Genomic DNA, 55,311 nt, shown 5'->3' on the forward strand with positions numbered 1-55,311 from the left:
GGGGCGACGGGACGAGCCCCGGGGCGCTTGACGGAGCGGTGTCACCGTGCTTCCTGGCGCACGCCTACCGCCCGGGCACGTTCACCGCGACCGTGACCATCCGCGACAACGACGGCGGTTCGGTGTCGGCGCCGCGTACCGTCACGGTCCAGGCGCCCGCATGGCCGTTCCACGGCTTCCTCCGCCCGGTGTACAACCCGCCGGCGGTCAACGTGGTGGAACCCGGCCAGTCCATCCCGATCAAGTTCGGGCTCGGCGGCTACCGGGGCATGAACATTCTGGCGCAGGGTTCACCGGCCTCCGGCCAGTTCCCCTGTAGTGGCGGCGCACCCGGCGCCCTCAAGCCGACGGCACCTGCCGGCAAATCGTCTCTGCACTACGACGACGGCCATTACACCTACGTCTGGAAGACCGACAAGGCGTGGGCCGGGCAGTGCCGGCGGCTGGTCGTGACCCTCACCGACGGCACACAGCACTGGGCCGACTTCCGGTTCCGTGCGAAGGGTGGTCACGATGACGACGATTGCGACGATCACCGGCGGTACGTCCGGCTGACGTAACCCGGGTAAACGCGGCCCTGCACGCGTGCGCGTGCAGGGCCGCGTCACGTGGCCGGGCGCCCCGCACGGGAACTCCACCTTTGGGTTGCCATCAGGGACGCGCCTGTCTGCTCGCGAAACAGCCGCTCGGCGTGCAGGTATACCCACGCCTGGTTGACCCCGGCCCAGCCACCTCGACCAAGGCGTGCCTGCCCCGGACGGTGGTGACGAGGGTGGTCTTCGGGTCCGGGGTCGGCAAGCCCACGACGGGCGTCAGGGTGCCGGTGTCGACATCCATCACCGCGGGAGCCGGGTCGGTCCCGGCGAAGCTGCTGACGAACAGGCGGATCCCGCTACCGGGGCCGAGCGGCTGTCCTGAGATGGGCGGGTGGAGGCCTTGCTCGGGCGCCAGGGTGACCTGCGTGGTCTCCCCAGTGGGCTGCACAGCTGGAGGTACGGAGACACAAGTCTTCGTGCGGAAATCCTCGGCGCCCCGCTCCACCAAGGGTCAGGTCGAGCGTGGCGAAACGGTCCGCTTTCCTCAGGTGAGGGCGTGGAAGAAGGCTCGGAGGTCGGTGGTCAGGAGGTCTGGGGTTTCCAGGGCCGCGAAATGGCCCCCGCGGTCGAACTCCGTCCATTGCGTGACGTTGTGGGTTTGGTCGGCCAGGGGGCGGATGGAGAAGTCGGTAGGGAAGACGGCGACGGCGGTGGGGACCTGGCCGCGGCCCTTAGGGGCCCACATGGTGGCGTCGTTGAAGCGTTCATAGTAGGTGTGGGCTGAGGAGCCTGCTGTGGCCGTGAGCCAGTAGATGCTCACGTCGGTGAGGATGCGGTCGCGGTCTATGGCGCCTCCGGGGAGGTCGGTGGCCGGGTCGGTCCACTCCTTGAACTTCTCGGTGATCCAGGCGAGTTGGCCGGCGGGGCTGTCGTGCAGGGCGGCGGCGATGGTCTGGGGGCGGGTGCCCTGGAGTTGGAGGTAGGCGCCTTGGTGGTCCTGCCACTTCTTCATGCCGGCCAGGCGGACGTGATCGGTCTCAGTGAGGGTGCTCATTACGGCGGGGTCGCCTGTGGGGAAGGTGAGCAGGGCGTTGACGTGAACGCCGATGACGTTCTCAGGGGCGAGCCTGCCCATCAAGGGGGCTATGAAGGCGCCGACGTCGCCGCCTTGGACGCCGTAGCGCTGGTAGCCGAGGCGGGACATCAGTTCGGTGAGGGCTGCGGCTGTGCGGCCGTCGGTCCAGCCGGTGGTTGGGAGCGGGCCGGAGAAGCCGTAGCCGGGTAGAGACGGGATCACCAGGTGGAAGGCGTCGCCGGCCTGGCCGCCGTGGGCCGCCGGGTCGGTGAGCGGGCCGATCACGTCCAGGAACTCGACGATCGATCCGGGCCAGCCGTGGATGAGCATCAGGGGTGTGGCGCCGGGTTCGGGTGAGCGTACCTGCATGAAGTGCACGCGGGCGCCGTCGATGGTGGTGGTGAACTGGGGGTACGCGTTGAGGGCGGCCTCCTGGGCGCGCCAGTCGAAGCCTTCGGCCCAGTAGTCGGTGAGTTCGCGCAGGTAGCCGGTCGGCACGCCGCGTTCCCAGCCGGTTCCGGGGAGTTCGGGGGCGAAGCGGGTGTTGCGGAGCCGGTGGCGCAGATCGTCGAGCGCCTCCTGGGCGATCTCAATGCGGTATGGGGTGATTTGGTCGGACATGTCGCTGTTAGTCATGTCTTAGACGCTAGACACAATTGGTGTCAGATTCTGGCACCAATGGTCGCCATAATGTGGCTCATGTTGGATACCTCGGCTCGGCTGCTCCGGTTGCTTTCGCTTCTTGAGTCGCGTACCGACTGGACGGGGGCTGAGCTCGCGGAACGTCTGGAGGTGGGACTGCGGACGTTGCGGCGGGATATCGACCGCCTTCGTGAGCTGGGGTACCCGGTCGATGCCACGCCAGGGGTGGCGGGTGGCTATCGGCTGGGGATCGGTGCCGCGTTGCCGCCGCTGCTGCTCGACGATGAGGAAGCCGTGGCGGTGACGATCAGTCTGCGTACCGCCGCGACCGGGAACGTGGCCGGGCTGGGGGAGGCGGCGATGCGGGCGCTGGCCAAGCTTCAGCAGGTGCTGCCCGCGCGGCTCCGCCATCGCGTGACCGCCTTCCAGGCGTCGGCCGTGCCGCTCGCGAACGCGGATCCGGAGGCCGTGGACGCGGATCTGCTGGCCGCGCTCGCCGCCGCCTGCCGTGACCGGCGCCGGATCGAACTGCGCTACCGGCGAGGGGAGGTGGTGCCGGCGCGGGAGGTGGAGCCGTACCGGCTGGTGCACACGCCGCGCCGGTGGTATCTGCTGGCCTGGGATCTTGGCAGACAGGGCTGGCGGACGTTCCGGATCGACCGGATCGTGCCACCGCTCGGGCGGGTCGGGGCCCGGTTCACCCCGCGTCCGCTGCCTCGGGAGGACCTCGCCGCGTACGTCTCCGAGTCCATCAGTTCCGCGCCCTACACCCATCAGGCCCGCGTTCTGTTCCATGCTCCGGTGGAGGAGGTCGCGCAGCGTACTTCGCCGGCGGCTGGGCGGCTGGAAGCAGTGGATGCGCACAGCTGCGTATTCCACGCGGGCTCGAATTCGCTGCGGGAGTTCGCCGTCCACGTCGCGGCGAAGGGCTTCGATTTCCAAGTGCTCGACCCGCCGGAATTGGTTCCTGTGCTGCGTGAACTTTCCGATCGACTGCGGCGCTCCGCCGAGCGTGGCTGGGGCGACTCCACGGAGGGCTGAATGTCCGCGGGTCTCGTTAGGGGGTGACATTGACGTCGGAGGACCCCGCTGGATGATCCACCGTGCTGACGGCACGCAAGGCCCGGTCCAGCGGGCAGATCGGGCACTACGGCAAGCGGCACGGGTGTGCCTTCCCGACCGACGTCGGCAGGCGCGTCGGCCTTATCTCGAAACCATGATCAGATGATTTGGGAAGGTACACCCCTTCCCGTCAGATCCACGGGTTTCGATCACTACTCCCGAGGCCCCCGCCGGAGGCATGTAGTTGCTGATGACATGGTGCCGACGGTTGAGGTAGGTAGGGAGTCAGGGAACGAAAGCGACCGCTGTGATCTCGACGAGCTGGCCTGTGTATCCGAGGCGGGAGACACCCAGAAGGGTTGAGGTGTGTGGGCCGACGGCGAGGCCGGAGCGGCGCACGATGTCCCACACTCGGCTGAGATCCTGTGGTGCGTCCGCGACGACGTACACAGTGCTGGAGAGCACGTTGCTCAGGTCACTGCCAGCTCCTAGCCGAATAGGGGTTCTTGTTGCGTTCGGCGGTAGCGCACGTGGACGCTTTTCGGGCTGCTACCGACGATCTCGATGGTGCCTTCGTCTCGCATGATCTTCAGCCATCGCCGTACGGTCTGATCGCCGAGACCAGTTCGGGCAACCAGCTCGGCCCGAGACAGAGTCTGGTTGCCGAGGACAGCGAGCAGTTCGGGTCTGCGATCAGCGCGGGAGGATTCGACTACGGCCGTCGAAGGGCGCTCAGGGAGCTGATACCTGGCCCATCGGCGCGTCCCGGTTTGCGTGATGAGTTCGCGGGCGACGAGGTCTCGGAGTTCGCTGGTCGCAATGCGTGAATCGACGCCAGTCGCGTTGCGGTAGACGCGGTTGTCAAGGATTCCCTCCTCGCGCAGCTGGGCGAGGGCGATGCATTGGCTGTCGGTCAGTCCTTTCTCGCCCAGGCTGTGGATCCAGGTGATGGTTTCCTCGCTCAGGAGGGTGTGGTTGGGGAAGGTGACCGAAAAGGATGAGATTTTGTCGTCGAATCGAGGCGGATTCATTCCGGCGGTGAGCAGCGCGTTCAGCATGGCGCGGATACCCGAGCCGCGATTCTCGCAGACTGTTCGGGTTTCGCCGGGGAGAGGGACGTCTTCCAGAAGTTTGATGAGGGAGGCGTTGCGGGCGGAGGAGATGCCTTCTTGGCCGAGGCTGTCGATGGTGACGGGGCCGAATAGGCCGCCGGGGTTGCGGATGAGCAGCCGGTCGGGATACATCTCGATCTGGACCTGGGTGCCCCGGGCAGCGCTGGACAGATCGCGGTGGACCAGGGCGTTGACTACCGCTTCCCGCAGGGCGGTCTCGGGGTACTCCCAGACATCCTGACGGCCCGCTCCGGAGATGATCGCGCGGCGGGACATGTTCCTGCGGATGGCCGCGAGCGTGTCGCGGACCATGACCGGGATCGGACCTTCCAACGTCACGTTGTCCAGGAACCGCTCGTTGGAGCTGGGGCCGCTGTCGGTGGGGTAGTGGACGAAGGTGACCATGAGCTGGGGGAAGTGCTCCTGCGGATAACTGCCGAGGGCCAGCAGGCCGGCCAGCGAGACCACGTCTTCGCTGTCATTACTGGGCACCAGCACTCTGGCGCGGCGAAGTGCCGACTGGAAGTCAAGATCCTTGAACGCGTGGGGACGGCTGATCCTCAGCCGGGCGATCAACGCGGTGACGCCGGCCGGATCGAGTTGATCCAGGCCGATGCCGTGAACGGCCTGCTCGTCGTCGCGCGGTTGTCCCCGGGATGACAGCATGACTTGGACCTCGTACGCGGACAGTCGGCGATCGCCATCGCTGATTCTGATATGGCTGCCTTTGGTGATTCCGGCCCCACGGGCATAGCAAGGTTTCTGGGCGGGATCGAGTTCAGGGATCTCCGCGACCAGGATGTGAACACCCTCGAAGTCGTGGATTTTGATGAGGGGCCGAAGCGGAGGCTCCATATCCGCGGCACACATTGCGCCGAGATCGGCGGCCAGCCGTGCCGGGTCAGTCAACCCGGTCGCGCGGAAAGCCTGAGCTTCGTCCAGCCCGAGAATGATCACTCCTCCTTGGGTGTTGGCGAAGGCCGAGAGGGTCTCGCGAAGCGACTTGGGTAGCCCGCCATGTGCCTTCTTCACCTCGACATCGGCGATGTCCGCTCCGATGTCGCGCAGGTTGGCAATGACCTCGGCGAGTTCCGCGTCGAGCACCTCGTCACCCCTCGTGAAGCATGTTAGTTAGCATGCTAGTTGATGTGGGTGGCGAGCGGGCAGATTTGAGGATGCTCGCCGCCTGGTGAGCGGATGGTCGCCCGAGCCGTCTGTCGTACACCGCTAGGCGGTGGCAGCAATCCGGTTGCCAGCAGGCGCGCATGAGACAGGTGGTATGAGGGCGATACCGGCTGGTTTCGCCGCGACCGCTTACAAATTTAGGAGTACACTTTTAAGAACTGTACTCCTAAAAGTTGAGGATCAAGATGTCGTTGCCGCGGCCGTCGGACATGTTCGATCGCGTCTGGGAGTGGGAACAGCTCTCGCGGTTCGTCGCCAACGACGCCCGGGGCGCGACACTCGGTGTGGTCTCCGGGCGACGTCGGCAGGGCAAGACGTTCCTGCTGGAAGCCGTCTGCGAGGCGACCGGCGGCTTCTACTACGCCGCCACCGAGGCCGTGCCCAGGGCGGAGGCACTGCGCCAACTCGGGGAGGCCGTCTCCGCCTTCGCCGGGACGCCGGGACGGGTCAGGTTCGAAGACTGGGAGGAGGCGATCGACGGCCTGCTCTCCCTGGGTGCCGAGCGGACCGTCCCCGTCGTCCTGGACGAGTTCCCCTACCTGGTGCGCGACGCCAAGGACTTGCCGTCGGTCATCCAGAAGGCATTGTCGCCACGCCGCGAGCAGCGGGGGGTGTCCCGGTCGCGTCTGCTGCTGTGCGGGTCGTCGATCTCCTTCATGGGCGGTCTGCTCTCCGGTCAAGCGCCGCTGCGCGGGCGGGCCGGGCTGGAACTGGTTGTGCCCACCTTCAACTTCCGGCTGGCCGCCGAGTTCTGGGGGCTGGCGGCCGAGCCCCGGTTGGCGGCCCTGGTCTACTTCGTCGTCGGCGGCACCCCCGCCTACCGCACCGAGTATCTGGCCGGGATCGCTCCGGCGGGCCTGGCCGACTTCGACCGCTGGGTCGTCGAGTACGTTCTCAACCCGGCCAGTCCGCTTTTCCGCGAGGTGCGTTTCCTGCTCGCCGAGGACCCGGCGCTGCGCGACACCGGCCTGTATCACACGGTTCTGGCCGCGGTCGCCGAGGGCAACGCGACCCGCAGTGGCATCGCGGGCAGGATCGAGCGCAAAGCCGTTGACATCTCCCATCACCTGACCGTGCTGGAGGACGCCGGCCTCCTGGTGGCCGATCCTGACGCTTTCCGCCGGAACCGCTCCGAGTACCGGATCACTGAGCCGCTGGTCCGCTTCTATCACGCGATCATGCGTCCCTACTGGGCGCAGTTGGAACGGGTGCGGCAGGGGCGTACCGAGCGGATCTGGGGTAACGCTCAGCCCCGCTTCCGCAGCAACGTGGCGGGACCGGTGTATGAGCGAATGTGTCGAGTGTGGTGTGAGGACTTCGCGTCTGAGGAGACGCTGGGCGATATGGCCGGAAGCGTCCAGTCCGGGGTCGTTCATGACGCCACCACCCGCACCAGCCATGAGGTAGACGTCGCGGTCCGAGGCCCCGATGGCGCGCTCCTGGCCATTGGGGAGGCCAAGTGGGGGGATGTTGTGGGGCTCGGGCACTTGGAGCGGCTGGAGCGGGTGGCGGCGCTACTCGCGACCCGGGGCGAGGCGCCGGGGCGACTGCTGCTGTTCAGCGGGATGGGGTTCATGTCGGCGCTGCAGGAGGCGGCGGCGCGCAGTGGTGGGCGGGTGCAACTGGTGGGACTGGAGCGGTTGTACACAGGTTCGTGACCGCGATCGGGCCGGTTGAGATCCGAGGCGGAGATCGCGGAATTGGATGGCGGCGAATTCGGAGTAGCGCAGGCCGATTCTGGCCGCAGCGGTGGCCTTAGGCGGCCCCGGGCGGCTGTATGGGGCATGCTGGTGACGTGACGGAGCCTGACATCGCGTCCGCACTAGGTAGGGCGCGCCTGCGACGGGCCGCGGAGGGAATGTCGCTGTTACGGGCGATGGCGGAGAAACTGCCGCGGGAAGCGAGCTGGGTGCTTCATCTGCCGGTTCCTCTCCAATCGAAAGAGCCGCGTGCGGCGGATCAGGAACTGACCAGACGGCTGCCCTCCACCGGGACTTGGTTCTATGGCGTCCGCTACGGCAAGGAGGGGAACCGCAGCGGCTTGGCGACACCTTTTCTGCAGCTCCCCGAACCGTATTCACTGGAAGGGATAGCCGCTCAGCTCACCGCGCTGGATGTGCACGGCCGCATGGGGGCCTGGTGGCTGACCCATGTATGGCGGGGCCTGCAACTCGCCGACGCGGCGGAGAGCGCTTTACGCGTCTGGCAGATCCTGCCCGCGGCCGCGTGCGCCCGGTCTCTTCTCGAAGGGGCAGCCGCTTTCTCCTGTGAATCCGGTGACATGATCGGCGACTGGGATGCGTTCAAGCGCGGCGGGACGCCCACGGTTGAAACGATCCGGAACTTCGCTGAATCCTTCGGGCAGCGGCTCGCGAGAGTCCAGTTCGGAAGCCGTCTCGATGAGTCAGTGGAAACCAAGCCGCCGATTCAGAGCACCAACGCGATCACCTACGTACGGCGCCTGGCGAAGAAACGCCCGAACGACAAGATCTACGACGCGTACGAGTGGCTCTGCGACGCCGTCCATCCCAGCTTCGGCGGCATGACGGTTTTCGTGGCCAATCAAGCGCAGCACTTCACACGTACGCATCATTTGACCCAGATCGCCCGGAATCCGCTGACGCACCCGTCCTACGAGCCGGTGATCGAGCCCACGGTTGCCATCGCCGCCGCCGACGCGATCGCGGTTGCCACCGGCGAGATCACCGCGCGGAGCGCCGAGATGAAATGGCTGATCGACGACATCGGCCTCACCACCAAGGTCGCCTTCACCTCCCGGTTGCCGGACCATGTCGGCGCCCGGCCGGAGCCACGGCGCAACGACCGCTGTCCGTGCGGGTCGGGACGGAAATACAAGTCATGCGGCATTCACCGTTGGGGAGAGTCCGGTAAGCCCCCATCGAAGTGACCTGCGGCGGTGACTTGGGCGCTGGCTTCAAGGAGCTATGGTGCGATGAGACATGACAAAGCCGCATGGCGACACAAGATCAAGGCCCAGGCTCCGAATCCACCGGATTACCCGGGCTTACGTGGGCGGAGCGGGTGACGGGAATCGAACCCGCGCTGTCAGCTTGGGAATCATCTACTGACCTTGCTGCTCTGAGCTGGGGAAACGGGGTGCAGGTCAGGGCGGGTCGCGTGACCGTAAGTCCTCGTGAGTGACCGCGCTTCTCCGCCTGTTCTGGCACGCATCTGGCACGACGCCGATCTCTCCCCATTGGTGCTGTGGTGTGCGCGACGGGGCGAGCCCTCTGGACGAGTCCACCCCCCTCTGAAGGTCGAGTTTATGCACCGGCACCGCCCCACTGCTCGCCTGCTCATCCCGTCTCATCGGCCCGCCCGCAGGGGAAGCAGGGCAGGGACAACGCGGGCCGTGCTTGGCGAAGACTCGCCATAGTGGAGAAGGGCACCGGAGCCGGTGAAACCGCCTGGTCGGAGGTGAAACCAGCCTGAAGCCGTGATGAAGCCGACAACGCAGAAGCTCTCTTCGGACGCCGGGAAGTACCCGGCGGAGAGAGGAGACGCGTCATGGCGGACCTCAGTGCCGTCCGGGCCGACAGTCTGGTCAAAGACTTCGGAGACTTCCGGGCCGTGGACGGAATCGACCTGCACGTACGGCAAGGCGAGATCTTCGGAGTCCTGGGCCCCAACGGAGCAGGTAAGACCACCATGCTCCGGATGCTCGCCACTCTGCTTCCGATCGATGGCGGCCATGCGGAGATCTTCGGCGTCGACGTCCGGCGGGAACCCCACCGCATCCGGCAGCTGGTGGGCGTCACCGGCCAGTACGCCTCGGTGGACGAAGACCTGACCGCCCGGGAGAACCTCTGGCTGTTCGCCCGCCTACAGGGCCTGACAAGCACCCGAGCCAAGACAGTCGCCGATGACCTGCTCCAACGCTTCGACCTCCAGGAGGCGGCCGGCCGTCCCCTGTCCCAATTCAGCGGCGGGATGCGCCGCCGCCTGGATCTGGCGTCAAGCCTGATCACTCGTCCACCCTTGATCTTCCTGGACGAGCCCACAACCGGCCTCGACCCAAGAACCCGAGGCCAGATGTGGGACACCATCCGCGAACTGGTCACCGATGGTTCCACGATCCTCCTCACCACCCAATACCTGGACGAGGCCGACCAGCTGGCCGACCGCGTAGCCGTGATCGACCGAGGCCGGAAGGTTGCCGAAGACACCCCCGACGCCCTGAAGACCCAGGTAGGCGACTCAACCCTGCAGCTCAGTCTCGCGGACGGCGCCGACCTCGCCATGGCCGCGAACGTCGTCCGCCGGGTGCTGGGTGAGGACCCGGTCCTGACCCCGGAATCGGGACGCATGAAGATCCCCCTCCCCGACGTGGATCGGGCCGCGGACGTCCTGATCGGCCTGCGAGCGGCAGGCCTCGGCATCTCCTCGGTAAGCGTCGCCAAGCCGACGCTGGACGAAGTCTTCCTGGCGCTGACCGGCCATGGCGCCGACAACCCGCAGCTGGAGGCGGCCCGATGACCACGAGAACCATGACCCCGGCCACCCTCAACCCCCAGCGCGTCGACCCGTCCACCGTGGTCGCCCGTACCACGCCCCGCAGCTCGCTTCAGGAAACCTGGGTTCAGATCCTGGCGATGGCATGGCGGGCCCTGAAGAAGATGCGCCGCAAGCCCGAGCAGTTCTTCGACGTACTCATCCAGCCCTTGCTGTTCACGGCGATGTTCGCGTTCATCTTCGGCGGCGCGATCTCCGGCAGCGTGTCGAACTACCTCCCGGTACTGATCCCCGGCATCCTCGCCCAGACGGCCCTGACCGTCTGCATGGCAACAGGCGTGCAACTGCGTGAGGACATGGAGAAGGGGGTCTTCGACCGCTTCAAGTCCCTGCCGATCGCAAGGATCGCTCCCCTGGCCGGCCCGATGATCGCCGACCTGATCCGTTACGGCATCGCGTCGGTGCTGACGCTCGTCACCGGCCTGTTCATCGGTTACCGCCCCGGCGGCGGGGTGCTCGGCTGCGTCGGCGGCGTCGCACTGACCGTGATCGCGGGCTGGTCGCTGGCGTGGATCTTCACCTGGCTGGGCACGATGGCGCGTTCGGCGCAGAGTGTCCAGGGCATCTCGATGATGATCATGTTCCCGCTCACCTTCCTGTCCAACGCCTTCGTCCCCGCCGAGACGCTGCCCGGCTGGCTGGAGGCGTTCGTGAAGGTCAACCCGGTGTCGCACGTCGTCTCCGCGGTGCGGGACCTGTTGAACGAGGGGGCCGTGACGCTCGAGGTCGGCTGGGCGGTCATCGGCTGCGTGATCGTCGTCCTGATCTTCGCGCCGCTGGCGGTCCGCTCTTACTCCCGCAAGATGTAGACGGTGTCAGACCACCCGCTCCAGGAGGGTACGGGCCTCGGCCAGCAGGTCGGGGCCGCGTCGGTCGCCGTATTCGGCCTCGATCCGGGATATGAGGCCGGGGGCGATCCGTTCGGCGTGCGCGGACAGCACCGACCACTGCATCGTCGGGGTGAATCGGTTGTAGGCGAACCGGTCAGCGAGCACGAGCAGCCGGACCGCCTCCTCGGCGGGCAGCGCCCCCTTTCGCAGGCCCCAGATGCCCAGCCCGGCGAGCACCATCCCCAGCACCGGGTAATCCCTCGAGGTGCGGTCCGGGTCGAACACCATCAGGACTTTGGCCCGCACCGACTCGAAGAGGTCCGCGCCGTCGTCGCCCTCGCCGTACTGCGCGAAGGCCGAGAGCGCGATGACCTCGCTCAGGTCGGCCCACGGTGTGAAAGCGTCCGGGACGCGCAGGTTCCGGAGCACCTCGGCGGTTTCGCGGTGCCGCCGCAGTCCCTCGGCGATGTCGCCGTCGACGAGGGCCAGTTGGGCTCGGCCGGTGGCGACCGACAGGACCTCGCTGTAGGTGCCCTGGGAAGCGAGCGCCTCCAGGTCGTCGATCATCCGCGCGGCCTCGTCGCGGCGCCCCTCAGCCAGCGCCGCCATGGCGAGGGTGGTACGGATCTGGATGGCGTCGTCCATCGCCCCCAGGCGTTCGAGCACCGGGAGCGCCTCGGCGGCATGCCTGGCGGCCGACGCGGAGTCACCGAGCTGCGCGTACAGGCCGGCCAACTGGGTGTGCAGCACCGCCCGGTGCCAGGGACCGTCGTCATCGCCGACGAGTTCGAGGGCGGCTCGGGCCGCTTCGATCGCGCCGACGGGATCGCCGGCGCTCTCCCGGCCGTGGCTCAGCCAGTGCAGCGCGATCCGGCGGATCAGAGGGTCGGTGTCACCGGCCAGCACGTCCAAGCCGCGCTCGGGATCCGACACCGTGGTGAGCAGGGCGGTCACCAGCGCCCGGACGGCCGGGTTCGCCGAGTCGGCGCCCAACCCGGCCAGCAGTCGCGCCAGCGTCCCTGACTCTTCGAGGGAGACGATCATGGTGTTGAACAGCGCGATGCCCAGGGCCAGCCGGGTCCGGTCGAGGAGCCGGGGCGGAGGCGCCCAGCCGCTCAGGGCGGCGGCGATGGCCGGGGTTACCACGATGCTGCGCGGATGATCCCCGCAGATCGTCCAGTAGCCGCCCAGAGCGGAGAACAGCACCACGACCGCTTCCGGGTCGGGGTCGGCGAGGGCCTCGCGCAGGATGTCGGCGAGGTTCGTCTCCTCAGAACGCAGCCGGTCCATCGCGTCGACCTGCTCCGGCGAGTACAGCCGGACACTGTGCCGGTGGCTGTAACCGACGGCCCATTCGCGTACGGCGGCCCGCGCGTCGGTCGTCTCGCCGGCCCGGTCCAGCCGCATCCGGCCGAACTCGCGCACCGTCTCGAGCATGCGGTATCGAACGCCGTCGGCTGTCTCCACGACGGTGAGCAGGGACTGCTCCACGAGCTCCTCGACGTCGCCGAGAGCGTCGCCGCCGAGCACCTCCTCCGCCGCGTCGAGGGCGAAGCCGTCCGGGAAAGCCGAGAGGCGGCGGAGGGCCCGGCGCTCCCGCTCGCCAAGGAGGTTCCAGGACCAGTCGATCACCGACAGCAGCGTCTGGTGACGGGAGGGGGCGCTCCGGTCGCCGCCGCGTAGCAGCGAGAACCTGTCCTCCAGCCGGCGGGCGATCTCGACCGGGGACATCACCCGCACCTTCGCGGCGGCCAGTTCGATCGCGAGCGGCAGGCCGTCCAAGCGGGCCACGACGGCGCGCACGTCATCCTCGTCGAGGTGCACACCGGGCCGGGCCGCGGTCGCGCGGTCGCGGAACAGCTCGACGGCGTCACCGGTTCCCAGCTGGGGCAGCGGATAGACACGTTCGGCAGCGATCGCCAGTGGCGAGCGGGTTGTGGTGAGGACGCGCAGCTCCCGTGTGGTCCCGGTCAGATACGCGACCAAGTCGGCGACCGCGTCAACCAGATGCTCGCAGTTGTCGAGCACCAGCAGCGTCGGGGCCAGATCGAGCTGCTGGGCGATCCGGGCCCGTACGTCGGCGCGCTGCCGCGGGGTGAGCGTGCGGCGTCCGGTCACCGAGTCGCGGACGCCGAGCGCCGACCCGACCTCGCCGACCAGATCCTCGGGCGCGATCACGCCGACCAGTTCGACGAAGTGCACCACCGGCTGCGGGGCCTCGCGGGCGACGGCATGGGCGAGCCGGGTCTTGCCGAGGCCACCCGGACCGAGGATCGAGACCACCCGGGAGGCGGAGAGCAGTGCCCGCACCCGCCGGAGATCGTCGTCGCGGCCGAGCAGCACGGTCGTGTCGAAGCGCACGCCGGCGCGCACGGGACTGTCGAGCGCCAGCAGCACGCGTTGGACCCGCCGCAGCTCCGGGCCCACGTCGGCGCCGATCCGGTCGCGCAGGGCCGACCGGAAGCGCTCGAAGCGGTCCAGCGCGGCGCCCGTTCCGCGCACCGCCGCCTCGCTGTGCAGGAGGTCGGCGAGCAGCCCTTCGTCCTCGGGGTGGACGCGCACCGCCTCCTCGAGCTCGGGCAGGGCGGGGCCGTGGTCGCCGCTGCGGCTCCGGGCCCGGGCGAGCACGACCCGCGCGGACGCCAGGTCGCGTTCCGCGCGTCGGCGCACCTCGGCCAGCGGGCCACCGCCCGCGGGCGGCAGCGCCCCGATGCCCAGCGCGAGCGCCTCCTTGGCCGCCGCGGCCGCCGCGGCCGGATTCTCGACGAGCAGCGCCCGTGCCCGGCCCGCCAGACCGTGGAGCCGACCGGCGTCGACCCGGTCGGGCGGAACCTCGAGCCGGTAGCCGCCCCCTTCCGTGATCAGCGACTCCGGCCCCACGACCGACCTGGTCCTGGACACCAGGACCTGCAGCGCCTTCGCCGGATTGGCCGGTTCGCTGTCCCCCCACACCTCCGCGACGAGCCGGTCCACGTTCACGGTTCGGCAGGCGAGCGCGAGGGCTGCGAGCAGCGCCTGAGCCCTTTCGCCGACCACCGGCCGCCCCCGCCACCGCACGCCGTCGAGCAGGCTCAGGTGGATCGGCATGGCGCAAGTCTAGGCTTCGCCGAGCACCCACCCCGTTTTCTGACATTCGCGCGGGTGGCTCGCATTGCTCTGTCTCAGGCCGAACCGAGCTCGCTCACCTTTTCCGGGGCCAAGGGCGGTCCCAAGAGGCGGAGCGGGTTCAACCGGGCGTCGGCCTGGCCGGAAGCTGTATGCGGGATCGGGGCGCCGAACCTGCACTTCCATGATCTCCGGCACGTGGGCAACATGTTCGCGGCCGAGTCCGGCACCGGCCTCAAGGACCTGATGGCGCGGATGGGCCACGACATCTTGGCGTGCTGGCCCGGAGGCATCGCCCGCCGATGGCGTGCTCAGTAGTGGTAGCGGGCCTGGAGGATGATCAGTTCGTTGTCGCGTGGGAGGTAGACGAGCCGGTGTTCTTCGGTGATCCTTCGGGACCAGGCTCCTTGGAGGGCGTGTTTGAGCGGTTCGGGTTTGCCGATGCCTGCGTATGGGTCGCGTAGGGTGTCTTCGATGAGCTTGTTTATGCGTTTCAGGACTTGGCGGTCGGTGGTGAGCCAGGAGGTGTAGTCCTCCCCGGCTTCGGGGGTGAAGGAGAGCTTCATGGCTGGTCGTCGTCGATGAGTTCGCGGATTTCGTGACGGCCTTCCAGGGCGTGCTGGTAGGAGGCGATGAGCCTGCGCATGTTGGCCGGTGAGCGCAGGAGGTGCGCGGTCTCCTTCAGCGCCTCGTACTCGGCGGCGGGTACGAGGTAGGCGCGGTTGTGTTTGGAGATGATCTCCACGGCCATGCTGTCCTCGTTGACCTCGTCGATGAGGGGGAACAGCCGGCGCCGGGCTTCGCTTGCGGTGATCGACATCAGAAACCTCCACCCCAATCTGGTACCAGATATTGTACCACTCTGGTCGGGGGTGGAGATGCCTGCTTGACCTGCCGACCCCAGAGCCACAGATAGGGCTCTGGCCGCCCTGGCCAATGGCCGACTATGGCACGGCGGTCAATGCTCCGGCCCGCGTTGATCTGGGCGTGCACGGCCAGGCGGATACTGAGCTTGCTCCGCTTTGACGGACACTGTGTCCGTCCAACCGGATCAAGCCCATCGGTCTTCCGATCTGTGACCGTCCGCCGCCGACACGCGGTCACCGACTTCCGGACCGCAGTCGCCTATGGTGCCGGTTTCCCGACTACCCAAGCAAAGACGAGATCCGGCGCGATCTCGATGGCAAGGACCTGGCCTCCTGGTGTCCGCTCCCCGAGCCAGGAGATCGACTGGTGCCATGCACGAGTCCTGCTGGAGATCGCGAACGGAGACGACGGCGCCTGACCCCATCTCGGCAGAAGCCGCACAAGCCGCAGCCCAGGCGCTCGCGATCAGCCAGCTGTCACGCGCCAGGAGCCCGGTAGGCCACCTCCATCCTCGCGGCATCGTCGATCTCCTCTGGCGTCAGCAGGACAGCCGTCTTCGTTCGTACCGTCCCAGACGCCGATATTGTGAGACCCACAGCGGCCGAAGCCGCATTGCTCGGCAGGTCGACGATCACATACGTGTCTGTCTCGCCGAACGCGAAATACATCTGCTCGACCCGCCCACCGACGCTTTCCACCATGCGCTCCACCGCTTGCCGGCGTCCGGTGCCACCATCTTGCAACACTCCTTTGAGGCCATCTGCGGTGTAGGTCGCCTGAATCAGGTACTTGGGCATGGTCGAGTCCCTCTTCTCGTGCCGCCACCCTGCGCCGGGGCGGCCATTGCGGTCATGGGGTCGAAGTTCTCGACTTAGGGTGACGGTAATCCCACCCGCTGTACTGGTTTCCCCTGTCGCAGTCTTACGCTGCGAAGCCTGCATGGGCGTGTGCGGTCCATCCTGAACGGGCCTGGGACTGCCCTGAACTGCAACGGGGACTGCAACTGGGCTCTGGCTCGTCGGGGGACACGGCCTCCGACAGCATGATGCAGGCGTCGGATTTCCTTCGGCGACCCAGGCGAGGTCGATGGCGGCGGAGCCGAACATGTGGACGCGTCGGACGCGGGTCGCCAACTGGCAATTGAGCGGGATCCGGAGTCGCTTCTTCGCTAAGGCCGAACCCGACTCACTTGTATTCCTGGCGCGAAGGGTGGGCCGATGCGGCGAAGCGGGTTCAACCGAGCGTCGGCGTGGCCGGAAGCTATCCGGGTGCTCGGCGTCCCGAATCTGCACCTTATGATCCCCGGCACACGGGCAACATGTTCGCGGCGGAGTCCGGGGCTGGTCTCAGGGACCTGATGGCGCGCATGGGTCACGACAACATCCGTGCGGCCATGATCTACCAGCACGCCGTACGGGGCGCGGACAAGTCGATCACTGACGCGATCGGCCGGCACATCAGCAGTGGCGATGACGAGGACGACGAGGGCACAGCGGGGTCCTGGTCCCCATCGCGTAATTGCACGTTAATTGCACGGAAGATCGAAAAGGCTCCAGAAACGATCAAGGCCCGAGTCGGGAATTATCCTCTGACCTGGGCCTTCGTTGTTGGAGCGGGTGACGGGAATCGAACCCGCGCTGTCAGCTTGGGAATCGGATACCGATCTTGCTGCCCTGAGCTGGGGAAACGTTAGTGCAGGTCAGGGCGGATCGGTTGACCGTGAGTCCCTATGAGTGGCCTCGGTTCCCCACCTGTTCTGGCACGCATCTGGCACGGAAGGGCTTGTCGTTCATCGATGCGGCCCGTGAGCAGAGCGCTCAGCCTTTCGTCAGTGCGCAACTCATCGGCGGCGGTCCCCGACGCGAGCAAGGCGATTGCTCAGCTGGGGAGGATAAGTGGTAGGATGGAGAGCATGAGTGAGCCTACCGGTAAGTATTCGATCACCATGCCGCGCGACATCGCGGAGGCCGCCAGATCCCGGAGCGGCCCTTCTGGCCTGTCGGCCTACGTCGCCGCCGCCGTCGCCCGCCAGATCGAGCGCGACAACCTCAGCGAACTCATCCAGGTTGCCGAGGCCGAGCACGGCCCCATCACCGACGATGAGGTCCAGGCTCTGCGCGACCACCTCCACCAGGCCCGGCAGGAACAGGCCCGCGGTGGGGCGGACGCCGCGTGACCCGTTCTCCCGCCGCCCCCGGCGGCACTCTGGTCCTCGACAGCGAGGGACTGGCCAAGGCGGTCCAGCGCGACCGCACGATCACCGCATGGCTAGCCCTCGCCCGCGCCGACGACCTCCGCGTCATCACCTCCGCCGCCACCCTCGTGGAAGTGGTCCACCCCCGCGTCAACCGGCCGGCCCTGGAGTGGACGCTGTCCCGCCTGGTCGTCGAACCGGTCACCGAACCGATCGCCCGCCACGCCGCCGCACTTCTGGCCGACGCCGGCCTGCACGGGCACAAATACGCCATCGATGCCATGCTCAGTGCCACCGCTCTCGCTGCCCCCGGCCCCGTCACGGTTCTCACTTCCGACCCTGAGGACCTTGCCGCCCTGTGCGGCGGACGCGTCGTCATCATCAAGGTCTGAGCTGCGCGCGGTGACGACAAGCATGACGGAGCGGCGGGAGTGTTGGTCTCAGCAGGCTGATCAACACCTAGTGGCCCGGAAAGATTGCACAGCTCCAGAATGATCAAGGCTCAGGATTGGGATCTATATCCCGACCTGGACTATCACGTGTGGAGCGGGTGACGGAATCGAACCCGCGCTGTCAGCTTGGGAACCGGATACTGAGCTTGCTCTCCTGAGCTGTGAGGACAGGGGTGCAGGTCAGAGCGGGCGGGTTGGCCGTGAGTGTCCGTGAGCGACTGTGGTTCCCCGTCCAATCTGGCACGGATCTGGCACGACATCTCGGCATCGGGTGGTCCTTCCGACGCGGGGCAGCCTTCTCCTGGCCTGTGCCGAGGCTGTTGAGCCGTGTTGTGTCGCTGTCGTCAGCGGAACCAGGCTCGCAGTCACGAGCGCTGGGCATGCGTACGAGGAGTTTCATCACCTGGTAGATCGCCTGTGGCCGGAGCGGGTGTGTCGGATGCTGCCAAGCCCTGCTGGCTCGGGCAGGCTCATTAGAGATCACGTTGCCAGCTGCCGTGTCAGACTCGGAGCGGTCCAGTTGCTGATCTGGGACAACAACCAGGAGCGAGGCGGGAACGCGGGGTCGGGCCCTGGTGTTCATCCCTGCCACGAGTTACCATTGAGTGCATATATCATTGAGGGTATGTCTCAGTGGGAGATCGATCTAGAGCCGGAGGTGGAGTCTTGGCTGGACGGGCTCTCCTTTCCGCTCTACCAGCGGGTCATGCGGAACGTAGACGACTACCTCGTCACTGGCGGCATCCCCGATGGAGATCACGTGCAGAAGCTGAAGGATGCCGAAGGTGTACACGAGCTGCGCGTTGCTCTCGACCGCACGACCTGGCGATTGACCTTCTGGAAGCCTTCCAGCAAAGTGATCGTGGTCCTTACGGTCTTCCGCAAGACACAGGATGGGACGCAGGCCGCCGACATCAACCGAGCGATCGCTGCTAAGAAGCGATGCGAGGCAGAGCACGACCTCACCGTCACGCACGTATTCGAGAGGAGCGCATGATGGGTCACAGCCGTTGGGAAACCTACAAGGCGAAGCGTCTGCGCCAGATGGAAGCGGATGCGCAGCTTCACCCTGAATACGAGCAGGCGGGCCGTGACCTGGAGCTCGGGGATCAGTTGCGTGAGATCCGTAGGCGCCGAGGCTTGTCTCAGAAGGTCGTGGCGGAGCGCGCTGGGATGTCTCAACCTGCTCTATCCCGCATTGAGGGCGGGGGCGGCATACCAGACATAGCTACGCTTGTGCGCCTTGGTGCGGCAATGGGGGTTCGGTTCCGCGTCGAGCTCGTTGTCGATGACGATGACACCACTGAAATCGAGCCTCTAACGGTGCATCATCGACAGCTCGCGAACGCATAGCTTGAAGGGCAGCACTTCGAGGCTCGGCCTGTCGACTTCCGCTGCCTATTTCGCGGTGACGAGTCTCCAGCCGTGCGACGGATTCTGCTCCGAGATCCTCAGCGCCGTGGGAACGAGGAAGCCTGAGTTCGGACGTACGTGCCTGAGCTTCGTTGTTGGAGCGGGTGACGGGAATCGAACCCGCGCTGTCAGCTTGGGAATCGGATACTGATCTTGCCGCCCTGGGCTGGGAAACAGTGATGCAGGTCAGCCCGGCTCGGTTGACCGCGAGTCCCCGTGAGTGACCTCGGTTCCCCGCCAGTTCTGGCACGGATCTGGCACGGAATGCCGAGTGGCCGTGAGCAGCCGTGAGTAGCCGTGGTTGTCCCCTCGTCGCCCTGTCCAATTGCACGGTGATCATGTCGCGATGTGGAGGTGGGACCCTGCTCAGGTGGAACTTTCCGAGTTCGCCGCAGTGAAGCAGCGGGTGATGGGTGAGTCGTTCCCCAGCGGTGGGGCTGATCTCGACGGCATGGCAGCCGACTTCCATGTCTACCTCTGGCACTCGCCTTTGATCACGGAGGTGGTGGTTCGCCTTACCCGTGACGCGAACAATCTGATCATGGCTACGTGCCAGACCGTGCCCGGATGCCCGACCGTAGAGCTCGCGGCGGAGCTTGAGCGGATCTGGTCGCGGGATCTCAGGTATCGGCACTTTGAAGCACACATGATCGCGACGAACGGGCGGTGCGTTCGCCTTGATGCGGTGACACAGATCGCTCCGGACGAGTTCTATGTCACGGCCGCCATCGTCGCCGGGACGGTGTAGTCCGCTACGGGGGGTACAAGAGGGTGATCACTTTCGACGGGGCCTTCTACCGCATCACGGATCCCAAGTTTGAGATGACCATTCCGGCCTGGGAAGGATACGAGCCGGGCACCGCCGATCAGGCAGATGCGACGATCACCTTCCCCGACGGCTCCCGCCGGTATGCGACCTTCATGACCCTGCAAGTAGTCCAGCAGATCATGGACAAGGATGCGCACACCGGTGAGTCTCTCGGCGGCCAGTACTTCTGGTGCTCAGATTTGATCATCATCAGGGATATCGGGTTCGAAAGCATGGCGGCTGCGATCCGTGACCTCGTGTCCTCCGGATTCATCGAAGGAGCTTGTGGCCTGCTCGACCCTCTTGATGACGAGGAGGAAGTCGACATGCAAAGGGGGACCGGATGATGTGAGCGTCAGAGCGTGGAGCGGGTGACGGGAATCGAACCCGCGCTGTCAGCTTGGGAAGTCTCTAATGATCTTGGTGTTGACCTGGAGAAACGGCTACCTGGCCATACTTGGCCTAGTGCTTCTGAGACACCGTGAGTCCCCGCTGATCGCTGAGCTACCGGGCCGTAACGGGCACAACTGCGGTCCCGCACTTTCCTGCCTGATCTTCGCTTCCGCTTACGGGTGAACGAGACTTGCAGGAAAGGTTGCTGTACGCGCTGCTCACTACTACTGCGCGGGAACTGCGTGGCCCGCTCGGCGTGGTGGCGGTGTGTCGGAGTGCGCAGGTGTGCGGTCCTCGCGGTTGGACACGCAGCATCTGATATTGAGTCCTTCAAGCTCCTGTAGTGTGATCCTATGTCGCTGCTACCCCATGACGAAGGGAGCGCTCGATCGCCTGGGAGGCAGATGCTAAATCTGGTCAATTTCACGCGCGGCTTCATAAGAGTCCAACTCCATACAGAGGTTGGTATACAGGTCGCGGAAAGGTGCATCCTTCACGCGGTTAGCTAGCCGCTGCTGTGTCTTTCCCGCTTCCTCTGCCGACCGTGCAACCATTCGCGCAAGTTCCTTGTAAGCGAATAGGAATGCGCGTGAGAATACCTTCGGTTGCTCTACCAGTGCGTTATCGGCGTTTACCAAGAAGGCGTTTATATTTCTGGCCCGAGCTGCGCCTTCCGCCGCCTCGGACAGATCGATTCGCAGCGTGGCACACAGTGCTAGCAGAAGCAGATAAGCTTGGTACTTGTATCTGTCGGCATCTAATAGGCGGGAAAACGGTTTCGCATAGTCCTCGCTTGAAAACTGTTTTATTGCAACATCGAGGGCAACTCTACCGCTTTTAATAGCCGCAAAAACTACGGAATAGAGCCTATCTTCCGCATCGGGCAGCGTAAAGAACTCGTGCAGCGCATCCATTTGCACGTTTGTATAGTTGTCTTGGAATAGCTGATTGGGTCGACGGCAAAAGATGCCCAGGAACATGTGGCGCGTCAGAGAATAAGTTATCTCTGTTTGTGTATAAGAACGAAGAACTGCTGCCAGGCTGTCTGCGCGATCAGTTTTTAGGCCCTCCCCTGACTTCGCCGCTGCGCGAGCTACGAGCTGTGGTCGAATGTAACGTGCAAGCTCCAGTTCCATTCGACCAACGGGGTTTTGATAGTTAGCTGACTGCGCGATGCTCCAGGCTGATGCGGAGTCGGGCGTGCGCACGACTTTGACGAAAATTTCGAGACTGGCTGATACTTCTCGGCTATGCCAGAGACACATGGTGGTCTGGCACCCATTTACAATGGCGGCACGCTCTACTCGAAGTGCTTGTCCGTCTTCGTCTAGAGAAAGCCCTTCACATCGAACCGTAATGCCATTGTTGCGTTCCAGCATCCGCTCCGGCTGAGTCTTTATCGTTTGGGTAATGCTGCTATTAACGCTAAGGTTGTCTTCGGTGCTCCCGAGCCATTCGCGGATATTCTCAAAAAATAGCCCATCGCCGTATTCGTCGACAAGGTTGATCACGTCCTGACCGGAGAGGACGCCGAGATATACATCTCCTGCCTGAAGCCAAGACCGGGCCGACCTCAGTGTGAAGGAAGCTGGGAGAGTTGTGGATCGCGCGTAGGAACGCCTAAGCCACTGAAGGAGAATACTGCCGTCTACGAATATGACTCGTCCTTCTTCGACCAGCGTCGAATAGAACGCAAATGAGCTGAGTCTACGCTCTGCATATCGACGACGGATGCCCGAGATATCGCTTCCTGTTGCAATGATATATGTCAGACGTGGCGCAAATTCATCAGCAAACAATACGCCTTCTTGCTCGCCGATAGCTTCGCCTTCGTATGACTGAAACTTACTAAAGATTGAATCAAGTTCTTCGGTGCTGCTTATTCTTAGTTTTGACTGGCAGACTGCACGATGTCCATCCGGGTGCTTGTCGGACAGGATATCGATGCCCCGATCATGACTTTTCTTTGGGTTCAGTTTGTAGCCAAAGAATTGGTCGCACTGGGGCAAATGAGGCAGTATGAGAAGGAGTGCCTCCGCAAATCGCTGTCCGCGATCGACGTTCTCCAGTGATTCGAACTGGTCAGAAAGATAGGCCGTGAAGTCGGAAAGCGATTGAAGGTAAGGAGGATACTCAGTCATGCTTTCCTGATTCACCGTATGACCTCAAGTTCGGAGACTGGACTGCATTGCACAAGATAGAGCGTGTCGATTGTAGCGATGCAGGGCGAACCGCAACGGCGTTCTGCGGAAAGAAGCTTGAAGAGAGCGTTCGGCAACAGGCCGCCAGACGGGCTGGGATCAGTCCCCAGGCCCCACGCCCGGCAGCCAGAGGGCACCGCACCGCGAGGCACCTGATCATGGGCCAGTTGTGGGCAAACGTATCGGGCTGTCTGGCTCACGGGCCGGTTCCGCGCTCTTCCCCTGACCTGATCTTCCCGCCCGCTATCGACCCGCCTCGGAGGGGCAGTAGGCCGGTGACGGAGGGTCAAGCTCGGCTTCGCGTGTATCTGTTCCCGGTGGCCTTCCTCGCGCGCTGGTTGCCCTGCCGCGGCCCGCTGGACGAACGACCCTTGCGCCCTTCACCCCCTGCCTAGGATCGACGTAGCACCTTCCGCAAGAGATCCTCCATGCGCATGGTTGCCTTCTTGGTTCGCGACGCATTGGATACGGGAAGGAGCTCTGTAGGGAATGGGTTTTCGGTTCCAAGCCCGACGGAGAATCCAATTCCTGATTGAAGTACAGACTGACTTCGAATGACTGCATTAGAAAAATCTGTCGCGAATGTGGCCAACTGCTGAAGATATTCAGGCAGGAAATCTTCCCTCACGACATCATAAGCAAGCGGGCTGCGATACTCTAATTCACTTTGTATGGGCTCGTGGCGAAGAACTCGAACCCATGGCAAAGTCCGAAGACTGGTAATATTGTCGTTGTCCACTGCAATAAGCGGGGCTCGCAGTATTGCGGCGGCGACGATAAGTCGACCATCTGAGTAGTATCGACCTTTTGTTTGGGTCTGAGACTGAAGATATTGGGCAGCCTTAATTAATGGAAGTGTTAAGTCTTTATATGTATCCTCTCCGGTAACCTCAAAGTCTTTCCCCTTTCTTCTGAGCTTGCTCAGTGATATTGCTACTGGGCAATTGGTATTAAATTGATGGAAGGGGAGGGCTAGGGCTTGGAGCGTGTTAAATGAATAGGTCGATCTTTCGTTGTTTGTTGCGAGGGATATTCTATCGTGTGGAAATCCACTTACCCATGGATAGTCTTGAAGGGGTTGTGTATTCGGCCTGGTGAAGAAGATGTATGGCAAATCCGACTGTTTGCACTCGACCAGTAAGTTTAGTACGGGCCGTATGCGCGGCTGTCGTCCCGTTTCGTCGAATTTCCATAGAAATGCTTCAGCTAGGGCGTCTAATGCTCTTAGGTTTCCAGTGTCTTTATCTGGGTATACCCATTCTTCTTGGATGTATGAATAATCGCTCCCTAGTGATTGTCCGAGCTCCTCGAATGCCGTACGAATCTTATCTGCAACAGTAGCTTGGAATGGGTGGCCGGATTTGATTAGTGCATCGATCAGATCCTGTTTTTCTATTCCAGGGCCGAATTCGTTCATTTGTGCTTCTTTCGTGCGTTTTTGGTTTCGTACTTGGGAGGGTCTCCGGATGCGTGTCACCGAGGGCACGGATCCGGCCTAGCCATCTCCGGGAACAGGGTTCCTCAGAGGCCAGGCCGTAGTCCAGCGGTTGTGGGCTGCCGTCGATGTCGAGGATGTGGGCTCCGGCTTCGCGGGCGATGATGACGCCGGCGGCGGTGTCCCATGGGTTGTTGGAGAGCAGCATGATGCAGGCGTCGGATTTGCCTGCGGCGACCCAGGCGAGGTCGATGGCGGCGGAGCCGAACATGCGGACGCGTTGAACGCGGGTCGCCAGCTGGTGGTTGAGCGGGATACGGAGTCGGTTCTTCTGTTCCGCGTCGGCTCCGACCGCGTAGTCGCCGATGGACACGATGGCGGCGTTCAGGGTGTCGGTTGCGCTGGCGTGGATGGGTTCGCCGTCGCAGGTGGCGCCTGCTCCCTCTGCTGCGCTGTAGGGCGATCCCAGGAACGGGAGATCGATCACGCCCAGGACGGCCCGGTTGTCGTCGATGAGGCCGAGGGAGATGGCGAAGAGCGGGATGCTGTGGGTGAAGTTGGCGGTGCCGTCGATGGGGTCCAGTTCCCACATGAGGCCGTTGCGATTGCCGGTGATTCCTTCCTCTTTGCCGAGGAAGCCGATCTCAGCGGGTGCTCGTGGAGGAAACTCATACCCGAGTTGGGCCAATTTAGTGCGTAGTGACTCGAGTCTTGATCGCCTCAAGGGTTTGCCGGACGTCGGTCGGTAGCAGGTCGGCGGCCGTGATGATGTGATCGCCGGCCTGGATGTGGATGGTGCGATAGCGGCGGACGGTCTTGACGAACTTCCTGATCGACCAGCCGGTGGTGTCCTCAATCCACCGGGAGACCGCCAGGGCCGCGAACACGATGGTCAGGTGCGCCTCGATGCTGTCGCGGGTGTGGTGGTGGATCGGGCGCGCGGCCAGGTCGGACTTGGCCATGCGGAAACTCTTCTCGATCTCGAAGAGCCGGTGGTAGGACCCGATGACGAATTCGGGTGTGGGATCCGCGATGTTCGTGACGTATCCCTTGATCCCTGCCAGTGCCCGGGCCTTCGCCTCCAGGTCGCGGTTGACGGACTTGGTCGTGCTGGTCAGTTTCACGAACCTGTTCCGCTTCACCGCGGTCTTGCCCTCGACGGCCTGTTCGGCTTTGCGGACCTGTTCGTCGATGCCCTTGAGCGTCCTGCGGGCCCGGTCATGCCTGTACTGGTAGTAGCGGACCTGGTCCTTGCGCTTGTCGGAAGGAGCGGCAGGCCAGGGCTGGGTGAAGACGTGCCCGTCCGGGATCGCCTCACCCGGGTTGTCCCCCCGCCACTTCGCCACGGCATAGGGGACGTCGGGGACCTTCATCCCCAGGATGAAGGACAGGCCCTCGGCCTCGATGGCGCGCATGTTCTTGTCCGAGATCATCCCGGCGTCGGCGACGATGATGACATCGGGCAGGCCGTGGGCGGCCATGAACGCCTTCAGGGTCGGCAGCATCGTGGTGGTCTCGGCCGTGTTGCCCTCAAACGCGCCGACCATCAGCGGGAACCCGGACGCGTCGGTGAGCAGGCCGACCGTGATCTGTGGTTCCAGGCGGCGTTCCTTGGAGAAGCCGGATTCCCGAAACCCGTCACCAGCATCGGTCTCGAAGTACAGGTCGTTACGTCGTAGAGCACTAACGTCGCAGGTCCCAGACTTGTCTGCTGGGCGCAGGCGGCGGCCAGGCGCTCCCTCCAGCCCTGGTCGGAGTAGGCCGGCAGACGGCGCTTGAGCGTGCGGTAGGACACCGAGGCGATGCCGGCCTCCTGCAGCACACGCAAGGAATCGAGCTTGCTGGTCGGCTCGATGATCCGGGCCAGGACCAAGTGCCGGAAGACTTCGTCACCGCCGCACGCATCGTCGAACCCGAGAGTGTCGTAGGCGGTGCTCAGGGCCTCCCACAGGTGCCCCATGCGGGAGGCGGTGATCGGTAACGGGCCGCCCGCCTCGGGCGGAGGGTCCAGGCCGAGGTCGAGCTCGCCCTGCCCGGCGGCGAGCCGTTGCCGGGCGACGGTCTTGAGCAACTCGAGTTCGACGTCGTCGTGGGCGGAGCCGATGTGCTCGATATCCCGGGATCCCTTGCGGGAGGAGTACACGATCTGCACCGCACGCGCCCCGGAGGCGGTCTTCACGGTGCGGATGTAAGCCACCGGACCACCCTAGGGCCACGATTTAGTGCGCAAGTTCCACCCATCTCGCCGACGAACCCACAGGTCAGCAAGTCGCGCCGCCGATCAGTCCCGATTCGTGGCCCAAGTCGGGCTCCCTCTGCTGCGCTGTAGGGCGATCCCAGGAACGGGAGATCGATCACGCCCAGGACGGCCCGGTTGTCGTCGATGAGGCCGAGGGAGATGGCGAAGAGCGGGATGCTGTGGGTGAAGTTGGCGGTGCCGTCGATGGGGTCCAGTTCCCACATGAGGCCGTTGCGATTGCCGGTGATTCCTTCCTCTTTGCCGAGGAAGCCGATCTCAGCGGGTGCTCGTGGAGGAAACTCATAGAGCTGCTAGGAGCTGACTTCGATACGGTGGCCCTGCTCGCCGTTGTCTGCCCATTCGCGCGACCCAACTCCCGGATCCTTGGGAATAAGTGTCAGTCGCGGCTTTCGACGGCGGGGCTCGGGTACGTGGTTGGGGGGTGGGTCGCGTCGTTCCAGGGATGTGTCCTCGGGGGGCCACTGGTCGAAGGCGGTGGCTCTGGTGCCTTTGTGCTTGGTGTCGTAGGCGTAGCCTCGTGAGCGGACCAGGCATAGCGCGTCCCAGGCCGCGTGCTTGGATAGGCCGTGCTCTCTTGCCAGTTCCGGGAATGTGGCGACGCGTGCGTGTGGGGCGATGTCTCCGCGGCGGATCTTCCTTATCAGCACGGCGGCGACGTGGACGACCTGTTCCCGGACTGGAGGACGCAGGGGTTGGGGTGGTGGGCCAGGGCGACCGGCCACGTAGCCGTGGCCAGGAACCAGGCGGACCAGACCCCGATCCCGCAGCGAACGCTGAATCCGCGACGCCGACCTCAGTGAGATCTCGTGTTCGTCCATCAGGATGTGAACGGTGGGGATCGGTGTTCCCTGGGTGAGTCCACCGCTGGTGATCCGGTTCGCCAGGCTCTCCGTGATCTGTTCCCGTTGTGCGGCCTGCTTGCTTCGGTGTGGCTTTCTTTGCTTGGCGGGCGGGGTGGGGCGCATGCGGGGAGGCAGGCTGATGAGTCCGGCGTCCAGGTAGAGATCGAGCTGGTCGCCTGCGCGCTGGCACATCAGCTCGGTCCAGGTCAGACTCTGACCGCCTGCGCTCTGACCGTCTTGGGGTGGCGGGGCCAGGTTGAACCAGACCACGCGTTTGCCTTCGTATTCGTAGTCGTGTCCCCATTCGGAGGCGATCTGGTCCACCAGCCGTAGCCCGAATCCGCTGCCTCGTTGTTCGGGGTCGGGGACCAGGTAGGGCACGCTGCGCGCTGACCCTTGGTCGGTCACCTGGATATGGATGAACCCGTCGGTGTTGGTGACCTGGAGCGTTATCGTCCCGTTCGGGTCGCGGCCGGAGTCGGAGTGGAGGCAGGCGTTGGAGGCGAGTTCGGTTACCAGCAGGAGCGCGTCTTGGAGCCGGTCATCGGCCCACCCGGTGAGCAGGCCGTGAACGAAGCTGCGAGCGCTGGAAGCCGCGCCGAGGTCCCCGGGGAGTTCGATGGTACCCAGCATCGTGCTTGTAGAGGGCAAGGTCAGCAGGGGTGGTTCGGTGGCTGGTGTTTCGGCGGGGTGGGCTTGATCGGGGGTGCTCACCATGTTCGGTCTCCAGGTTTGTCGATGCTTGTCGGATCTTGATTTCGAACCATGCATTCGTCCGGAATCCGGGGCGCGGGTTTTGGAGGTCACGGGGAGCGCTCGCACGGTCGGCCGCTGACCGCCTCGTACGCCGTTTTCCACACGGAGAGCAGCAGGCGAATGCCCAGCCGTGGGTGTGGCTCCTACGGGCGCCTTTCGTTTGCCTCAGGGAAGCCCAGATGCGCCGCAAGCCGATTTTCGAGATCGGCTATGCCCTGGCAGTCAGATAGATCCGGCTTTCCGGGGGAGATCCCGTACTTGCTCTTGGCCGGCCATAGGTGCTCGGGCACGGAAAATGTGCCCCGGTAGGAAATTCGGTATGCCCAGCCACTTTCGATCAGGGCGTTTATTGCCCTGCGGGCGGTCCAGATCGTTGTGCTGTACTCCTGCTGCACTATTGTCAGGCTGGGAACCCGCTGGTGCGGGCCGATCGCTCCAGACTGGATCTTCTCGATGATGGCGGCGACGATAGGGGCGGCGTCTTTGGCCTTCGCATGTCGGTTGACAACGTAGGCGCGGCCGTTCCAATGGCGGATGAGACCTTGCTTCTTGAGCTCCATGCAAACCAGCGCGGCTGTGCTGCTGTCGATGCTGTAGTTCCGCATTAATTCCCATTGGTGCAGGAAGGGCGCGCCGGGTGCGAAGTCTCCGCTCTTGATCTGCCTGGCCAGCGTCTTAGCGATTTCCTTATAGCGAGCCCTGGTCTCGTCCACGGGCTGTACGGGTTCCCGAGAAAGGAACTTCGCTCGTCCTGGGCCGGTCGACCTTGGGTCACCGGTTTTCCGCAGGGGAGTCGGCGACCCTCCGGCGCCGCTAATCCGTGACATAGGCCCAGCCCTCACCCTCGGAATCCAGAGATCCGCTTTGATGATCACCTGTGCTCAGGTTTCATCGAGTTCTCATCTCATAGTGGAGAGAACTGGCGGCGAATCTAAGGAATTGATGTGGGAAAGCACGTGGTCCACATCAGCCAAATAGAGGAGCGGACATGAGGCTGGTTTCCGGTCGGTCAGGCAGGTGTCAGTAATTCCCTGAGTTCTCCCACACGGGCCTGGTCATGTTGGCTCAGGGGGACGGCTCGCAGGACCATGCGGCCGGTTGCCAGGATGTGACCGCTGCGGTACGCCGGTGGCACGTCGGCGATGACCGTTGCGGCCCGCTGTGCGCCTTCGGTGGCCCCGCCGTTGACGACCGTGCTCAGCGCCCGGTGCAGCATGATGTTCGCGCGATAGACGTAGTCGCGTGTTGACGCCAGAACGGTTGTTCCCGGCTCGCTGGCCTGGTTCTCCTCGCCTGCGGCGGAGTAGACCCAGGAGGCCGCGAAGCGGAGCTGATCGGGGCTCCAGAATCCCAGGGAATCTCCCTTGTACGATCCAGCCTGGGCTATCGCCTGGCCGATCACGCAGAGCGCTTGTCCATGACGGCCCAGCAAGCTGAGTGCCTTGGCCTCGGTGGTCATCAAGTCCACGCTCGGGCTCCCGGCGAGGTGCTGGGCTGAGTGGATCAAGCTGAGGACGGCCTCTGGGCTGCGCTGGTCGTACAGGCCGTGGCCGGCTTCCTCGCTGCGGACCAGGAGGCTCATCGAGCGGTCACCGGATGCGTCGGCGGCCTGCTTGGCGGTCCTCCACCAGCGGATCGCGGCTCCATGATCGGACATGCGGGTGAGCGCGTTGGCGTGGATGGCGGAAAGCGCCGCCGTGGTGCGCTGCAATTCGACGAGAACAGCGGGAGTCGCGCTCTGCATTTGCTGTCGCAGGGCCACCAGGTCGACGACGAGATCGGCGACCACTTGAGCCGGAGGGAGGGTCCGCAGCGCGTGAAGGTGATCGGTGCAGCTGATCTCCCATTCTTCAGCGCTCCGGCCGCCGTCTCGGTCGAACACCTGCCGGATGGGTTCAGCTCCACCAACGGCCCCCAGGGCAAGGCTGGTGGCCAGCTGTAACACGCGTCGGCGTTCCGTGGCATTCTCCTCGGTCAGCGATGAATTCCCCTCCAGGGTACGCAATCGGTCGAGATCGGAGGCGGCATCAAAGAGCGCTTTCAGGTGGCCTTTCGCGTTCAACGCCTCGTCGAGACGTTGAACGGTTCCGGGCTGTGGCCGTACCTGGCCCCGTTCCACTCTCGACAGGTCCGCGGCGTCGGAGTAGATCCGTTTGGCTGTCGCTCTCAGGCTGAGGCCGTGAACGTCTTCGCGCCAATGGCGGATGGCCGCGCCGAGAAGATGCCACGGCGATTCGGCTGGTTGCACCTGCTGGGAGGGTTTCGGCATTCTCGGTTCCCGAATGTTGGCGGCTGTTGAAAATCTTTCGTTTCCAACAAGCGCGGCTTGTTATTGATCACCTTTATCTGAGCCGGGTGTCTCGCTGCGGCCCGCACGGTTGAGCCCTGATCACCTCGTGCGCCGTCGTCCCACCCCGGAGGGGCAGCGGGCCGGGGACGGAGGCGCAAGCCCGGCCTTGCGTGTACATTGCCCGGTGACCTTCCTCGCGCGCTGGTCGTCCTGCCTGCACGGGCCGGGCTTGAGCCGCAGGAGTCGGTCTGCTGGGCTTGCCTGGGGCGACGGTGTGCGCGGTGATCAGCCCCCGCCACCCCCTACGGTCCGCGCGTCTTGCAGCCGGGATCACCTCGGGGCCGGAATCCCCCGCCGGAGGCGACAAAAGCCCTGATCGTTTGGCAGGCCGCTCGCTGGGCTCCCTGCCGCGCTCTGTTCGGCGTTGTCGTTCGGCCTGGTCTATGTCCTGACGCGATCTGGTCGTCGTCCTGGTTGGGCGCGGTGAGCGGCGGCGCGGCCGGGACCGGCCCGAAGAGGCCGCATGCCCGGCCGCGACTGGCCGCGTCGCGCCGCCGTCGCCCGCAGGGCGGCGGCTTGAACCCGTAAAGCAGGTTGTAACCACTGCGCTAGTGGACAAGCACCACAAGGACCTGATGCGCCTGAGCGCGGGGATGACGCAGGGAGTGTTCATGTCCGGCCTCCTCACGATCATGCAAGCGGTCATGGATGCGATCTCCATCGATACTTAAAGTACGGCTATACTAGTTCTGGTACAAGCCACTTCAGGTACTTGTGCCGTACAACAAGTACTGATCTCTTGATGGGTGGCAGCCCTGTCAACGCGGCAAGCGAGGAGGGACGATCATGTTCGGACTAGTCGTCCGATTCACCTGTAAGGACGACGCGAGCGCGGACGCGTTCGATCGGCTGGTCAGCGAGACCATCGAGGGGATCCGCCAGCACGAACCGGGAACGCTGGTGTACGCCTCGCACCGCGTGGAGGGCCAGCCGCTCCAGCGGATCTTCTACGAGCTGTACGCCGACCGCGCCGCCTTCGACGCGCACGAGGAACAGGAGCACACCCGGCGGTTCCTGTCGGCCCGTGACGAGCTGCTGTCCTCGGTTGAGGTCGACTGGCTGGAGCTTCAGACCGGCAAGGGCACAACCCCGTGAGCGAGGAGTATCAGCGGGCGCTGGGCCGGCGGATCGCTCAGGAACGGAAACGGCGGGGCCTCTCGCAGGCGGAGCTGGCGCAGCTCATCGATCGGTCGGTGGCCTGGGTCTCCCAGGTTGAGCGCGGGGTTCGCAAGGTCGACCGCATGTCGGTGCTGGAGAACGTCGCGACCGTGCTGGAACTGCCGCTGTCGGAGTTGGCCGCGGAGGCGCCGGTGGTCGCGGCCACCATTGAGGAGGTTCCCGGCGCGGCGGGGCTTCGCCTCGTGCTGTCGGGGGCGCACTCGTTGCGCGCGATGCTGCATGCCGCGCCCGTCCCGACAACGACGGAGATTCGGCCGCGCGTCGAACGGGCCTGGTATCTCACGCACGAGAGTCAGTACATGGAGCTGGCCGACCTGCTCCGCGGCTTGGTTCCCGCATTGGAGGGGGCGGTTCGGTCCGCGCCGGAGGAACAGCGGCCCGAGCTGTTTGAGTTGCTGGCGACTGTCTATCAGGCGTGTTCGGCGGCGCTGGCCAAGCTGGGCGAACCTGAGGCCGCGTGGATCGCCGCCGATCGGGCGATCGTCGCGGCGGAGCGGGCCAGTGATCCGCTGCTGATGGCGGCTGGGGCGTTCCGGCTCGGGTTCGTCTTCCTGGGCGCGCGGCATTTCGACCAGGCGGAGGAGACGGCCCGGACAGCCGCGGAAGCGTTGTGGTTCCTGGCCGATCAGGGCAAGCCGGAAGCGATGTCGCTGTGGGGCGGGCTCACGTTGCAGCGCGCCGTGATCGCCTCCCGGCTCAATCAGGCCGACGCCGCCTATGAGCACCTGGCGCGGGCGCGTGAGGTGGCCGCGCGATTGGGTGAGGGGCGTAACGACTTCAACACCGAGTTCGGCCCGGCGAACGTCGCGCTGTATGAGGTGGCCGTTGCCGTGGAAGTCGGGGATGCCGGGCTCGCTCTGCGTGTTGGGTCGGCGGTTGACACCTCGTCGCTGTCGAGTGAGCGACGCGCCCGGTTGAACATCGACCTGGCCCGCGCGCACGCACAGCGCCGCCAGGTCGCTGAGGCCACCGCCACGCTGCTGGAGGCCGAGGCGATCGCGCCTGAGCAAATCCGTAACCATCGCATGGTCCGCCAGTTGGTGGCGGATCTGCTGACGATGCAAGATCCGCCCTCCTCCGAGCTTCGGGAGTTCGCCGAGAGGGTGGGCGCGTAGTAAAAGTACGTGGACTAGTACTCTGAGTACTAGCTAATACTTCCAGTGCGATGTAGCGTCTGTATTGGCGCTGAGGTCCTCACCAGCAAGGACACCAGCGCCAGCACAGACGCTTTTCGCATTCCCACAGCACAGCTCACAACCACGACAAGAGGTGTCTTCCGCATGCGCAACATCCCCGTAGACCTGTCCGCCCTGGCCTTCATCGTCGCCGGTGAGCCCGAGCCGAAGATCGTCGACCGCGCCACCGGCGAGGTCAAGAAGGACGCCGAAGGCCGGGACCTGTACACGATCCCGCTGCTTCCCAAGCCGAACGACGACCGCCGCAACCCGGTGATCGTCGTCACCTTCCCGTCCGAGAACTTCCCGACCATCCCGGAAGGCGTCCAGGTCCGCCCGGTCGGGCTGGCGGCCTTCTTCTGGCAGATGAACGGACGGGCGGGGCTCGGCTTTCGCGCCGAGTCGATCGTCCCGGCCCAGGCACGCGCCGCCGCCTGACCCACCCGAACCGTTACGCCCCGGGAGCGGCCTCAACGCCTGCCAGCTCCGCCGCTTCCGGGGCCTTCCCTTCGCTCACGAAGAGAGACACCAGTATGACTCACCTGCTTCTTACCCTCGCCCCTTACCTGGGCATTCTCACCGCATTCACCGCCGCCCTGATCGGGTGGAACCGGCTTCACCCGGTCTCGTTCTGGCTGACGGTCGGCTTCCCATACAAGGCCCTGGCGGTCTACCTCACCTGGGCCAACGTGTCAGCGGGCTGCGGCCTGGCCCGCAAACGGCACCGCTGGCGGCTCACCCTCGACGGCGTCCCCGTCCTCGGCCCCGCCCTGATCACCACCACCCACGTCATCCCACCCACACGCAAGCTACGCCGCGTCACCGTGGACACCCCGCCCCGGCTCGGCCTGATCCGCCCGCTGGCCACCGGGTTCCGGATGGCGGTACGGCTCGACGACGGCCAAACCCCCGACCACTACGCCGCCAAGCTCGTCAACCTGTCCCACGCCTGGCGGGTCCACTCCGTCCGCGTCCTGGACTGGAAACCCGGCCGCCTCAGATTGCAGGCCACCGTGCGTGATCCACTCACCCGCATCCGCACGCCCGTCAAGGATGACGGGCTGCTGCGGGTCCAGGTGGGCCAGCTGGAGACGGCCGCGCCCTGGGTCATCGACTTCACCACCATCCCGCACTGGCTCATCACCGGCGCGACCCAGTCCGGCAAGTCCACCCTGCTCAACGCCCTCATCACCGGCCTCGCATCACAGCCGGTCGCGTTGATCGGGTTCGACCTCAAAGGCGGCGTCGAGCTCACTCCGTATGCGGCCCGGTTGACCGAACTGGCCACCGAACGCGGCCACTGCGTGGCCGTGCTGAACAAAACTCATCACCGAGATCAAACTCCGGATGGCGCTGTGCCGAGCGCACCACGTCCGCGACATCTGGAAGCTCCCGGACAACGCCCGCCCGATGCCGGTCGTGCTCCTGGTCGACGAAGTGGCCGAGCTGTTCCTGATGGCCGACAAGTCCGAGAAGGAGGAGATCTCCGCGACCGCCGTGCAGCTGATCCGGCTCGCTCAGCTCGGCCGGGCGTTCGGGCTGTACCTGCTGGTGTGCGGGCAACGGGTCGGCTCCGACCTCGGCCCCGGCGTCACCGCCCTGCGCGCCCAGCTGTCGGGCCGGATCTGCCACCGGGTCAACGATCCCGAGACCGCGAACATGACCCTGGGCGACATGGACCCCGCCGCACTCCAAGCGGCCCGGCTGATCCCGGCCGACATGCCCGGCGTCGCCATCTTCGCCGCGTCGGACGGGCGCTGGTATCGGGCGCGCTCGGCGTACGTCCCGGAGGCGCAGGCCGAGGCCGCCGCGACCGCGAATGCGCATCTGCGGCCCACGTGGGCGCAGATCACGACCGTCAGCGTGGAGCCGGTCACCGACGCCGAGTTCGAGCAGTTCCAGCCAGACGCGTCCTGACCTCCCGAGTTCCTGGGGCTGGCGTGAGCCCGGATCACGCCACGTCCCTACCCCGTCATGTCCATCGACCCTCGTAGGGGGAACCTGATGCGTCGCCAACGCCTCCGGCCGCTGGACTCCGGCCCGGTACTCGTCCTGGCCCTGATCGCCGCCGTCGGCTCCTTCACCCACATCAGCTCAATGGCCGCCGACCACGGCCAGGACGGCTGGCAAGCCTGGGCTGTGGCGGTGTGCATCGACCTGATGTGCGTGATGGCCGCCCGCGAACTCCAACGCGACAAGAGGACAGGCCGACCCCGCCGAGGGCGGCTCTCCTGGCCCGGTCTGGTCCTGGCGGGCGGGATCGTCTTGACCCTGGCAGCCAACCTCGCCCAGGCCGAACCCTCCCCATGGGGATGGATCACCGCCGCGACACCGGCCGTGGCGTTCCTGGTCGCGGTCTCGATGCTGGAACGCCGCGCCGGCCACACGCCCATACCCACATCTGGGGAACCGGCCGCCGAACAGGCTCCGGCGAAACCCGCCGACCAGCCGACGGCCAGGAGCGATGACCCGCTCATCGCGTTCGCCCGGCACGTGGCCAACGAGCACGCGGCCACCCATGGCACGCCGATCACCCGCGAGATCCTCAGCAAACGCCTACGCGTCGCGCCTGATCTCGCTGCCGATCTCCTCGCGCAACTCCACGTCTGATCAAGGAGAACGTCATGCCACGAACCAAGAAGGCTCCACCATCACGGCCGGTCTGCCCGACCTGCGCCGGTGAGGGACAGACCGAAGCCCTTCTGATCGTCGGTCGCGGTAAGAACGCCACCCACCTGGACACCTGGGCGTTCTGCTTCGACTGCGACGGCACCGGCCACACGCCCGAGGGGAGGTGAACCCACCCGTGATCATCCGCTACCGGTGCTGTACCTGCGGCGGAACCGGCCTGGTCAACGACGAACAAGGCGAATCAGCCCGCTGCCCCGACTGCGACGGCACCGGCCACACCGCTTAACCCCATCGACTCAGCCCGTGCGAGGCGGTCTCACGCCTGCCAGCTCCCCGCCTCGCCCGAGCCGCATCCCATATCGCTCACCTGGAGAACAACCATGTCCACACCTGACTACGGCTATCCCTGCCCCGAATGCGACGGCTTCGCCGCCGTTGTTATCCGCGACACCCAACCCAGCGCGCTCGCTCTCGTCCAGTGCCCACTCTGCTGCGGCACGGGAACGGCGGGCCGATGACCAACACCGCTGAATTCCCGGTCCCGGTTGGGGACCTTCTCGGCCCGGTCATCCGCGACCTGGCCCGGCGTTCCGGCCGCGACCTGACCCGCTGGCTCGACCAGGTCCACCGGCTTGGCGGCTGCCGCGAACCGCTCCGCCTCACCGGTCACAGCACCACCATCGACGCCGCCACCGGTGAGGTCCTCGCCCGCTACAGCACCAGGGCCGAACCGCACGGGCAGTTGCTGATCCGGTGCGGCAACCGCCGCGCCTCCCGCTGCCCGGCTTGCGCCGAGACCTACCGGCGCGACACCTTTCACCTGATCCGCTCTGGCCTGCTCGGCGGAGACAAGGGTGTCCCGGAAACCGTGCGGACGCATCCGCGCGTGCTGGCCACCTTCACCGCGCCCTCCTTCGGGCCGGTCCACCGAGGCCCCGGCAAGGACGGCAAGACCATCGTCTGCCACCCCCGCCGAACCGGCCCATCCTGCTTCACCTGGCATAAGAACGGAGACCCCAACATCGGCCAGCCGCTGGACCCCGAGACATATGACTACACCGGGCATGTCCTGTGGAACGCCCACGCGGGCGACCTGTGGCGACGCTTCACCATCTACCTCCGGCGGCACATGGCCGCAGCCGCCGGACTCACCCGCAAGGAGTTCGGTAACCGCATCCGGCTGTCCTTCGCCAAGGTCGCCGAATACCAGGCGCGCGGGGTCGTCCACTTCCACGCCGTTATTCGCCTCGATGGCCGGACCAGCGGCGCACCACTCGCCGCCCCGCCTGCCTGGGCCACGGTCGAGTTGCTGAGCGATGCCATCAGGTCGGCGGTCGCCGCCGTGCGCATTGACGCGCCCGAGTACGGCTCACTCGCCTGGGGCCGGCAAGTCGACGTCGCTCCGATCAGCCCCGGCGTGCTCAACCACAAGACCATGCTCACCGAACGCGCCGTGGCCGGATATGTGGCCAAATACGCCACAAAGTCGGCTGAGACGTCGGGCACCCTCGACCGGGCCATCAAGACACACGAGATGCCCCGGCTCCACAAGATGGGTATCCCGGACCACACTGTCCGGCTGATACGTACGGCGTGGCGGCTCGGCTGCACCCACAACCGGCCGGACCTGGCCCACCTCCGGCTCCGCGACTGGGCTCACATGCTCGGCTTCCGAGGCCACTTCTCGACCCGATCCCGCGCCTACTCCACGACCCTGGGCGCCCTCCGTCAAGCCCGCGTCGACTACCGCCAACGCCTTCAAATCGACCGGGGGCGGGCCTTCGACCCGGACACCACGCTCGTTCTCGCGCACTGGAAGTTCGCCGGTCAGGGCTACACCCCTGGCGAATCTGCGTTGGCTGCCCTGATCAACGGCGGCGCCGATGACCCTGTCCCACCAACGAGCACCGATGCGCTACCAGCTCCCATCGATTCACGGACGGAGGCCGCCAAGTGAGCAGGAGGCCAATTCCTTCGGTCGCTGATCGTCTGCTGACGGTCGCTCAAGCGGCCGAACGGCTGAACACCTCCGAGCGTTTCCCACGCCGATTGATCGAAGAGCGCCGGATCGCCTTCGTCCGTATCGGGCGCAACGTGCGCATACCTGGGTCAGCGTTGGAGGAGTTCATTCAAGCCGGGGTGGTCGCACCAATCGTCAACCGCAAGGGAAGGATTGCCTGATGGGCGGCAACAACAAGGGATCTCGACGTCGATTCGGGGCCGTCCGCAAGCTACCCTCCGGCCGTTTCCAGGCGCGCTATCAGGGGCCTGACGGGCGCGAGTACAACGCGCCGCACACCTTCATGAGCAAGACCGACGCGGAGATCTGGCTGTCCAAGATGGAGACGGAAATCGTCGGACGGGACTGGGTGGACCCCGACGCAGGGGAGATCCCCTTCGGCGAGTACGCGGCCTCTTGGATGGAAGAGAGGACGCTCCGCCCAAAAACGGCCCAGCTCTACGAGGGGCTTCTACGGCTTCACATCAACCCGACGTTCGGAGAGAAGAAGCTGACGAAGATCACTACGCGGAGTATCCGCATCTGGCACACCAAGCTCACGGAGGACGGTCCGGGAGCCTCGACGGTCGCCAAGTCCTATCGGCTCTTGCGTGGAATCTTGAACACGGCCGTTGATGACGAGCTAATCAAGAAGAATCCGTGCAAGATCGCAAAGGCGGGTGTCGAACGTCCTGCGGAACGGCCGGTTCTCACGGTCGGTGAGGTCTTCACGCTCGCTGCGGCTGTACCCCCACGCTTTCGTGCGCTGGTGCTGCTGGCCACCTTCGCCAGCATGCGCTGGGGTGAGCTCGCGGCTCTTCGGCGCTGTCATCTCGACCTGGAGGCCCGGACGGTCCGGGTCGTGGCTTCGGTCTCCGAAATGAAGTCTGGGGAACTGGTCACGGGGCGTCCCAAGTCGGACGCTGGCCTTCGTACGGTCAACCTGCCAGAGGTCATCATCAGCGACCTGGAGTGGCACCTTCGGCGGTTCAGCGAAACCGAACCCGATGGGCTGGTGTTCGTGGGGGAGAAGAGCGCGCAGCTGCGCCGGAGTAACTTCTCCAAGGTCTGGGCTCGTGCGCTCAAGGAGGCGAACCTCCCGGACATCCATGTTCATGATCTCCGGCACACAGGCAACTCGCTGGCCGCTCTTACCGGTGCCACGCTCAAGGAACTGATGGATCGGATGGGCCATGCGAGCACCAAGGCAGCGATCATCTACCTGCACGGATCCAAGGATCGTGACCGGAAGATCGCCGACGCTCTGGGACAGCTCGTCAAGGAGAGCATGAAGCCAGATGACGACGACGGCTTGGCGGGCGCGATGGCTCCAGCCGATTAGTCAAGATCAACTGTTCTGGCACGGATCTGGCACGACAGCCGGAAACGCGCCCTAAAAAGATCAAGGCCCGGGTCCCGAAACCACCGGTGACCTGGGCCTTCGCAATGAGAGCGGGTGACGGGAATCGAACCCGCGCTGTCAGCTTGGGAAGCTGATGTTCTGCCATTGAACTACACCCGCGTGGAGGTCCTTGGAGGACGACCGCGATCTAACTGTAGCGGATTCGGCGGGGGCGTGCTGCAGTCCAAGGACAGGGATGATGGGGCTAGGGGACCGAACTAACGCTAGCGGAAGCGCTGGCGGATAGAGTCGCACGGTGTTGCTTTCTGATCGTGATCTTCGTGGTGAGATTGAGTCGGGGCGGGTCAAGTTGGATCCGTATGACCCAGAGATGATCCAGCCGTCGAGCGTGGACGTCCGGCTTGATCGGTATTTCAGGGTGTTTGAGAACCACCGCTACCCCCACATCGACCCCGCTGTGGAGCAGCCGGATCTGACCCGGCAGGTGGAACCCGAAGGCGATGAGCCGTTCATCCTGCATCCGGGTGAGTTCGTCCTGGCGAGCACCTACGAGGTGATCAGCCTGCCGGACGACATCGCGAGCAGGTTGGAGGGCAAGAGCAGCCTCGGCAGGCTGGGGCTGCTGACTCACTCGACGGCCGGCTTCATCGACCCCGGCTTCGAAGGGCACGTCACCCTGGAGCTCTCCAACGTCGCGACCTTGCCGATCAAGCTCTGGCCGGGGATGAAGATCGGGCAGTTGTGCATGTTCCGGTTGAGCTCCCCCGCCGACTTCCCGTACGGCAGCGCCAAGTACGGTTCGAGGTACCAAGGCCAGCGCGGCCCCACCCCCAGCCGCTCTTTTCTGGCCTTCCACCGGACCAAAATATGAACATCAGATGAACACTTCTAGGCCTGCTACCTCCTCCTATGCGCCTCACGTGTCAGCACAAGGCCACAGGGCAACCCCAAAGGGAAGAGTTCGTGACATCTAGGCATGCGCACCCTTAAGTGCGCATTCCACCTGCTTACCCGTACTCTTCTCTGCGGACCGTCCCCGCACATCTGGAGATCCACCGTGCGCCTGCGTCTCACACCCCGTGAGGACAGCTACTACGACTTGTTCGCCGACTCGGCGAACAACCTCGTCACCGCATCCCGCCTGCTGGTCGAGATCATCAGCGACGGCTCGGACAGGGACGCCCTGGCTGAGAAGATGCGCGCCTGCGAGCACGCGGGTGACGAGCGCACTCACGCAATCATGAACCGGCTGAACGAGAGCTTCATCACGCCGTTCGATCGTGAGGACATCTACCGGCTCGCCTCGAACCTCGATGACGTGATGGACTTCATGGAGGCGGCGGCCGACCTCATCGTGCTGTATAAGATCGATCACCTCCCGAAGGAGGTCGTGCGGCAGGTCGAGGTGCTGGAGCGGGCCGCCGAGCTGACCGCGGAGGCGATGCCGCGGCTGCGGTCGATGAGGAATCTGAACGAATACTGGATCGAGATCAACCGGCTGGAGAACCAGGCCGACCAGGTATACCGGCGGCTGCTGGCCAAGCTCTTCGGCGGGGAGTATGACGCGCTCACCGTGCTGAAGATGAAAGAGGTCATCGATCAGCTGGAGTCGGCGGCGGACGCGTTCGAGAGTGTCGCGAACACGGTCGAGTCGATCGCGGTCAAGGAAAGCTAAGTGGAGCTCGCACTCGTCATCGGGGTCGTGGTCATCGCCCTGGTGTTCGATTATACGAACGGTTTCCACGACGCCGCGAACGCCATCGCGACGTCGGTTTCGACGCGGGCGCTGACGCCGCGGGTGGCGTTGCTGATGGCCGCGGTGATGAACTTCATCGGGGCGCATCTGGGTACGCAGGTGGCGTCGACCGTGGGCAAGGGGATCATCGATCCGCCTGAGGGCGCGCACGGGCTGGTGATCGTGGGCGCGGGGCTGATCGGGGCGATCACCTGGAACCTCATCACCTGGTATTTCGGGTTACCGTCGTCGAGCAGTCACGCGCTGATCGGCGGCTTGGTCGGGTCGGCGCTGGTGGCCAGCGTCGGCGTGCACTGGGACGGAGTGCTGGACAAGGTCGTCATCCCGATGATCCTGTCGCCGCTGGTGGGGTTCACGCTGGCCGGGATTATCATGATCGCGATTTTGTGGATCTTCCGCAAGAGCAATCCGCACAAGACCGGCAAGGGTTTCCGGTACGCGCAGACCGTGTCGGCCGCCGCCATGGCGCTCGGGCACGGGCTGCAGGACGCGCAGAAGACGATGGGCGTCATCTTCCTGGCGCTGGTCGTGGGCGGGTATGCCACCAATGGTGAGGAGATCCCGCAGTGGGTGATCCTCTCCGCCGCGGGGGCGATCTCGCTCGGTACGTACGCCGGTGGGTGGCGCATCATGCGGACCTTGGGCCGCCGGATCATCGCGCTGGACCCGCCCCGGGGGTTCGCGGCCGAGTCGGCCGCCGCGACCGTGCTCTACACGGCGGCGATCGGGTTCGGTGCGCCGATCTCGACCACGCATACGATCACCAGCGCGATCATGGGGGTGGGCGCGACGAAGCGCCGGTCCGCGGTGCGGTGGGGGGTGGCGGGGAACATCGTGACCGCGTGGATTCTCACGATTCCGGCCTCGGGGCTGGTCGCCGCGTTGTGCTACTTCGCCCTGCATTGGGCGGTTGAGTAATCGTCAGGCGGGGGCGCCTCGCCAGGGCGCCGTGGAATGGTCCGCGTACATCACGTCGGTGTCCCAGCGGCTGAAGCCGAGCGATTCGTACAGCCGGATGGCGGCCTGGTTGTCCTCGTCCACATAAAGCATGACCTGGGAGAGGCCGTGGGCGCGGAGGTGGGTCAGGCCGGTGAGGGTGAGGGCCTTGCCAAGGCCGGTGCCCCGCTCCGCGGGGTCGACGCCGACCACGTAGACCTCGCCGATGGCGTCGTGTCCGTGACCGTCGGCCCCGTGGATCTTCGTCCAGTGGAATCCGACCAGCCTCGAATCACGAAATGCTAGGAAAAATCCGGATGGGTCGAACCAGGGTTCCTTTTCGCGCTGGTCGAGGTCGTTGAGCGTCCACGAACCCTGTTCCGGGTGGTGGGCGAACGCGCGGGCGTTGAGGGCTATCCAGGCCGCCTCGTCGTCCCCAGGGACAAAACCCCGCACTTGTACGCCCTCGGGGAATTCGGCCGCGGGCATCGGCGCGTACAACGACCGGCGCATCTGCCACAACGACCGCACCCGGGTGAATCCGGCGGAGGCCGCGAGCCGGGACGCGCCCGGGTGATCGCCGTGCGCCCACAGGCGCAACCGCCCGCCGCCCGGAATGGCGGGAAGGGACCGTTCCGCCGCGAGCCGGATGCTCTCGGTCAGTACGGCGTCGAGCAGCCGATGTCCGAAGCCACGGCGCCGCTGGGACGGGGAGATCACCAGTTCGCCGCTCGGGCCTTCGACGGGATCGGTGGGGTCGAGATGAGCGAATCCGGCCAGAGTGTCGTCCGCGTACAGAAGAAAGGATTTCGCCCCGGTGTCGCCGCCGTAGCGGAGGTGGAGCATCACGTGCTCGTTCAACGGGCGAACCCCGTCGGTTTCTGTCGCCGCCTCAACCAGAGCCAGCACCGAAGTTACCTCGTCGTCGCTCAACCGTTCCCGGATCACCACATGCACGTTCATGAACGGCACTCTATGCGCCTCATGTTGGCAATTACCGCCAGGTGTACCCCTGGGGAATCGTTACCTTTGAGACATTGGATGGCCAGATCGGTTCTCTACGCTCAGTGAGCATGACCCCTGCTTTCCTCAAACGACTCGCTGTGGCCGGCATCGCCGCGGCGGGCGCGTTAACGCTCGTGCTCAACCCCGCTGGCGCCAGTGCCTCGCTCCAGAGCAAGGCCAAGGACAAAGACACGCTCATCCCGATCCGGATCCTTTCGATCAACGACCTGCACGGCAACCTGGAGCCCCCGACCGGGTCGAGCGGCCGTATCGCCGACGAGACCGGGACCGTCATCGACGGCGTGGGCGGGGCCGCGTACCTGGCCACCTACGTCAAGCAGTTCAGGAACAGGGACACCGTGCTGGTCGCGGCGGGTGACCTGATCGGCGCCACCCCGCTCCTCTCCGCCGCCTACCACGACGAGCCGACCATCCAGTTCCTGGACAGCCTGGAGCTCGCCACCTCCAGCGCCGGCAACCACGAGTTCGACGAGGGGTTCGACGAGCTCGAGCGCATCATGAAGGGCAAGTGCCACCCGGTCGACGGCTGCTCTCCCGCCGGTCGGTGGAAGGGCTCCGACTTCGAGTTCATCGCCGCCAACGTCATCGAGAAGAAGAAGAACAAGCCCGCGCTGGCGCCGTACTACGTCGAGCGGATCAACGGGGAGAAGGTCGGCTTCATCGGCCTGGTCACCCAGACCACCCCGTCGATCGTGACCGCCGCCGGCATCGCGGGCCTCGAGTTCACCGAGGAGGTCGCCGCCGCGAACGCGACCTCCGAGTTGCTCACCCAGAAGGGCATCAAGGCCCAGGTGATCCTGGTGCACGAGGGTGACCAGGTCACCCCGAACCAGAGCCCGGACGCCTGCCCGGTCGTCCCCGGCCTCGGCTCGCGCATCGCGACCGGTGTGGACTCCGAGATCGACCTGATCATCAGCGGCCACTCGCACCAGGCCTACATCTGCAAGGCCACCGACCCCAGCGGCCAGCAGCGCTACTACACGCAGGGCTCCTCGTTCGGCCGGGTGCTGACCCAGATCGACTTCCAGATCGACAAGAACACCGGCGACATCGTGCGCTCCTCGGTGGTCGCGGACAACCACGTGGTGCGCCGCACGGTCACCCCCGACCCGGAGACCGTCGACTTCGTCAACCTCTGGAAGTCGCGCACCGCCGCGGTGGCCAACAAGCCCATCGGCAACATCACCGGGGATCTGCCCAACGTGGCCGCGCCGTCCGGTGAGGTCCCGCTCGGCAACTTGATCGCGGACGCCCAGCTTGAATCCACCAAGACCGGCGGCAACGCGCAGATCGCGCTGATGAACCCGGGTGGCATCCGGGCCGGCCTCACCTTCGCCGGCTCCGTGGCTGGGGAGGGCGACGGTGTGGTGACCTATGGCGAGGCGTTCACGGTGCAGCCGTTCAACAACCTCATGCAGGTGGTCACGCTGACCGGTGCCCAGCTGAAGACGCTGCTGGAGCAGCAGTGGGTGGGCGGCCCGAACAACCAGGCGTTCACGAAGATCCTGCAGCCGTCGTCGAACTTCACCTACACCTACAGCGCCAGTGGTGCGTGGGGTTCGCGGGTCTCCAACATGAAGATCGACGGCGCGCCGGTGGTCGACACCCAGAGCTACCGGGTGGCGGCCAACAACTTCCTGGTCGGCGGCGGTGACGCCTTCCTCGCCTTCCGGGACGGCACCGACCTGTGGAGCGGCCCGCTCGACATCGACGCGTTCGCCGCCTACCTGGGCGCGCACTCGCCGGTGACGCCTCCGGTGGCCAACCACATCACCGTGATCCCGTAAAACCCCAACCCGTTTCCGGTACGGCCAAAGGCGCCCGTTCCGGAAACGGGTCCTTATTGCCCGAAGGAAACGACTGTCGCATGGCCGTGGTTTTCCCACCCGCCCAGCCCTTTGTTTCCCCTCCGGGCTGCGCCCGGCCCCGCCATCGCCCTTTCCCGGGCTGCGCCCGGCCCCGCCATCGCCCTTTCCCGGGCTGCGCCCGGCCCCGCCATCGCCGTCCGCGCGGGCTACCGATCGGGTGGGAGCTGGTTGCCGATGAGCTCCAGCAATGCGGCGTGCGTTTCCTGGTCGGCTGCCGCGATGAGTCCGCCCGCGCCGGTGTGCAGGGGCTGGCCGTGGATGCCGGTCACCACGCATCCGGCGGCCTGGCACAGCGCGATCCCGCTGGCGAAGTGCACGCTGTCCCGCAGATGCCCGTCGGTGACGTACGCGGCTCGCCGGCCGGCGGCGACCCAGGCCACCGCCAGGGTGGTGGAGACGACGCGCGCGTGGAAACGCTCGATGAACCCTGGGTCGGCGAGCAGGCGGGCCGCCTGGAAGCTCATCTCGTTCGGGAACGGTGGATCGAGGTTGACATCCACCAGTCGCGAGTCGGACGACGGCGTGAGCTCCTCATCCACGCCGCTGCGGCGGACGTACGCTTGATCGCCGTCCGTCCAGAACACCTCCCCGGCGAACGGGTCGGCTGAGGCCGCCACCGCGACGTCCGAGCCCACGCGCAGCGCGACGTTCACCGCGACCAGCATGCTCCGGGCGGCGTAGTTCAGCGTGCCGCACAGAGGATCGACCAGCCACATGCGCTCCGCGCTGCCCGAGCCGGTACGTCCGCTCTCCTCACCCGTCACGGCATCCTCTGGCCGGGCGACGCGGATGACGTCAAGGATGGTGTTCTCCGCTTCGATGTCAGCGGCCGTGGCGAAGTCACTCCCGGATTTCCAAAAGCGCTCCAGCGGCGCGCCATATCTCGCGTACACGACAGCAGCTCCTGCTTCCGCTGCCGCGCGGGCCAGTTCCGCGTCTGTGATCAGCATGTGCGCCGCCTAGAGGTAGTTCCTGCGGGTCGTACGCGCGGACGAACCGGATATCCCGAACCCCGCAGCGAGGCGGTTAACTTGGTTTCGCTCGGAATTCGGCCCAGAGGTCGACCGCTTGCTCAAGATCAAGGGCTGCGACGTCCTCGCGGGACATGCGAACTGTATAGATCAACCGATTGGCGAGCCAATCGGGAACGGGCTCTCGGGGAGGCGGTTCGTCGACGTGGAATTGGCCGGACAGCAGCGCCAATCGTTCGATGACCTGGCTGAGCCGCACGAGTTCGGGACGATTACCGCCAGCCGAACGAACCCTGTCCGCCGCCTCCGCATAAACCTCCGCGTCGGCACGCTCGCCAACAGCCCACACCTCGCAAATCTCAACTGACTTGTCGTCCGCGATCCGGTAAACGACTCTCCAGGTGTCGCGCCCGACCACGAGCTTCCGATACCCGGTCAGCTCGCCTCCGAGCGGATGGCCCGCCTCGGGATTGTCGAGGAGAAGAAGGATCTTCTTCAGCACCTTGGGCACCGCATCCGGGCCGATCCTGCGTAGATCATCGATCGCCGGATCGATGAAGACGACTTCGGACACGGTTACTCGTCGTCCGGGAGCGCGGCAAGGGACTCACGCGTATGCCCGAAAGCGGCAAGCACCTCATCGAACGAGGTTCGCTTTCCCGTGTCAGTGGCGGCCCTGGCCAGGACGAGCGCAAGATCCCTCAGGTCGGCCGCCGCCTCGTCCAATTCAGCCAGGCGGCGGACACTCACCACGGCCGCCACCGGCTCATGCCGACGCGTCACCACCAGGTCAGCGCCCTGCTCCGCATCGGCCACCAAGCGAGCAACCCCTCGCTGGGCGGCTTCCGTAACACTCAGTTCGGTGGGGTCACGCAGGATCGCCATTCCTTAACTGTACAGGAATCTGCACAGAACGCCAGAGCTATTAGGGTCGCCGGTGTGACCAACGAGAGGATTCTTCGGGTCAACGGTGTGGGCCTGTGCGTGGAAACGTTCGGGGAGCCGGTTGACCCGGCGATTCTGCTGATTGCGGGCGCGGCCTCCTCGATGGACTGGTGGGAGCCGGAGTTCTGCGAGCGGCTGGCCGCCGGATCCCGATATGTCGTCCGATATGACCATCGGGACACCGGGCGGTCGGTCAGCTACCCGGCGGGTGCCCCGACGTATTCCGGGGCCGACCTGATCGCGGACGCGGTCGGGGTGCTGGACACGCTCGGCGTGGTGCGGGCGCACGTCGTGGGCATCTCGATGGGTGGCGCGATGGCCCAGCTCATGGCGCTGGACCAGGCCGCGCGGGTGGCGTCGCTGACCCTGATCGGCACGAGCGGCGGGCCGGGCGACCCCGATCTGCCGGGCATGACGGACGCGCTGCGGGCCACTTTCACCGTCGAGGCGGCGGAGCCGGACTGGTCGGACCGGGACGCCGTCATCGACTACATCGTGGCGACCTGCCGACCGTACGCGGCGCCGTCCCGCGCGTTCGAGGAAGCCGAGGTACGCGGCGTCGTCACCCGGGCGGTCGATCGCACAGGCGATATCGAGTCGGCGATGAAGAATCACTGGGTGATCGACGGCTCTGGCGGGTGGCGTGCGCGGCTGGCCGAGATATCCGCGCCGACGCTGGTCCTGCACGGCTCCGAGGATCCGCTGTTTCCGCTCGCCCATGGCCGCGCCTTGGCCGCGGAGATCCCGGACGCGCGGCTGCTGCCCTTGGAGGCGGTCGGCCACGAACTGCCCCGCGTGGCGTGGGATGTGGTCATCCCGGCGATCCTGCGGCATACCTCCGGCGGCTGAGGCCGGCAGACGACGTGCTCGCCGAGTATCGCGGCAACGAAGAAACCCCCGGAACCAGTTTGATTTCGGGGGCTTTTCGATGGTTAGCGGCGGGCTACTTCGGGGATTTCCGCGTGTTCGCCGCCTCGGTCCGGGACGAAGCGGTAACCCACGTTCCGTACGGTCCCGATCAGCGACTCGTACTCCGCGCCCAGCTTCGCGCGAAGGCGGCGCACATGCACGTCCACCGTACGAGTGCCGCCGAAGTAGTCATACCCCCACACCTCCTGCAGCAACTGCGCCCGGGTGAAGACCCGGCCGGGGTGCTGGGCGAGGTACTTGAGCAGCTCGAACTCCTTGAACGTGAGGTCCAGGGCGCGGCCGCGCAGGCGGGCGGTGTAGGTGGCCTCGTCGATGGCGAGGTCGCCGCTGCGGATCTCGTCGGGGACCTCCTCGGCGGCGGCCAGGGAGAGACGGCCGATGGCCATCCGCAGCCGGGCCTCGACCTCGGCGGGGCCGGCGCTGTCGAGGATGACGTCGTCGGCGCCCCATTCGGCGGTCATCGCCGCCAGGCCGCCCTCGGTCACGATGACCATGAGCGGGCAGTCGACCCCGGTCGTCCTGAGCAGGCGGCACAGGCTCTTGGCCTGGACGAGCTCGCGGCGGGCGTCCACCAGGATCGCGTCGGCGGGCGGCGCGTCGATGAGAGCCGAGCCCTCGGCGGGGGCGACCCGGACCGAGTGCAGCAGCAATCCGAGCGCGGGAAGCACTTCGGCCGAAGGTTCCAGGGCGTTGGTCAACAGAAGCAGGTTACTCAAGGGGCCTCCTCAGCACACGGCAGAGCGCGCCAGCTGAGCACCGCGCTGTGCATAATCACAGGCTCGCCTCCTCCATCCGCGTCGTTCACGGAGACCGCCGGTTGGCGAATCGCCGTACAAAACACGTAGGGACCTGGGGGGCTACATCGCCCAGGTCCCGTTGTCCGTAGATTAGCCCACAGCATGTTTGCGTCCAATGTGAGTCCACCGTGTGAACAACGCTTCACGTGGAGAATCACCGTAATCCTTTGCTCACATCGGGTGACGGATTCTGTGACGGGAGTGGCGTATGGCAACGGGAACCGTGCGTTTCTGGGCTGCGGCGAAGGAGGCGGCCGGGGTGGCCGAGGCAAGTTTTGACGCGGAAACTTTGGGGGAACTTGTAACCAAAATCACACAAAATCCGGATCTGGCTAGGGTCGTGGGGCGGTGTTCGTTCCTGGTCGATGGCAATCCGGCCGGGACGCGGGATCCGTACACAGTGGACCTGCCCGAAGGGGCTGTCGTGGAGGTTTTGCCCCCCTTTGCCGGGGGCTAGTCTGGATCACAAAGCGTCCCCCGGAGGATCACGGTGCGGAAGATATTGGTGTCGGTCCTCCTGCTGGCCATCGTGCTGGTCGTTCTCGACCGGGTCGCGGTCGTCGGGGTGCAACGCGAGGTGGCCCGCCAGATCGAGGCGGCGTACGACCTGTCCGCCACCCCCACGGTCACCGTCAACGGCATCCCCTTCCTCACCCAGGCCATCGCCGGCCGCTACGAGGAGGTCACCATCGAGATGGGCGACATCACCCAGGAGGGTGTCTCCCTGTCCAGCGTCAACGCCACGCTGTACGGCGTGCGGGCCCCCCTCATGGACCTCATCCAGAACGCCGAATCCGTAGACCTGCGCGCGGAGCGCGTCACCGGTTCCGTCGTCGTCTCGTACGCGACCCTGGACGCCCGCGCCCCCCGCGGCATCAAGGTCAAGGGCGGGAACAACAACACCATCCAGATCTCCGGCAACCTCACCGTGCTCGGCCAGACCGTCCCCGTCACCGCCGACATGAAGGTCGCGCTCGCCAAGGACTCGATCCGCGTCACGCCGGAGAGCGTCAAGATCGCGGGTGGCGTGCCCGTGCCCAACGCGGAACGCCTGGTCTCCTTCACCATCCCGATCAAGGACCTCCCGCTCAACCTCAAGCTCACCAAGGTCAGCCCCACCGCGGCTGGCCTGCTGCTCCAGGGCACGGCCAGCGATGTTCCCCTCCGGAGTTGAACCAGGCGACCGGCCGGTACGTCTTGAAGATGTGAGTCCAGCCGGCACCGCAGACGAGGAGCTCGTCCGGGCTCTGTTCGACGACCACGCCGGGCCACTTTACGGCTACGTGGTGCGACTGACGGGCGACCCAGGCAGGGCGGAGGACATCGTGCAGGAGACGATCCTCCGGGCCTGGCGAAATCCGGTGGCCGACCGCCCGGTCCGCGCGTGGCTGTTCACGGTCGCCCGCAACCTGGTGGTGGACCAGCACCGGGCCCGCAAGTCGCGCCCCCCGGAGACCGGCGACGACGCCCTGGCCGTGCTGCCCGCCGACGATGAACTGGACAAGGCCGTCGAATCATGGGCGATCGCTGAGGCGCTCGCGTCGCTCCGTACCGAACATCGAGAGGTGTTACTGGCCGTGTACTACGGAGGCCAGTCCGTGAAGGAGGCGTCGGAGTCCCTGGGCATCCCGCCTGGAACGGTCAAATCACGCACGTACTACGCGCTTCGCGCGCTCAAGCTGGCCCTGGAAGAACGGGGGCTGGCGCCATGACCTGTGAGGAAGTCCGCTTGTCCCTCGGTGTGTACGTGCTCGGCGCGCTCGACCCGGAGGAGGCAGCGGTCGTGGAGGCGCACCTGGACGTGTGCCCGGAGTGCGCCCAGGAGATGGCCGAGCTGTCCGGCCTGCCCACCATGCTCGGCCGGGTCAGCGCGGGCGACATCACGCTGGCCGCCCGCCCGCCCCGGGCGGTGCTCGACCGGCTGCTCGCCGCCTCGGCGAAACGGCACAAGAGGTCCCGTTTGCTGCTCTCGCTGGCCGCCTCCATCGTGGTGGTCGCGGTAGGCGGTGCGGTGCTGTCGACGACGCTGAACTCGAGCTCGGAGACGAGCAGCGCGGCGGGAGCCGCGCCGGAGGCGGTCCGTTCGTTGGCGCCGCAGGACGACACCATCGCGAGCAAGGTCGCGCCGGACGCCTCGGTCGCTCCCGAAACGATGTCCTCGCCGGAGATCCTTAGCCAGCCGGCGGGTGATCCGATCCGGTTCGAGGGCCGCTCGGGCAAGGTCAGGCTGACACTTGGCCTGGTCGCCGCGGAGGGCGGCACCCGGGTGGAGATCGAGCTGGCCGGTGTCCCGATCGGCACGGGCTGCCGCCTGATCGCCGTCGATCTGCGGGGCAGCGCCTCGCCGGTCTCCAGCTGGACGGTGAAGAAGGCCGACTACAGGGGCGGGAAGGCGCATTTGCCACCCGGCTCCTCGGAGTACCAGATCGACCAGATCGACCGGTTCGAGCTGATCACCCGGAATGGCCAGCGCATCGTCGCCGTGCCCATCCCGCAGGACGGCGTGCCGACTCCCGCGTCGTGAGAGCCGTGTCTCACCGCGTGGTTAGGGAACCCCCGGGGAATTCCTCCCGGGGGTTCCTGGTTGCCGATGGGGATGAACGGTTTGGTGCTGCTCGGTGTGACGCTGGTCGCCGGGACGCTGCTGGGCTTGGTCCTGCGGCGCCGCGATGGCCGGTGGCGTGCGGCGAAGGCGAAAGCACGCCGGGGGCGAGCGTCCCGCGTGGACTTCGGTGAGCCGCTGGGGGAGCGGGCGACGCTGGTGCAGTTCTCGACCGCGTTCTGCGCGCCGTGCCGGGCCACCCGGCGGGTGCTCGGCGAGGTCGCCGGGATGGTCCCGGGCGTCCGGCACATCGAGATCGACGCCGAATCCCGGCTGGACCTGGTGCGCACCTTCGACGTGCTCCGCACCCCCACCACCCTCATCCTCGACAGTTCCGGAAATATCGTGAAAAGAGCTTCCGGGCTGCCCAGAAAAGCCGACGTCATCGCGGCGCTGGGCCTCGCCGTCCTCCCCAATGTGGACACAACGTCTCAACACGCGGACGGGAAGTGACAGATGGCGAGACGAAAGGTACTGTCGTGCACATGACTCCCACGACAGAGCTGCTCACGAAGCGGCGCGCGGTGGACTTCTGCCGCGTCGCCACCGCACTCTGTCGCTAGGCCTGAGGGTGATTCCCGCGGCGTCCCACACCACGTCGCAGTCGCGAAATCCCGTCAGGAGCATCCCACGATGCAGGTTGATCCCCGAGGCCTTCGCTTCGGCGCGGCCGTCGCAACTCTGGTTCTCGCACTCGTCCTGATCACGGGCAGCCCCTGGTTGCTCGCCGCCCAGGCGGTGGTCTTCGCCCTCGGCGCCTTTGTCGCCGCGCCGTACGTGCTGTTCTTCAAGCATTTCGTACGGCCAAGGCTGGGACCGCCAAGCGAGCTGGAGGACCCGGCGCCGCCCCGATTCGCGCAAGGCGTGGGCATGGCCTTCGCGTTGTTGGGCCTGATCGGTTTCGCGACCGGAGTCACTCCTCTGGCCCTGGGTGCGACAGCAGCGGCACTGCTGGCCGCCTTCCTCAACGCCGCCTTCGGCTTCTGCCTGGGCTGCGAAGTTTTCCTGATCATCCGCCGTCTACAACCTGGGAGAATTCAATGAGCCGCTCCGCCGCCCTGGTGGACGCCGACTGGGTGGAAGCCAACCTGGACACCCCGAACATCGTCCTGGTCGAGGTCGATGAGGATGCCAGCGCCTACGACAAGGGTCACATCCGTGGCGCTGTCAAGGTCGACTGGAAGCAGGACCTCCAGGACCCCGTCCGCCGTGACTTCGTCGACAAGGCGGGCTTCGAGGCCCTCCTCTCGGCCCGCGGCATCGGCAACGACGACACCGTGGTCCTCTACGGTGGCAACAACAACTGGTTCGCGGCCTACGCGTACTGGTACTTCAAGCTCTACGGCCACCAGGACGTCAAGCTCCTGGACGGTGGCCGCAAGAAGTGGGAGCTGGACTCCCGCGAGCTGGTCAAGGACGTGCCCGAGCGCCCGGCGACCAGCTACACCGCCACCGAGCAGGACCTGACCATCCGCGCTTTCCGCGACGAGGCCGTGGCCGCCATCGGCAAGCTGAACCTGGTCGACGTGCGTTCGCCCGACGAGTTCACCGGCCGCCTGCTGGCTCCCGCGCACCTCCCGCAGGAGCAGGCGCAGCGCGCCGGGCACATCCCGACCGCCCGCAACATCCCGTGGTCCAAGGCCGCGAACGACGACGGCACCTTCCGCTCCGACGACGAGCTCAAGGCGCTGTACGGCGAGGCGGGCGTCGACTTCGGCAAGGACACCATCGCCTACTGCCGCATCGGCGAGCGCTCCGCGCACACCTGGTTCGTGCTGCACGAGCTGCTCGACCAGGCCAACGTGAAGAACTACGACGGTTCGTGGACCGAGTACGGGTCGCTGGTGGGCGTCCCCGTGGAACTGGGAGAGGCCAGATGACCATTCAGGGTTGCGCAGCGCCCGAGCAGACCGCGGCTCTGCCGGCCGGTATCGATCTGGCCACGCAGACCGTGATCCAGGGCGTCGTCTCCGGCGCCGGCACCGCGTACGCGCGGCTGCTCGACCACTCCGGTGAGTTCACCGGCGAGGTGGTCGTCTCCGACGAGGGCATCTTCCGCTTCTTCGCGGCCCCCGGCAACTGGACCGTCCGCATCATCGCGGGCGGCGGGGTCACCAAGGACATCGCGGTGGAGGCCAAGCTCGGCGAGGTCGCCCAGCTGGCCGTCGCCGTCTGATCCGCACGCTGAAGAGCCCGGCTTCCTGCTCTAGGGGGCCGGGCTTTTCGCGAGCTCGTCCAGGACGTCGATCAGCGCGTTCTCCGGCCCGGCCACGTGGAACACCTGCTGGTCGACGCCGTCCACGATCTCGGCCGCGCGCTCGGCCAGCCGGCGCCCCTCGTCGGTGATCGCCAGCACCCGCCGCCGCTCATCGCTGGGGTCGATCTCCCTGCTCAGCAGCCCCTTGACCTCCAGAACGCGGATCACCTGGCTGGTCATCATGTCGTCCACGGTCGCATGCTCGGCCAGCTCGCGCGGGGTCGGCCTGCGCCCCTGGTGGTCGAACCACCACAGGTCCACCAGCAGCGCGAACTGCACGTGCGAGAGCCCCACCACCTGCAAGGCCGCGTTGATCTCCCGCTGCCACCGCTGGGTGGCCCGCCACAGCAGAAAGCCGGGACTGCGCCCCGCGTCCGTGCCCACTCCGGCCCCCGATCCGTACGCCCTGCCGCGCATCATCGCATCGGCGACAGGCGAGACGAGAGCACCCCGATGGCCGGTTGTCGAAATTTGACCAACCCGGTAGGGCTCTTCGCTACCATAACGCGGATGTCCGAAACGTCCGTGATTGAGAGGGCGCCGTCAGCGTTCACGCTGCCGGTGCACACGTTCCGGCTGCTCCTGCGCTGCCTGCCCGGGCTGGTGTTGTGGTTCGCGCTCGGCCGTCTGGTGCGCTGGGGCCTGATGTTCGCGGCGGCCCACCTCTCCTACGGTTCCTGGTACCAGGCCCGCCTGGTCGGCGTGCTCTTCCTGTTCACGCTGGTGGTCATGGTGTCGTTGGCCACCGCGGTCGGCATGCTCTACACGCTGCGCGAGGCGCTGCTGGAGACCCGGGCTCGCCGGGCCGCGGGAGAAGGCAAGGAGTCGATTTTCGGCGCGCTCAACCGGACCGCGCTGGTCTTCGCCGGCCTCTACATGACCTGGGGTTTCGTCGACCAGGACCTGCGCGACTTCGAGAACGTCGACCGCGCCCTGATGCCGGACCGGGAGATCGCGGACCGGTTCGCCGGGCGGGAGAGCCAGCTCGGGGAGGGACTGACCGCGCTGGACGTGCGCATCTCGCTGGCCGCCATGGTGGTGGCCTTCCTGCTGAAGACCTACTTCGGGCGGCGGCACGAGGCGAACGAGGGGCGGTTCTCCGGGATCCTCGCCACCTTCGGCGAACTGGCCTTCGTCTTCTACGGCCTGACCGCCACCGTCGCCCTGGTCAAGCTGCGGGCCGACTGGATCGGCAGCCGCGCCGCCGTCACCACCTGGCACGGCTGGACGGAGGAGGCCGGGAAGGTCATCCCCGGCTGGGATACCTTCTGGTCGGACGTCTGGCCGCTCATCCTGAGCGGGCTCGCGTTCCCGCTGGCCTGGCTCACCGTCGGCATCCTCGTGTACGGCGCGTACGCGGCGGACACCCAGACCACGATCAGGGGCACCCGGCTGGAGTCGGCCGCTGCCCGGGTGGAGAGCACCCACAGCCTGACCCGGGCAACCCTGGGCAAGCTCACCGGCGGTTTCACCTCCCGCTGGATCCCGCTCCTGAACTCGCTCCGGATGACCGTCCGCGGCGGCGCGCCGCTGTTCGGCCTGTTCGCCCTGCTGTACGTAGGACTGCACATCGGGGGCGACTTCATGGCCAGGGCGGGCGCCTACCTGACGGCGGGCGGCCCCTACCTCTGGATGGTCACCGACGTGCCGGTCTCCTTCGTGGTCGACCTGGTGGTCACCCTGGTCTCGATGGCCCTGATCGCCGCCACCTTCGACCTGGCCGCCACCCGGGACCGCGTCAGCGGAGGAAGCGCAGCACGTCCTGATCCGGCTCGTCCCGCTGCTCCGACTCCTTGAGCATGTCCTCCACCGACTGCCCGGGAACGCTCCGGTAGTTGCTCGGCCGCAGGTGCACCTCGACGGTGTCGGCCACGGCTGGCGGGACCACCGCGACCAGTTCCATCCGGTATGGCTGCCCGATCCGGTTGTCGGCCGTCTCCGGCGGGGTCTCGTCGCTCAGGGACTCGGTGCGCCAGGAACGCCCGGCGCCGTCGCGCAGGTCCACCGTGGGGGTGCCGTGCCGGATCGCGCCCTCGGCGTCCTGGGCGGTCCTGGTGATGACCAGCCGGACCCACTGCCTGTCCGGTAATTCGGGTTTGCCGGACGGATCGGGGATGCGCTCCACGCGAGCCTGCCACGCGACATGCCGGAACTCGCCGGTGGCACCGGGCTGCACGACATGGACGATGTCTGCTTCGCCGGTCCCGTAGATGTAGGCCCGATATCCGACATAGGTGGGAATGCCGACGGCGAGCAGCACCGCGAGAAGCGCGCCCGCACTGCGCAGGGCCACGCTCCTGCCCCGTCGCGGGGGCGCGGCGGGCTCAGGCGCGGGGACCGGCGGGGTCTGCGGCGGCAGCGGACGCCGCTCGGCCGCGACGATCGGGAACGGCTGGGTCGAGTACCCTTCGTCGTCCTCCGGGGGCGGCGGGGGTGGCGGCCAGACCTGCCGGTCCTGCGGGGGGATCCGCCGCCCGCGCAACGGCGGCGCCAGCGACGGCAGCGGCCCCGCGTAGGTGATGTCCAGGTCCGACGGCTGGGTCGGTGGTGGCACGAACCAGCCCCGCGTGTCGTCGCCGGAGTCCCGTCCGTCCATCACCCCTCCGCTCACGAACCCGCGCCGACCAATGAGTGAAACTCCTGCGCCTCGGCGGCCAGCTTCGCGGCGGCCGCGTCGGAGAGCCCGAGATCGATCTCCGCCTCGGGCGCGAACGAGTCGACCACGAGTGGGCTTGTCGGTGCCGTGATCACCAGCTTCGCCCCCGGCAGTGCCTCCTTCGGCACCTCGAAGACCAGCGGCCTGCTGATCCACCAGCCCGCCTGGA

General features: G+C 66.0%; 59 protein-coding genes, 1 tRNA gene and 2 pseudogenes (2 of these 62 only partly in view). 37 read left to right on the forward strand and 25 right to left on the reverse strand.

The window, feature by feature from the left end:
* Window positions 1-560, forward strand: the 3' portion of a protein-coding gene (locus ABGB08_RS06825) for a PxKF domain-containing protein (RefSeq protein ID WP_347587450.1). It extends 115 nt beyond the left edge of the window; the window shows 560 of its 675 coding nt (coding positions 116-675); the start codon falls outside the window, past its left edge; the stop codon is at window positions 558-560.
* A gap of 91 nt (window positions 561-651) precedes the next feature.
* Here ABGB08_RS06825 and ABGB08_RS06830 read toward each other — a convergent pair whose 3' ends face one another.
* Together ABGB08_RS06830 and ABGB08_RS06835 are read right to left on the reverse strand one after the other, a co-directional pair.
* Window positions 652-984 (reverse strand): hypothetical protein, encoded by a 333-nt coding sequence (locus tag ABGB08_RS06830; RefSeq protein WP_347587452.1) that lies wholly within the window; start codon window positions 982-984, stop codon window positions 652-654.
* Between the two features lie 96 nt (window positions 985-1,080).
* The gene (locus ABGB08_RS06835) at window positions 1,081-2,247 is read right to left on the reverse strand and encodes an epoxide hydrolase family protein (RefSeq protein ID WP_347587454.1); all 1,167 of its coding nucleotides are present in this window, start codon (window positions 2,245-2,247) and stop codon (window positions 1,081-1,083) included.
* Between the two features lie 63 nt (window positions 2,248-2,310).
* Here ABGB08_RS06835 and ABGB08_RS06840 point away from each other — a divergent pair, with 63 nt between their 5' ends.
* Window positions 2,311-3,294, forward strand: a complete 984-nt coding sequence (locus ABGB08_RS06840; protein WP_347587456.1) for a WYL domain-containing protein — start codon at window positions 2,311-2,313, stop codon at window positions 3,292-3,294.
* 306 nt (window positions 3,295-3,600) lie between these two features.
* On the opposite strand, the gene ABGB08_RS06845 is transcribed toward ABGB08_RS06840, so the two are convergent.
* Both ABGB08_RS06845 and ABGB08_RS06850 read right to left on the reverse strand, forming a co-directional pair.
* The gene (locus tag ABGB08_RS06845; RefSeq protein ID WP_347587458.1) at window positions 3,601-3,780 is read right to left on the reverse strand and encodes a hypothetical protein; all 180 of its coding nucleotides are present in this window, start codon (window positions 3,778-3,780) and stop codon (window positions 3,601-3,603) included.
* Window positions 3,781-3,803: 23 nt separating this feature from the next.
* Window positions 3,804-5,531, reverse strand: coding sequence for an ATP-binding protein (locus tag ABGB08_RS06850; RefSeq protein ID WP_347587460.1), 1,728 nt, complete (start codon window positions 5,529-5,531; stop codon window positions 3,804-3,806).
* A gap of 266 nt (window positions 5,532-5,797) precedes the next feature.
* On the opposite strand from ABGB08_RS06850, the gene ABGB08_RS06855 reads away from it, so the two are divergent.
* From ABGB08_RS06855 to ABGB08_RS06870, 4 genes are all read left to right on the forward strand, one after another.
* Window positions 5,798-7,270 (forward strand): ATP-binding protein, encoded by a 1,473-nt coding sequence (locus ABGB08_RS06855; RefSeq protein WP_347587462.1) that lies wholly within the window; start codon window positions 5,798-5,800, stop codon window positions 7,268-7,270.
* Between the two features lie 218 nt (window positions 7,271-7,488).
* Window positions 7,489-8,520, forward strand: coding sequence for an SEC-C metal-binding domain-containing protein (locus tag ABGB08_RS06860; protein ID WP_347587464.1), 1,032 nt, complete (start codon window positions 7,489-7,491; stop codon window positions 8,518-8,520).
* 620 nt (window positions 8,521-9,140) lie between these two features.
* Window positions 9,141-10,109, forward strand: a complete 969-nt coding sequence (locus ABGB08_RS06865) for an ATP-binding cassette domain-containing protein (RefSeq protein WP_347587466.1) — start codon at window positions 9,141-9,143, stop codon at window positions 10,107-10,109.
* The gene (locus ABGB08_RS06870; RefSeq protein WP_347587468.1) at window positions 10,106-10,954 is read left to right on the forward strand and encodes an ABC transporter permease; all 849 of its coding nucleotides are present in this window, start codon (window positions 10,106-10,108) and stop codon (window positions 10,952-10,954) included. The genes ABGB08_RS06865 and ABGB08_RS06870 overlap by 4 nt, the downstream gene beginning before the upstream one ends.
* 6 nt (window positions 10,955-10,960) lie before the next feature.
* Here ABGB08_RS06870 and ABGB08_RS06875 read toward each other — a convergent pair whose 3' ends face one another.
* Entirely contained in the window at window positions 10,961-14,062 is a 3,102-nt protein-coding gene (locus tag ABGB08_RS06875; protein ID WP_347587470.1) for a BTAD domain-containing putative transcriptional regulator, read from the reverse strand.
* Between the two features lie 54 nt (window positions 14,063-14,116).
* On the opposite strand from ABGB08_RS06875, the gene ABGB08_RS06880 reads away from it, so the two are divergent.
* Complete coding sequence (locus tag ABGB08_RS06880; protein ID WP_347587472.1) at window positions 14,117-14,398, forward strand: hypothetical protein; 282 nt, start codon at window positions 14,117-14,119, stop codon at window positions 14,396-14,398.
* Here ABGB08_RS06880 and ABGB08_RS06885 read toward each other — a convergent pair.
* The 3 genes from ABGB08_RS06885 to ABGB08_RS06895 all read right to left on the reverse strand — a co-directional run bounded on the left by ABGB08_RS06885 (window position 14,392) and on the right by ABGB08_RS06895 (window position 15,744).
* The gene (locus tag ABGB08_RS06885) at window positions 14,392-14,646 is read right to left on the reverse strand and encodes a Txe/YoeB family addiction module toxin (protein ID WP_347587474.1); all 255 of its coding nucleotides are present in this window, start codon (window positions 14,644-14,646) and stop codon (window positions 14,392-14,394) included. The two genes, ABGB08_RS06880 and ABGB08_RS06885, sit on opposite strands and share 7 nt — an antisense overlap.
* Complete coding sequence (locus tag ABGB08_RS06890) at window positions 14,643-14,900, reverse strand: type II toxin-antitoxin system prevent-host-death family antitoxin (protein WP_347587476.1); 258 nt, start codon at window positions 14,898-14,900, stop codon at window positions 14,643-14,645. The genes ABGB08_RS06885 and ABGB08_RS06890 overlap by 4 nt, the downstream gene beginning before the upstream one ends.
* 523 nt (window positions 14,901-15,423) lie before the next feature.
* Complete coding sequence (locus ABGB08_RS06895) at window positions 15,424-15,744, reverse strand: GYD domain-containing protein (RefSeq protein ID WP_347587478.1); 321 nt, start codon at window positions 15,742-15,744, stop codon at window positions 15,424-15,426.
* A 1,115-nt stretch (window positions 15,745-16,859) separates the two neighbouring features.
* On the opposite strand from ABGB08_RS06895, the gene ABGB08_RS06900 reads away from it, so the two are divergent.
* From ABGB08_RS06900 to ABGB08_RS06925, 6 genes are all read left to right on the forward strand, one after another.
* A complete protein-coding gene (locus tag ABGB08_RS06900; RefSeq protein WP_347587480.1) occupies window positions 16,860-17,123 on the forward strand; it encodes a CopG family transcriptional regulator in 264 nt (87 codons plus the stop codon).
* The gene (locus ABGB08_RS06905) at window positions 17,120-17,533 is read left to right on the forward strand and encodes a PIN domain-containing protein (protein WP_347587482.1); all 414 of its coding nucleotides are present in this window, start codon (window positions 17,120-17,122) and stop codon (window positions 17,531-17,533) included. The genes ABGB08_RS06900 and ABGB08_RS06905 overlap by 4 nt, the downstream gene beginning before the upstream one ends.
* Window positions 17,534-18,218: 685 nt before the next feature.
* Window positions 18,219-18,590 carry a type II toxin-antitoxin system RelE/ParE family toxin gene (locus tag ABGB08_RS06910; protein ID WP_347587484.1) on the forward strand — a complete coding sequence of 124 codons (372 nt, stop codon included), beginning with the start codon at window positions 18,219-18,221 and terminating at the stop codon, window positions 18,588-18,590.
* Window positions 18,587-18,946 carry a helix-turn-helix transcriptional regulator gene (locus ABGB08_RS06915; protein ID WP_347587486.1) on the forward strand — a complete coding sequence of 120 codons (360 nt, stop codon included), beginning with the start codon at window positions 18,587-18,589 and terminating at the stop codon, window positions 18,944-18,946. Before ABGB08_RS06910 ends, ABGB08_RS06915 begins: the two co-directional genes overlap by 4 nt.
* A gap of 430 nt (window positions 18,947-19,376) precedes the next feature.
* Window positions 19,377-19,754: a hypothetical protein gene (locus tag ABGB08_RS06920; protein ID WP_347587488.1), complete on the forward strand. Its 378-nt coding sequence runs from the start codon at window positions 19,377-19,379 to the stop codon at window positions 19,752-19,754.
* A gap of 23 nt (window positions 19,755-19,777) precedes the next feature.
* Window positions 19,778-20,161, forward strand: a complete 384-nt coding sequence (locus ABGB08_RS06925) for a hypothetical protein (RefSeq protein ID WP_347587490.1) — start codon at window positions 19,778-19,780, stop codon at window positions 20,159-20,161.
* A gap of 453 nt (window positions 20,162-20,614) precedes the next feature.
* Here ABGB08_RS06925 and ABGB08_RS06930 read toward each other — a convergent pair whose 3' ends face one another.
* The 7 genes and pseudogenes from ABGB08_RS06930 to ABGB08_RS06960 all read right to left on the reverse strand — a co-directional run bounded on the left by ABGB08_RS06930 (window position 20,615) and on the right by ABGB08_RS06960 (window position 29,970).
* Window positions 20,615-22,363 (reverse strand): AIPR family protein, encoded by a 1,749-nt coding sequence (locus tag ABGB08_RS06930; protein ID WP_347587492.1) that lies wholly within the window; start codon window positions 22,361-22,363, stop codon window positions 20,615-20,617.
* Between the two features lie 436 nt (window positions 22,364-22,799).
* Window positions 22,800-23,825 (reverse strand): hypothetical protein, encoded by a 1,026-nt coding sequence (locus ABGB08_RS06935; RefSeq protein ID WP_347587494.1) that lies wholly within the window; start codon window positions 23,823-23,825, stop codon window positions 22,800-22,802.
* On the reverse strand, window positions 23,734-24,567 hold the full coding sequence (locus tag ABGB08_RS06940) for an inositol monophosphatase family protein (RefSeq protein WP_347587496.1): 834 nt from the start codon (window positions 24,565-24,567) through the stop codon (window positions 23,734-23,736). Before ABGB08_RS06940 ends, ABGB08_RS06935 begins: the two co-directional genes overlap by 92 nt.
* Window positions 24,533-25,995 (reverse strand): annotated as a pseudogene (locus ABGB08_RS06945) (IS1634 family transposase). The gene ABGB08_RS06940 and the pseudogene ABGB08_RS06945 overlap by 35 nt, the downstream one beginning before the upstream one ends.
* A 398-nt stretch (window positions 25,996-26,393) precedes the next feature.
* Window positions 26,394-27,662 carry an ATP-binding protein gene (locus tag ABGB08_RS06950; protein WP_347587498.1) on the reverse strand — a complete coding sequence of 423 codons (1,269 nt, stop codon included), beginning with the start codon at window positions 27,660-27,662 and terminating at the stop codon, window positions 26,394-26,396.
* 182 nt (window positions 27,663-27,844) lie between these two features.
* Window positions 27,845-28,414: a GntR family transcriptional regulator gene (locus tag ABGB08_RS06955; protein WP_347587500.1), complete on the reverse strand. Its 570-nt coding sequence runs from the start codon at window positions 28,412-28,414 to the stop codon at window positions 27,845-27,847.
* A 296-nt stretch (window positions 28,415-28,710) separates the two neighbouring features.
* Window positions 28,711-29,970, reverse strand: coding sequence for a helix-turn-helix transcriptional regulator (locus tag ABGB08_RS06960; protein WP_347587502.1), 1,260 nt, complete (start codon window positions 29,968-29,970; stop codon window positions 28,711-28,713).
* A gap of 867 nt (window positions 29,971-30,837) precedes the next feature.
* Here ABGB08_RS06960 and ABGB08_RS06965 point away from each other — a divergent pair.
* The 3 genes from ABGB08_RS06965 (at window position 30,838) to ABGB08_RS06975 (ending at window position 32,843) form a co-directional block, all read left to right on the forward strand.
* Complete coding sequence (locus ABGB08_RS06965; protein ID WP_347587504.1) at window positions 30,838-31,146, forward strand: antibiotic biosynthesis monooxygenase; 309 nt, start codon at window positions 30,838-30,840, stop codon at window positions 31,144-31,146.
* Window positions 31,143-32,345 (forward strand): helix-turn-helix transcriptional regulator, encoded by a 1,203-nt coding sequence (locus ABGB08_RS06970; protein WP_347587506.1) that lies wholly within the window; start codon window positions 31,143-31,145, stop codon window positions 32,343-32,345. Before ABGB08_RS06965 ends, ABGB08_RS06970 begins: the two co-directional genes overlap by 4 nt.
* 165 nt (window positions 32,346-32,510) lie before the next feature.
* Window positions 32,511-32,843, forward strand: coding sequence for a hypothetical protein (locus ABGB08_RS06975; protein ID WP_347587508.1), 333 nt, complete (start codon window positions 32,511-32,513; stop codon window positions 32,841-32,843).
* Between the two features lie 371 nt (window positions 32,844-33,214).
* Here the strand turns inward: ABGB08_RS06975 and ABGB08_RS06980 are convergent, their stop codons facing one another.
* Entirely contained in the window at window positions 33,215-33,352 is a 138-nt protein-coding gene (locus ABGB08_RS06980; RefSeq protein ID WP_347587510.1) for a hypothetical protein, read from the reverse strand.
* Window positions 33,353-33,481: 129 nt separating this feature from the next.
* Between ABGB08_RS06980 and ABGB08_RS06985 the strand changes: the two are divergent.
* From ABGB08_RS06985 to ABGB08_RS07015, 7 genes and pseudogenes are all read left to right on the forward strand, one after another.
* A pseudogene (locus ABGB08_RS06985) lies at window positions 33,482-33,610 on the forward strand (FtsK/SpoIIIE domain-containing protein); the annotation flags it as partial.
* A gap of 142 nt (window positions 33,611-33,752) precedes the next feature.
* The gene (locus tag ABGB08_RS06990; RefSeq protein WP_347587512.1) at window positions 33,753-34,322 is read left to right on the forward strand and encodes an FtsK/SpoIIIE domain-containing protein; all 570 of its coding nucleotides are present in this window, start codon (window positions 33,753-33,755) and stop codon (window positions 34,320-34,322) included.
* 87 nt (window positions 34,323-34,409) lie between these two features.
* Window positions 34,410-35,015: a DUF2637 domain-containing protein gene (locus ABGB08_RS06995; protein ID WP_347587514.1), complete on the forward strand. Its 606-nt coding sequence runs from the start codon at window positions 34,410-34,412 to the stop codon at window positions 35,013-35,015.
* A 14-nt stretch (window positions 35,016-35,029) separates the two neighbouring features.
* On the forward strand, window positions 35,030-35,203 hold the full coding sequence (locus tag ABGB08_RS07000) for a hypothetical protein (RefSeq protein ID WP_347587516.1): 174 nt from the start codon (window positions 35,030-35,032) through the stop codon (window positions 35,201-35,203).
* Between the two features lie 311 nt (window positions 35,204-35,514).
* Entirely contained in the window at window positions 35,515-36,993 is a 1,479-nt protein-coding gene (locus tag ABGB08_RS07005; RefSeq protein WP_347587518.1) for a replication initiator, read from the forward strand.
* Complete coding sequence (locus ABGB08_RS07010) at window positions 36,990-37,217, forward strand: excisionase family DNA-binding protein (RefSeq protein ID WP_347587520.1); 228 nt, start codon at window positions 36,990-36,992, stop codon at window positions 37,215-37,217. Before ABGB08_RS07005 ends, ABGB08_RS07010 begins: the two co-directional genes overlap by 4 nt.
* Window positions 37,217-38,377 carry a site-specific integrase gene (locus ABGB08_RS07015; protein WP_347587522.1) on the forward strand — a complete coding sequence of 387 codons (1,161 nt, stop codon included), beginning with the start codon at window positions 37,217-37,219 and terminating at the stop codon, window positions 38,375-38,377. The genes ABGB08_RS07010 and ABGB08_RS07015 overlap by 1 nt, the downstream gene beginning before the upstream one ends.
* A 109-nt stretch (window positions 38,378-38,486) precedes the next feature.
* Here the strand turns inward: ABGB08_RS07015 and ABGB08_RS07020 are convergent.
* Window positions 38,487-38,557: transfer RNA gene (locus ABGB08_RS07020), tRNA-Gly, on the reverse strand.
* Window positions 38,558-38,693: 136 nt separating this feature from the next.
* On the opposite strand from ABGB08_RS07020, the gene dcd reads away from it, so the two are divergent.
* The 3 genes from dcd (at window position 38,694) to ABGB08_RS07035 (ending at window position 41,072) form a co-directional block, all read left to right on the forward strand.
* Entirely contained in the window at window positions 38,694-39,269 is a 576-nt protein-coding gene (gene dcd / locus ABGB08_RS07025; protein WP_155343206.1) for a dCTP deaminase, read from the forward strand.
* Between the two features lie 186 nt (window positions 39,270-39,455).
* Entirely contained in the window at window positions 39,456-40,073 is a 618-nt protein-coding gene (locus ABGB08_RS07030) for a DUF47 family protein (protein ID WP_155343207.1), read from the forward strand.
* The gene (locus ABGB08_RS07035; RefSeq protein WP_347587525.1) at window positions 40,074-41,072 is read left to right on the forward strand and encodes an inorganic phosphate transporter; all 999 of its coding nucleotides are present in this window, start codon (window positions 40,074-40,076) and stop codon (window positions 41,070-41,072) included.
* 3 nt (window positions 41,073-41,075) lie between these two features.
* Here the strand turns inward: ABGB08_RS07035 and mshD are convergent, their stop codons facing one another.
* Entirely contained in the window at window positions 41,076-42,053 is a 978-nt protein-coding gene (mshD, locus tag ABGB08_RS07040) for a mycothiol synthase (protein ID WP_347587527.1), read from the reverse strand.
* A 110-nt stretch (window positions 42,054-42,163) separates the two neighbouring features.
* Between mshD and ABGB08_RS07045 the strand changes: the two genes are divergently transcribed.
* A complete protein-coding gene (locus ABGB08_RS07045) occupies window positions 42,164-43,903 on the forward strand; it encodes a bifunctional metallophosphatase/5'-nucleotidase (protein ID WP_347587529.1) in 1,740 nt (579 codons plus the stop codon).
* 227 nt (window positions 43,904-44,130) lie between these two features.
* Here ABGB08_RS07045 and ABGB08_RS07050 read toward each other — a convergent pair whose 3' ends face one another.
* The 3 genes from ABGB08_RS07050 to ABGB08_RS07060 form a co-directional block, all read right to left on the reverse strand.
* Window positions 44,131-44,934, reverse strand: coding sequence for an inositol monophosphatase family protein (locus ABGB08_RS07050; protein WP_347587531.1), 804 nt, complete (start codon window positions 44,932-44,934; stop codon window positions 44,131-44,133).
* Between the two features lie 76 nt (window positions 44,935-45,010).
* The gene (locus ABGB08_RS07055; protein WP_347587533.1) at window positions 45,011-45,529 is read right to left on the reverse strand and encodes a type II toxin-antitoxin system RelE/ParE family toxin; all 519 of its coding nucleotides are present in this window, start codon (window positions 45,527-45,529) and stop codon (window positions 45,011-45,013) included.
* 2 nt (window positions 45,530-45,531) lie between these two features.
* Window positions 45,532-45,840 carry a type II toxin-antitoxin system prevent-host-death family antitoxin gene (locus ABGB08_RS07060; RefSeq protein WP_155355589.1) on the reverse strand — a complete coding sequence of 103 codons (309 nt, stop codon included), beginning with the start codon at window positions 45,838-45,840 and terminating at the stop codon, window positions 45,532-45,534.
* 54 nt (window positions 45,841-45,894) lie between these two features.
* Here ABGB08_RS07060 and ABGB08_RS07065 point away from each other — a divergent pair, with 54 nt between their 5' ends.
* A complete protein-coding gene (locus ABGB08_RS07065; RefSeq protein ID WP_347587536.1) occupies window positions 45,895-46,749 on the forward strand; it encodes an alpha/beta hydrolase in 855 nt (284 codons plus the stop codon).
* A gap of 83 nt (window positions 46,750-46,832) precedes the next feature.
* Here ABGB08_RS07065 and ABGB08_RS07070 read toward each other — a convergent pair whose 3' ends face one another.
* A complete protein-coding gene (locus ABGB08_RS07070) occupies window positions 46,833-47,546 on the reverse strand; it encodes a response regulator transcription factor (protein ID WP_155355588.1) in 714 nt (237 codons plus the stop codon).
* A 289-nt stretch (window positions 47,547-47,835) separates the two neighbouring features.
* Here ABGB08_RS07070 and ABGB08_RS07075 point away from each other — a divergent pair, with 289 nt between their 5' ends.
* The 8 genes from ABGB08_RS07075 to ABGB08_RS07110 all read left to right on the forward strand — a co-directional run bounded on the left by ABGB08_RS07075 (window position 47,836) and on the right by ABGB08_RS07110 (window position 52,405).
* Window positions 47,836-48,084, forward strand: coding sequence for a MoaD/ThiS family protein (locus ABGB08_RS07075; protein WP_347587539.1), 249 nt, complete (start codon window positions 47,836-47,838; stop codon window positions 48,082-48,084).
* 33 nt (window positions 48,085-48,117) lie between these two features.
* Complete coding sequence (locus ABGB08_RS07080; RefSeq protein ID WP_347587541.1) at window positions 48,118-48,801, forward strand: DUF2993 domain-containing protein; 684 nt, start codon at window positions 48,118-48,120, stop codon at window positions 48,799-48,801.
* Window positions 48,802-48,832: 31 nt separating this feature from the next.
* The gene (locus ABGB08_RS07085; protein ID WP_347587543.1) at window positions 48,833-49,339 is read left to right on the forward strand and encodes a sigma-70 family RNA polymerase sigma factor; all 507 of its coding nucleotides are present in this window, start codon (window positions 48,833-48,835) and stop codon (window positions 49,337-49,339) included.
* Complete coding sequence (locus ABGB08_RS07090) at window positions 49,336-50,151, forward strand: zf-HC2 domain-containing protein (RefSeq protein ID WP_347587545.1); 816 nt, start codon at window positions 49,336-49,338, stop codon at window positions 50,149-50,151. The genes ABGB08_RS07085 and ABGB08_RS07090 overlap by 4 nt, the downstream gene beginning before the upstream one ends.
* Window positions 50,152-50,223: 72 nt before the next feature.
* On the forward strand, window positions 50,224-50,682 hold the full coding sequence (locus tag ABGB08_RS07095; RefSeq protein WP_347587547.1) for a thioredoxin family protein: 459 nt from the start codon (window positions 50,224-50,226) through the stop codon (window positions 50,680-50,682).
* A 180-nt stretch (window positions 50,683-50,862) separates the two neighbouring features.
* Window positions 50,863-51,273 (forward strand): DUF4395 domain-containing protein, encoded by a 411-nt coding sequence (locus tag ABGB08_RS07100; protein ID WP_347587549.1) that lies wholly within the window; start codon window positions 50,863-50,865, stop codon window positions 51,271-51,273.
* Window positions 51,270-52,109, forward strand: coding sequence for a sulfurtransferase (locus tag ABGB08_RS07105; protein ID WP_155355582.1), 840 nt, complete (start codon window positions 51,270-51,272; stop codon window positions 52,107-52,109). The genes ABGB08_RS07100 and ABGB08_RS07105 overlap by 4 nt, the downstream gene beginning before the upstream one ends.
* Complete coding sequence (locus tag ABGB08_RS07110; RefSeq protein ID WP_347587551.1) at window positions 52,106-52,405, forward strand: DUF1416 domain-containing protein; 300 nt, start codon at window positions 52,106-52,108, stop codon at window positions 52,403-52,405. Before ABGB08_RS07105 ends, ABGB08_RS07110 begins: the two co-directional genes overlap by 4 nt.
* 30 nt (window positions 52,406-52,435) lie before the next feature.
* On the opposite strand, the gene ABGB08_RS07115 is transcribed toward ABGB08_RS07110, so the two are convergent.
* Window positions 52,436-52,906 (reverse strand): MarR family winged helix-turn-helix transcriptional regulator, encoded by a 471-nt coding sequence (locus tag ABGB08_RS07115; protein ID WP_347587553.1) that lies wholly within the window; start codon window positions 52,904-52,906, stop codon window positions 52,436-52,438.
* 90 nt (window positions 52,907-52,996) lie between these two features.
* Between ABGB08_RS07115 and ABGB08_RS07120 the strand changes: the two genes are divergently transcribed.
* Complete coding sequence (locus tag ABGB08_RS07120; RefSeq protein WP_347587555.1) at window positions 52,997-54,283, forward strand: hypothetical protein; 1,287 nt, start codon at window positions 52,997-52,999, stop codon at window positions 54,281-54,283.
* Here ABGB08_RS07120 and ABGB08_RS07125 read toward each other — a convergent pair.
* The gene (locus ABGB08_RS07125) at window positions 54,225-55,082 is read right to left on the reverse strand and encodes a hypothetical protein (protein ID WP_347587557.1); all 858 of its coding nucleotides are present in this window, start codon (window positions 55,080-55,082) and stop codon (window positions 54,225-54,227) included. The genes ABGB08_RS07120 and ABGB08_RS07125 overlap by 59 nt on opposite strands.
* A gap of 11 nt (window positions 55,083-55,093) precedes the next feature.
* A protein-coding gene (locus tag ABGB08_RS07130) for a hypothetical protein (RefSeq protein WP_347587559.1) crosses the window boundary here: on the reverse strand, window positions 55,094-55,311 show its 3' portion. 445 nt of this gene lie beyond the right edge of the window; the window shows 218 of its 663 coding nt (coding positions 446-663); its start codon lies off the right edge, out of view; it ends in the stop codon at window positions 55,094-55,096.

This window comes from Acrocarpospora sp. B8E8 (assembly GCF_039871605.1).
Classification (GTDB): domain Bacteria; phylum Actinomycetota; class Actinomycetes; order Streptosporangiales; family Streptosporangiaceae; genus Acrocarpospora; species Acrocarpospora macrocephala.

Bases quoted from the DNA above. Each gene is read 5' to 3' on its own strand.
- ABGB08_RS06835 (WP_347587454.1), bottom strand. From the start codon at position 2,247: ATGACTAACAGCGACATGTCCGACCAAATCACCCCATACCGCATTGAG.
- ABGB08_RS06840 (WP_347587456.1), top strand. From the start codon at position 2,311: ATGTTGGATACCTCGGCTCGGCTGCTCCGGTTGCTTTCGCTTCTTGAG.
- ABGB08_RS06855 (WP_347587462.1), top strand. From the start codon at position 5,798: ATGTCGTTGCCGCGGCCGTCGGACATGTTCGATCGCGTCTGGGAGTGG.
- ABGB08_RS06860 (WP_347587464.1), top strand. From the start codon at position 7,489: ATGGCGGAGAAACTGCCGCGGGAAGCGAGCTGGGTGCTTCATCTGCCG.
- ABGB08_RS06865 (WP_347587466.1), top strand. From the start codon at position 9,141: ATGGCGGACCTCAGTGCCGTCCGGGCCGACAGTCTGGTCAAAGACTTC.
- ABGB08_RS06870 (WP_347587468.1), top strand. From the start codon at position 10,106: ATGACCACGAGAACCATGACCCCGGCCACCCTCAACCCCCAGCGCGTC.
- ABGB08_RS06875 (WP_347587470.1), bottom strand. From the start codon at position 14,062: ATGCCGATCCACCTGAGCCTGCTCGACGGCGTGCGGTGGCGGGGGCGG.
- ABGB08_RS06885 (WP_347587474.1), bottom strand. From the start codon at position 14,646: ATGAAGCTCTCCTTCACCCCCGAAGCCGGGGAGGACTACACCTCCTGG.
- ABGB08_RS06890 (WP_347587476.1), bottom strand. From the start codon at position 14,900: ATGTCGATCACCGCAAGCGAAGCCCGGCGCCGGCTGTTCCCCCTCATC.
- ABGB08_RS06895 (WP_347587478.1), bottom strand. From the start codon at position 15,744: ATGCCCAAGTACCTGATTCAGGCGACCTACACCGCAGATGGCCTCAAA.
- ABGB08_RS06900 (WP_347587480.1), top strand. From the start codon at position 16,860: ATGAGTGAGCCTACCGGTAAGTATTCGATCACCATGCCGCGCGACATC.
- ABGB08_RS06910 (WP_347587484.1), top strand. From the start codon at position 18,219: ATGTCTCAGTGGGAGATCGATCTAGAGCCGGAGGTGGAGTCTTGGCTG.
- ABGB08_RS06915 (WP_347587486.1), top strand. From the start codon at position 18,587: ATGATGGGTCACAGCCGTTGGGAAACCTACAAGGCGAAGCGTCTGCGC.
- ABGB08_RS06935 (WP_347587494.1), bottom strand. From the start codon at position 23,825: ATGAACGAATTCGGCCCTGGAATAGAAAAACAGGATCTGATCGATGCA.
- ABGB08_RS06950 (WP_347587498.1), bottom strand. From the start codon at position 27,662: ATGGTGAGCACCCCCGATCAAGCCCACCCCGCCGAAACACCAGCCACC.
- ABGB08_RS06960 (WP_347587502.1), bottom strand. From the start codon at position 29,970: ATGCCGAAACCCTCCCAGCAGGTGCAACCAGCCGAATCGCCGTGGCAT.
- ABGB08_RS06965 (WP_347587504.1), top strand. From the start codon at position 30,838: ATGTTCGGACTAGTCGTCCGATTCACCTGTAAGGACGACGCGAGCGCG.
- ABGB08_RS06975 (WP_347587508.1), top strand. From the start codon at position 32,511: ATGCGCAACATCCCCGTAGACCTGTCCGCCCTGGCCTTCATCGTCGCC.
- ABGB08_RS06990 (WP_347587512.1), top strand. From the start codon at position 33,753: ATGGCGCTGTGCCGAGCGCACCACGTCCGCGACATCTGGAAGCTCCCG.
- ABGB08_RS06995 (WP_347587514.1), top strand. From the start codon at position 34,410: ATGCGTCGCCAACGCCTCCGGCCGCTGGACTCCGGCCCGGTACTCGTC.
- ABGB08_RS07000 (WP_347587516.1), top strand. From the start codon at position 35,030: ATGCCACGAACCAAGAAGGCTCCACCATCACGGCCGGTCTGCCCGACC.
- ABGB08_RS07015 (WP_347587522.1), top strand. From the start codon at position 37,217: ATGGGCGGCAACAACAAGGGATCTCGACGTCGATTCGGGGCCGTCCGC.
- mshD (WP_347587527.1), bottom strand. From the start codon at position 42,053: ATGAACGTGCATGTGGTGATCCGGGAACGGTTGAGCGACGACGAGGTA.
- ABGB08_RS07045 (WP_347587529.1), top strand. From the start codon at position 42,164: ATGACCCCTGCTTTCCTCAAACGACTCGCTGTGGCCGGCATCGCCGCG.
- ABGB08_RS07050 (WP_347587531.1), bottom strand. From the start codon at position 44,934: ATGCTGATCACAGACGCGGAACTGGCCCGCGCGGCAGCGGAAGCAGGA.
- ABGB08_RS07060 (WP_155355589.1), bottom strand. From the start codon at position 45,840: ATGGCGATCCTGCGTGACCCCACCGAACTGAGTGTTACGGAAGCCGCC.
- ABGB08_RS07075 (WP_347587539.1), top strand. From the start codon at position 47,836: ATGGCAACGGGAACCGTGCGTTTCTGGGCTGCGGCGAAGGAGGCGGCC.
- ABGB08_RS07090 (WP_347587545.1), top strand. From the start codon at position 49,336: ATGACCTGTGAGGAAGTCCGCTTGTCCCTCGGTGTGTACGTGCTCGGC.
- ABGB08_RS07095 (WP_347587547.1), top strand. From the start codon at position 50,224: ATGAACGGTTTGGTGCTGCTCGGTGTGACGCTGGTCGCCGGGACGCTG.
- ABGB08_RS07100 (WP_347587549.1), top strand. From the start codon at position 50,863: ATGCAGGTTGATCCCCGAGGCCTTCGCTTCGGCGCGGCCGTCGCAACT.
- ABGB08_RS07105 (WP_155355582.1), top strand. From the start codon at position 51,270: ATGAGCCGCTCCGCCGCCCTGGTGGACGCCGACTGGGTGGAAGCCAAC.
- ABGB08_RS07110 (WP_347587551.1), top strand. From the start codon at position 52,106: ATGACCATTCAGGGTTGCGCAGCGCCCGAGCAGACCGCGGCTCTGCCG.
- ABGB08_RS07115 (WP_347587553.1), bottom strand. From the start codon at position 52,906: ATGATGCGCGGCAGGGCGTACGGATCGGGGGCCGGAGTGGGCACGGAC.
- ABGB08_RS07120 (WP_347587555.1), top strand. From the start codon at position 52,997: ATGTCCGAAACGTCCGTGATTGAGAGGGCGCCGTCAGCGTTCACGCTG.
- ABGB08_RS07125 (WP_347587557.1), bottom strand. From the start codon at position 55,082: ATGGACGGACGGGACTCCGGCGACGACACGCGGGGCTGGTTCGTGCCA.